At 73.7% G+C, this 57,113-nt stretch carries 50 protein-coding genes and 1 riboswitch; of the genes, 28 read left to right on the top strand and 22 right to left on the bottom strand.

What is annotated here, in order from left to right:
- The first annotated feature begins 13 nt into the window (after positions 1–13).
- From Aru02nite_RS28555 to Aru02nite_RS28545, 3 genes are read left to right on the top strand one after another with little or no spacing between them, the layout of a single operon-like run.
- A complete protein-coding gene (locus Aru02nite_RS28555) occupies positions 14–1,159 on the top strand; it encodes a Gfo/Idh/MocA family protein (protein WP_239077010.1) in 1,146 nt (381 codons plus the stop codon).
- A gap of 16 nt (positions 1,160–1,175) precedes the next feature.
- Positions 1,176–2,183, top strand: coding sequence for a sugar phosphate isomerase/epimerase family protein (locus Aru02nite_RS28550; RefSeq protein ID WP_203662840.1), 1,008 nt, complete (start codon positions 1,176–1,178; stop codon positions 2,181–2,183).
- Positions 2,184–2,206: 23 nt separating this feature from the next.
- On the top strand, positions 2,207–2,749 hold the full coding sequence (locus Aru02nite_RS28545) for a HEAT repeat domain-containing protein (RefSeq protein ID WP_203662839.1): 543 nt from the start codon (positions 2,207–2,209) through the stop codon (positions 2,747–2,749).
- A gap of 118 nt (positions 2,750–2,867) precedes the next feature.
- Here Aru02nite_RS28545 and Aru02nite_RS28540 read toward each other — a convergent pair whose 3' ends face one another.
- Positions 2,868–3,266, bottom strand: a complete 399-nt coding sequence (locus Aru02nite_RS28540) for a MerR family transcriptional regulator (RefSeq protein ID WP_203662837.1) — start codon at positions 3,264–3,266, stop codon at positions 2,868–2,870.
- Between the two features lie 10 nt (positions 3,267–3,276).
- On the opposite strand from Aru02nite_RS28540, the gene Aru02nite_RS28535 reads away from it, so the two are divergent.
- Positions 3,277–3,993 (top strand): methyltransferase domain-containing protein, encoded by a 717-nt coding sequence (locus tag Aru02nite_RS28535; protein ID WP_203662835.1) that lies wholly within the window; start codon positions 3,277–3,279, stop codon positions 3,991–3,993.
- Between the two features lie 51 nt (positions 3,994–4,044).
- Here the strand turns inward: Aru02nite_RS28535 and Aru02nite_RS28530 are convergent, their stop codons facing one another.
- From Aru02nite_RS28530 to Aru02nite_RS28515, 4 genes are all read right to left on the bottom strand, one after another.
- On the bottom strand, positions 4,045–5,154 hold the full coding sequence (locus Aru02nite_RS28530; protein ID WP_203662833.1) for a Gfo/Idh/MocA family protein: 1,110 nt from the start codon (positions 5,152–5,154) through the stop codon (positions 4,045–4,047).
- Positions 5,151–5,876 (bottom strand): sugar phosphate isomerase/epimerase family protein, encoded by a 726-nt coding sequence (locus Aru02nite_RS28525; RefSeq protein ID WP_203662832.1) that lies wholly within the window; start codon positions 5,874–5,876, stop codon positions 5,151–5,153. Before Aru02nite_RS28525 ends, Aru02nite_RS28530 begins: the two co-directional genes overlap by 4 nt.
- A gap of 90 nt (positions 5,877–5,966) precedes the next feature.
- Entirely contained in the window at positions 5,967–6,935 is a 969-nt protein-coding gene (locus Aru02nite_RS28520; protein ID WP_203662831.1) for a class I SAM-dependent methyltransferase, read from the bottom strand.
- 87 nt (positions 6,936–7,022) lie between these two features.
- Complete coding sequence (locus Aru02nite_RS28515) at positions 7,023–7,460, bottom strand: RpiB/LacA/LacB family sugar-phosphate isomerase (protein ID WP_203662830.1); 438 nt, start codon at positions 7,458–7,460, stop codon at positions 7,023–7,025.
- A 77-nt stretch (positions 7,461–7,537) separates the two neighbouring features.
- Here Aru02nite_RS28515 and Aru02nite_RS28510 point away from each other — a divergent pair, with 77 nt between their 5' ends.
- Positions 7,538–8,464 carry a helix-turn-helix domain-containing protein gene (locus Aru02nite_RS28510; protein WP_203662829.1) on the top strand — a complete coding sequence of 309 codons (927 nt, stop codon included), beginning with the start codon at positions 7,538–7,540 and terminating at the stop codon, positions 8,462–8,464.
- Between the two features lie 117 nt (positions 8,465–8,581).
- On the opposite strand, the gene Aru02nite_RS28505 is transcribed toward Aru02nite_RS28510, so the two are convergent.
- From Aru02nite_RS28505 to Aru02nite_RS37340, 8 genes are all read right to left on the bottom strand, one after another.
- A complete protein-coding gene (locus Aru02nite_RS28505; protein WP_203662828.1) occupies positions 8,582–10,453 on the bottom strand; it encodes a S53 family peptidase in 1,872 nt (623 codons plus the stop codon).
- A 203-nt stretch (positions 10,454–10,656) separates the two neighbouring features.
- Positions 10,657–12,585, bottom strand: a complete 1,929-nt coding sequence (locus Aru02nite_RS28500; RefSeq protein ID WP_203662827.1) for a putative Ig domain-containing protein — start codon at positions 12,583–12,585, stop codon at positions 10,657–10,659.
- Between the two features lie 227 nt (positions 12,586–12,812).
- Complete coding sequence (locus Aru02nite_RS28495) at positions 12,813–13,595, bottom strand: DUF3152 domain-containing protein (protein WP_203662825.1); 783 nt, start codon at positions 13,593–13,595, stop codon at positions 12,813–12,815.
- Positions 13,596–13,652: 57 nt separating this feature from the next.
- A complete protein-coding gene (locus Aru02nite_RS28490; RefSeq protein ID WP_203662822.1) occupies positions 13,653–14,648 on the bottom strand; it encodes a HAMP domain-containing sensor histidine kinase in 996 nt (331 codons plus the stop codon).
- Positions 14,645–15,331 carry a response regulator transcription factor gene (locus tag Aru02nite_RS28485; protein WP_203662820.1) on the bottom strand — a complete coding sequence of 229 codons (687 nt, stop codon included), beginning with the start codon at positions 15,329–15,331 and terminating at the stop codon, positions 14,645–14,647. The genes Aru02nite_RS28490 and Aru02nite_RS28485 overlap by 4 nt, the downstream gene beginning before the upstream one ends.
- A gap of 68 nt (positions 15,332–15,399) precedes the next feature.
- A complete protein-coding gene (locus Aru02nite_RS28480; RefSeq protein ID WP_203662818.1) occupies positions 15,400–18,120 on the bottom strand; it encodes an AfsR/SARP family transcriptional regulator in 2,721 nt (906 codons plus the stop codon).
- Between the two features lie 43 nt (positions 18,121–18,163).
- Entirely contained in the window at positions 18,164–18,742 is a 579-nt protein-coding gene (locus tag Aru02nite_RS28475; protein WP_203662816.1) for a DUF5134 domain-containing protein, read from the bottom strand.
- Positions 18,742–18,870: a hypothetical protein gene (locus Aru02nite_RS37340; protein WP_275408734.1), complete on the bottom strand. Its 129-nt coding sequence runs from the start codon at positions 18,868–18,870 to the stop codon at positions 18,742–18,744. The genes Aru02nite_RS28475 and Aru02nite_RS37340 overlap by 1 nt, the downstream gene beginning before the upstream one ends.
- Before the next feature lie 127 nt (positions 18,871–18,997).
- On the opposite strand from Aru02nite_RS37340, the gene Aru02nite_RS28470 reads away from it, so the two are divergent.
- Positions 18,998–19,756, top strand: a complete 759-nt coding sequence (locus tag Aru02nite_RS28470) for an NRDE family protein (RefSeq protein ID WP_203662814.1) — start codon at positions 18,998–19,000, stop codon at positions 19,754–19,756.
- A 9-nt stretch (positions 19,757–19,765) separates the two neighbouring features.
- Here Aru02nite_RS28470 and Aru02nite_RS28465 read toward each other — a convergent pair whose 3' ends face one another.
- Together Aru02nite_RS28465 and trpS are read right to left on the bottom strand one after the other, a co-directional pair.
- A complete protein-coding gene (locus tag Aru02nite_RS28465) occupies positions 19,766–19,939 on the bottom strand; it encodes a hypothetical protein (protein ID WP_203662812.1) in 174 nt (57 codons plus the stop codon).
- 376 nt (positions 19,940–20,315) lie between these two features.
- Positions 20,316–21,347: a tryptophan--tRNA ligase gene (gene trpS, locus Aru02nite_RS28460; protein WP_203662810.1), complete on the bottom strand. Its 1,032-nt coding sequence runs from the start codon at positions 21,345–21,347 to the stop codon at positions 20,316–20,318.
- Positions 21,348–21,614: 267 nt separating this feature from the next.
- Between trpS and Aru02nite_RS28455 the strand changes: the two genes are divergently transcribed.
- Positions 21,615–24,230, top strand: a complete 2,616-nt coding sequence (locus tag Aru02nite_RS28455) for an FtsK/SpoIIIE domain-containing protein (RefSeq protein WP_203662808.1) — start codon at positions 21,615–21,617, stop codon at positions 24,228–24,230.
- A 2-nt stretch (positions 24,231–24,232) separates the two neighbouring features.
- On the top strand, positions 24,233–24,901 hold the full coding sequence (locus Aru02nite_RS28450; protein ID WP_203662806.1) for a hypothetical protein: 669 nt from the start codon (positions 24,233–24,235) through the stop codon (positions 24,899–24,901).
- Between the two features lie 86 nt (positions 24,902–24,987).
- Here the strand turns inward: Aru02nite_RS28450 and Aru02nite_RS28445 are convergent, their stop codons facing one another.
- Together Aru02nite_RS28445 and Aru02nite_RS28440 are read right to left on the bottom strand one after the other, a co-directional pair.
- Positions 24,988–26,628 (bottom strand): discoidin domain-containing protein, encoded by a 1,641-nt coding sequence (locus Aru02nite_RS28445; RefSeq protein ID WP_203662804.1) that lies wholly within the window; start codon positions 26,626–26,628, stop codon positions 24,988–24,990.
- Positions 26,628–28,193, bottom strand: coding sequence for an alkaline phosphatase D family protein (locus Aru02nite_RS28440; protein ID WP_239077009.1), 1,566 nt, complete (start codon positions 28,191–28,193; stop codon positions 26,628–26,630). The genes Aru02nite_RS28445 and Aru02nite_RS28440 overlap by 1 nt, the downstream gene beginning before the upstream one ends.
- 163 nt (positions 28,194–28,356) lie before the next feature.
- Between Aru02nite_RS28440 and pepN (Aru02nite_RS28435) the strand changes: the two genes are divergently transcribed.
- The 11 genes from pepN (Aru02nite_RS28435) to Aru02nite_RS28385 all read left to right on the top strand — a co-directional run bounded on the left by pepN (Aru02nite_RS28435) (position 28,357) and on the right by Aru02nite_RS28385 (position 42,623).
- Positions 28,357–30,882, top strand: a complete 2,526-nt coding sequence (gene pepN / locus Aru02nite_RS28435; protein ID WP_203662802.1) for an aminopeptidase N — start codon at positions 28,357–28,359, stop codon at positions 30,880–30,882.
- Positions 30,879–33,419 carry an aminopeptidase N gene (gene pepN, locus Aru02nite_RS28430; protein ID WP_203662800.1) on the top strand — a complete coding sequence of 847 codons (2,541 nt, stop codon included), beginning with the start codon at positions 30,879–30,881 and terminating at the stop codon, positions 33,417–33,419. Before pepN (Aru02nite_RS28435) ends, pepN (Aru02nite_RS28430) begins: the two co-directional genes overlap by 4 nt.
- Positions 33,420–33,515: 96 nt before the next feature.
- Positions 33,516–34,823 carry a phenylacetate--CoA ligase family protein gene (locus Aru02nite_RS28425; protein WP_203662798.1) on the top strand — a complete coding sequence of 436 codons (1,308 nt, stop codon included), beginning with the start codon at positions 33,516–33,518 and terminating at the stop codon, positions 34,821–34,823.
- A 95-nt stretch (positions 34,824–34,918) separates the two neighbouring features.
- Positions 34,919–35,542, top strand: a complete 624-nt coding sequence (gene nadD, locus Aru02nite_RS28420; protein WP_203662796.1) for a nicotinate-nucleotide adenylyltransferase — start codon at positions 34,919–34,921, stop codon at positions 35,540–35,542.
- Between the two features lie 47 nt (positions 35,543–35,589).
- Positions 35,590–35,991: a ribosome silencing factor gene (gene rsfS, locus Aru02nite_RS28415; protein ID WP_203662794.1), complete on the top strand. Its 402-nt coding sequence runs from the start codon at positions 35,590–35,592 to the stop codon at positions 35,989–35,991.
- Complete coding sequence (locus Aru02nite_RS28410) at positions 35,988–36,584, top strand: histidine phosphatase family protein (protein ID WP_203662793.1); 597 nt, start codon at positions 35,988–35,990, stop codon at positions 36,582–36,584. Before rsfS ends, Aru02nite_RS28410 begins: the two co-directional genes overlap by 4 nt.
- Before the next feature lie 168 nt (positions 36,585–36,752).
- The gene (locus tag Aru02nite_RS28405; RefSeq protein ID WP_203662792.1) at positions 36,753–37,196 is read left to right on the top strand and encodes a hypothetical protein; all 444 of its coding nucleotides are present in this window, start codon (positions 36,753–36,755) and stop codon (positions 37,194–37,196) included.
- Between the two features lie 224 nt (positions 37,197–37,420).
- Positions 37,421–38,629 carry a ComEA family DNA-binding protein gene (locus Aru02nite_RS36950; protein ID WP_239077008.1) on the top strand — a complete coding sequence of 403 codons (1,209 nt, stop codon included), beginning with the start codon at positions 37,421–37,423 and terminating at the stop codon, positions 38,627–38,629.
- Positions 38,626–40,992, top strand: coding sequence for a ComEC/Rec2 family competence protein (locus tag Aru02nite_RS28395; protein ID WP_203662791.1), 2,367 nt, complete (start codon positions 38,626–38,628; stop codon positions 40,990–40,992). The genes Aru02nite_RS36950 and Aru02nite_RS28395 overlap by 4 nt, the downstream gene beginning before the upstream one ends.
- Positions 40,993–41,034: 42 nt before the next feature.
- Positions 41,035–42,030 (top strand): DNA polymerase III subunit delta, encoded by a 996-nt coding sequence (holA, locus tag Aru02nite_RS28390; protein ID WP_203662790.1) that lies wholly within the window; start codon positions 41,035–41,037, stop codon positions 42,028–42,030.
- Positions 42,031–42,197: 167 nt separating this feature from the next.
- Positions 42,198–42,623 (top strand): PPOX class F420-dependent oxidoreductase, encoded by a 426-nt coding sequence (locus Aru02nite_RS28385; protein ID WP_203662789.1) that lies wholly within the window; start codon positions 42,198–42,200, stop codon positions 42,621–42,623.
- 275 nt (positions 42,624–42,898) lie between these two features.
- Here Aru02nite_RS28385 and rpsT read toward each other — a convergent pair whose 3' ends face one another.
- Positions 42,899–43,165: a 30S ribosomal protein S20 gene (gene rpsT, locus Aru02nite_RS28380; RefSeq protein ID WP_203662788.1), complete on the bottom strand. Its 267-nt coding sequence runs from the start codon at positions 43,163–43,165 to the stop codon at positions 42,899–42,901.
- Positions 43,166–43,553: 388 nt separating this feature from the next.
- Here rpsT and lepA point away from each other — a divergent pair, with 388 nt between their 5' ends.
- Positions 43,554–45,410 carry a translation elongation factor 4 gene (lepA, locus tag Aru02nite_RS28375; protein WP_239077007.1) on the top strand — a complete coding sequence of 619 codons (1,857 nt, stop codon included), beginning with the start codon at positions 43,554–43,556 and terminating at the stop codon, positions 45,408–45,410.
- Between the two features lie 398 nt (positions 45,411–45,808).
- Positions 45,809–45,941, top strand: a riboswitch (cyclic di-AMP (ydaO/yuaA leader).
- Positions 45,942–45,943: 2 nt separating this feature from the next.
- Entirely contained in the window at positions 45,944–46,951 is a 1,008-nt protein-coding gene (locus Aru02nite_RS28370; protein ID WP_239077006.1) for a coiled-coil domain-containing protein, read from the top strand.
- Positions 46,952–47,119: 168 nt separating this feature from the next.
- Here the strand turns inward: Aru02nite_RS28370 and Aru02nite_RS28365 are convergent, their stop codons facing one another.
- Positions 47,120–47,983 carry an NmrA family NAD(P)-binding protein gene (locus tag Aru02nite_RS28365; protein ID WP_239077005.1) on the bottom strand — a complete coding sequence of 288 codons (864 nt, stop codon included), beginning with the start codon at positions 47,981–47,983 and terminating at the stop codon, positions 47,120–47,122.
- Between the two features lie 88 nt (positions 47,984–48,071).
- On the opposite strand from Aru02nite_RS28365, the gene Aru02nite_RS28360 reads away from it, so the two are divergent.
- The gene (locus Aru02nite_RS28360; protein WP_203662784.1) at positions 48,072–48,641 is read left to right on the top strand and encodes a TetR/AcrR family transcriptional regulator; all 570 of its coding nucleotides are present in this window, start codon (positions 48,072–48,074) and stop codon (positions 48,639–48,641) included.
- 4 nt (positions 48,642–48,645) lie between these two features.
- Here Aru02nite_RS28360 and Aru02nite_RS28355 read toward each other — a convergent pair whose 3' ends face one another.
- Both Aru02nite_RS28355 and Aru02nite_RS28350 read right to left on the bottom strand, forming a co-directional pair.
- Complete coding sequence (locus Aru02nite_RS28355) at positions 48,646–49,512, bottom strand: hypothetical protein (RefSeq protein WP_203662782.1); 867 nt, start codon at positions 49,510–49,512, stop codon at positions 48,646–48,648.
- A gap of 106 nt (positions 49,513–49,618) precedes the next feature.
- Positions 49,619–50,407, bottom strand: coding sequence for an enoyl-CoA hydratase-related protein (locus Aru02nite_RS28350; RefSeq protein WP_203662780.1), 789 nt, complete (start codon positions 50,405–50,407; stop codon positions 49,619–49,621).
- Positions 50,408–50,424: 17 nt separating this feature from the next.
- Between Aru02nite_RS28350 and hemW the strand changes: the two genes are divergently transcribed.
- Complete coding sequence (hemW, locus tag Aru02nite_RS28345) at positions 50,425–51,651, top strand: radical SAM family heme chaperone HemW (protein WP_203662778.1); 1,227 nt, start codon at positions 50,425–50,427, stop codon at positions 51,649–51,651.
- A 1-nt stretch (position 51,652) separates the two neighbouring features.
- On the opposite strand, the gene Aru02nite_RS28340 is transcribed toward hemW, so the two are convergent.
- Positions 51,653–52,036 carry a DUF4870 domain-containing protein gene (locus tag Aru02nite_RS28340; RefSeq protein WP_203662776.1) on the bottom strand — a complete coding sequence of 128 codons (384 nt, stop codon included), beginning with the start codon at positions 52,034–52,036 and terminating at the stop codon, positions 51,653–51,655.
- Positions 52,037–52,205: 169 nt separating this feature from the next.
- Between Aru02nite_RS28340 and hrcA the strand changes: the two genes are divergently transcribed.
- The 5 genes from hrcA to Aru02nite_RS28315 all read left to right on the top strand — a co-directional run bounded on the left by hrcA (position 52,206) and on the right by Aru02nite_RS28315 (position 57,058).
- On the top strand, positions 52,206–53,231 hold the full coding sequence (gene hrcA, locus Aru02nite_RS28335; protein ID WP_203662774.1) for a heat-inducible transcriptional repressor HrcA: 1,026 nt from the start codon (positions 52,206–52,208) through the stop codon (positions 53,229–53,231).
- Between the two features lie 76 nt (positions 53,232–53,307).
- Complete coding sequence (dnaJ, locus tag Aru02nite_RS28330; protein ID WP_203662867.1) at positions 53,308–54,447, top strand: molecular chaperone DnaJ; 1,140 nt, start codon at positions 53,308–53,310, stop codon at positions 54,445–54,447.
- Complete coding sequence (locus tag Aru02nite_RS28325; RefSeq protein WP_203662773.1) at positions 54,444–55,175, top strand: 16S rRNA (uracil(1498)-N(3))-methyltransferase; 732 nt, start codon at positions 54,444–54,446, stop codon at positions 55,173–55,175. The genes dnaJ and Aru02nite_RS28325 overlap by 4 nt, the downstream gene beginning before the upstream one ends.
- Positions 55,176–55,278: 103 nt before the next feature.
- A complete protein-coding gene (locus tag Aru02nite_RS28320; RefSeq protein WP_203662771.1) occupies positions 55,279–55,623 on the top strand; it encodes a histidine triad nucleotide-binding protein in 345 nt (114 codons plus the stop codon).
- Between the two features lie 46 nt (positions 55,624–55,669).
- Positions 55,670–57,058: a serine hydrolase domain-containing protein gene (locus Aru02nite_RS28315; protein WP_239077004.1), complete on the top strand. Its 1,389-nt coding sequence runs from the start codon at positions 55,670–55,672 to the stop codon at positions 57,056–57,058.
- The last annotated feature ends 55 nt before the right edge of the window (positions 57,059–57,113 follow it).

Below are 57,113 nucleotides of genomic sequence, written 5' to 3'. Positions count from 1 at the left end.
GGAGAACCGCACAGTGTCCACAGTGGACGAAGTCGGCATCGGCATGGTGGGCACCGCGTTCATGGGCGCCGCGCACTCCCAGGCGTGGCGTACCGTCGGCCGGGTCTTCGACCTTCCGGTACGCCCGCGCATGGTCGCGGTCTGCGGCCGGGACGAGGCGCGTACGGCGGCGGCCGCCGACCGGCTCGGCTGGTCGTCGTACGAGACGGACTGGCGGGCGCTGATCGCCCGCGACGACGTACAGCTGGTGGACGTGTGCACGCCCGGGGACAGCCACGCGGAGATCGCGATTGCCGCGCTGCGCGCCGGCAAGCACGTCCTGTGCGAGAAGCCGCTGGCGAACACGGTCGCCGAGGCCGAGGCGATGGCCGCGGCGGCGCGCGAGGCGGGCACCGTGGCGATGACCGGCTTCACGTACCGGCGGGTGCCGGCGCTGGCGCTGATGGCGGAGATGGTGGCGGCGGGCCGGATCGGCGACGTACGGCACGTGCGCGCGGCGTACCTGCAGGACTGGTTGGTGGATCCGGCGTCGCCGCTGACCTGGCGGCTGCAGGCCGAACACGCCGGCTCGGGCGCGCTCGGCGACCTCGGCGCGCACATCGTCGACGCCACGCGGTACCTGACGGGGCTGGAGTTCACGGCGGTCAGCGCGTTGACGGAGACGTTCGTGACCGAGCGGCCGACGGGCGACGGCGGGACCGGCGCGGTCACGGTGGACGACACGGCGCTGTTCCTGGCCCGGTTGAGCGGCGGCGCCGTCGGCACGTTCGAGGCCACCCGGTACGCGACGGGCCGCAAGAACGGCCTGCGCATCGAACTGAACGGCACCCGCGGCACGCTCGCGTTCGACCTGGAACGGCTCAACGAACTGGAGTTCCACGACGGGACGCGGCCGCAGGCGGAGGCCGGCTTCACCCGGATCCTCGTCACCGAGCCGATCCACCCGTACCTGTCGGCGTGGTGGCCGCCGGGGCACCTGCTCGGGTACGAGCACGCGTTCACCCACCAGGCGCGGGACCTGCTCACCGCGATCGCCGCCGGGGCTGACGATTCCGCTGCACGACCGGCCCACGCGTCGTTCGACGACGGCCTCGCCGTGCAGCGGGTACTCGACGCGGTGGCGTCGAGCGCGGCGGACGGCACCTGGACCACTCTCTAGAGAGGGACGTACGAAGATGGCGCGACCGATCACGTTGTTCACCGGCCAGTGGGCCGACCTGCCGTTCGTCGAGGTGTGCAAGCTGGCGTCGGGCTGGGGGTACGACGGGCTGGAGATCGCCTGCTGGGGCGACCACTTCGAGGTCGACAAGGCGCTCGCCGATCCGTCCTATGTGGAGGGACGCCGGCGGATCCTGGCCGACCACGGCCTTTCCGTGTACGCGATCTCGAACCACCTGGTCGGCCAGGCGGTCTGCGACTTCCCGATCGACGAGCGGCACCAGGCGATCGTGCCGCCGGCCGTGTGGGGCGACGGCGACGCCGAGGGCGTACGCCGGCGTGCCGCCGAACGGATGAAGGACACCGCCCGCGCCGCCGCCCTGATCGGCGTGGACACCGTGGTCGGCTTCACCGGCTCGTCCATCTGGTACACGCTGGCGATGTTCCCGCCGACCCCGGACTCCATGATCGAGCGCGGCTACCAGGACTTCGCCGACCGCTGGAACCCGATCCTCGACGTGTTCGACGCCGAGGGCGTACGGTTCGCGCACGAGGTGCACCCCACCGAGATCGCGTACGACTACTGGACGACGGCGAAGGCGCTGGACGCGATCGGCCACCGCCCCGCGTTCGGGCTGAACTTCGACCCGTCGCACTTCATCTGGCAGGACCTCGACCCGGTCGGCTTCCTGTGGGACTTCCAGGACCGCATCTACCACGTGGACTGCAAGGAGTCGAAGAAGCAGTTCAACGGGCGCAACACCCGGCTCGGCTCGCACCTGCCGTGGGGCGACCCGCGCCGCGGCTGGGACTTCGTGTCCACCGGGCACGGCGACGTGCCGTGGGAGTCCTGCTTCCGCACCCTCAACGCGATCTCCTACGACGGGCCGATCTCGATCGAGTGGGAGGACGCCGGCATGGACCGGCTCACCGGCGCGCCCGAGGCGCTGGCGTTCATCCGGAAGCTCGCCGCGATCGAGCCGCCGTCCGCGTCCTTCGACGCCGCGTTCAGCTCGAACTCCTGACCCTCGTACGGCATGCTGGGCGGATGACGGACGCACCGGCGGATCTGGCGCGGAGTACCGCGCGGCGGCTCGGCACCGACGAGACCGTCGCGCGGTGCGTCACGCTCCTGGCGCACGGGGATCCGTTCGCCGAGACCGATTTCCTCGTCTCGCTGTCCGGAGCAGCCGCGGCGAGCGAGATGAGCCGGCGCACCCCGGACGACGACCCCACCCTCCTGTACTGGCCGCGCGTGTGGGCCGCGCGTGCGCTGGTGTACGTGTGGTCCGAGGACGCCGTACCGGCGGTGGTGGCGGCGCTCGGTGACGACGCCTGGCGGGTACGGGAGATGGCGGCGAAGGTGGTCGTGGCGCACGAGGTCGGCGCCGCCGGCGACGCGCTCGTCCCGCTGCTGACAGACCCCGTCCCCCGGGTACGGTCCGCCGCGGCCCGCGCGCTCGGTACCGTCGGCGAGGCCGAACACGCGCCGGCACTCCGGGCGGCGGCCGGCGACGACGACCCCGACGTACGGCGGCGGGTGGCGGCGGCGCTCACCGCCCTGTCGCGCCGCCTCGACCGCCCACTCTGACCGCGCCCCACGACCGTCCACTCCCGACCGTCCACTCGGGACTGTCCACTCCGGACCGTCCACCCGCTTGTCCGGGACCGTCTGGCCCAGGCCGCGCTGCCCGAACCGTCCACTCCGGTCAGCGGGTCAGGGCGGCGAGGGCGCGGTGGAAGTCCGGGCAGGTGGCGATGTCCTCGGCGGGACACTCGACGGCGCAGTTCAGCAGGTCGTGCCGGGCCTGCAACTCGGCGATCCGCGCGCGCAGGTCGGCCTGGTGCGCGGCGAGCCGGGCCCGCCGGTCCGCGCCCGACGGTGCCGCGAACAGGTCCCGGATCGCGTCCAGCGACAGCCCGGCCTGCTTGGCGCGCAGGATCGCGCCGACCCGGGTCGCGTCGCCCGCGTCGTACCGTCGGCGGCCGGCGGGGTCGCGTGCCGGGGCGAGCAGCCCCACGTCCTCCCAGTGCCGCAGTACGTGCGTGGCCACCCCGTACTGCGCGGCCAGCTCGCCGATTGACTTCAGGTCGGCCTGAACTCGCATGCTGTCCAGCATGACGGACGAGACGCCGCCGGCGTACCTGGCGGCCCTGGACAGGTTCGAGACGCTGCCGACGGCGGTGGCGCTGCGGGCGCGCATCACCGACCTGCTGGCAGTACCGGCGGGTGGTGGAGTGGTGGACGTGGGGTGCGGGGCCGGTCGCGCGGTCGACGAGCTGGCTGCCGCCGGGCTCGCCCCGTGCGGCGTGGACGCCGATCCGGCGATGGTACGGATCGCGCGTTCCCGGTACGGGCACGACTTCCGGGTGGCGGACGCGACGGCGCTGCCGCTGGCGGACGCTTCGGTCGCCGGGTACCGCGCGGAGAAGGTGTTCCACGAGCTGCCGGACCCGGGCGCGGCGCTGGCCGAGGCGTACCGGGTGGTGGTGCCGGGCGGGCGCGCGGTGCTGGCCTCGCAGGACTGGGACCTGATCGGGGTGGCCGCGGACGATGTCGCCGCGACGCGGGCGAAGGTGCACGCGCTGGCGGACCGGCTGCCGGGCGGTTCGGTGGCCCGCCGCTTCCCGGAACTGTTGGCACGCAACGGATTCGGTGACGTACGGGTGGTCGCCTCGGCCGGCGTGTTCACCGGGTACGAGATGGTCGAGCCGGTGCTGACCGCGCTCGCCGGCGGCGACGACGGCTGGCTCGCCGAGCAGCGGCGCCGGTCGGCCGAGGGCACGCTGCTGGTCGTCGTGCCGCTGCTGGTGGCCGTCGGAGTACGCCGCTGACCCGACCGACGCCGGGCACCTCGGGGGCGCCCGGCGTCGTGGAGAGACGGGTCAGAGCGTCGCGGCGTACGGGTCGAAGTCGGTGGGCAGCGGCTCCGGCGCCGTGGCCGTCGTGGACAGCGACGTGAAGCTGCCGGCCGCGGCCGACTCGGTGATCGCGGTCATCAGGTCGAGGACGTGCAGCGCCAGGTCGCCCGACGCCCGGTGCGGCGCGCCGGTACGCAGTGCCCGGGCCATGTCGAGTACGCCGACGCCGCGGCTGGCCGTCGCGCCCTGGCAGGGTACGACGGTCCAGTCGTCGTCGCTCGCCGTCCGCAGCCGGATGTCGCCGTCGAAGTTGTTCGGGTCGGGCAGCGCGATCGTCGCGCCGGTGCCGGTGATCTCCAGGAACCCGGCCCGCGGCAGCGGCGAGTCGAAGCTGAGCACGCTGGTGGCCGCCTGCCCGCCGGCGAACTCGACGAGCGCCGACACGTGCGTCGGTACCTCGACGGGGAACTCGGTGCCCGCCAGCGGCCCCGACCCGACCGTACGGGTGGCGCGGGCCTTGCGGGCGACGGCGCCGACCCGGCTCGCCGGTCCGAACGCGGCGACGAGCGCGGTCAGGTAGTACGGGCCGAGGTCGAACAGCGGGCCCGCCCCGTACTGGTAGAGGAACGCCGGGTTGGGGTGCCACGACTCCGGCCCCGGCACCTGGAACAGGGTGAGCGCGGTGAGCGGCGTACCGATCGCGCCGTCGGCGATCAACCGGTACGCCGTCTGGAGTCCCGCGCCGAGGAACGTGTCCGGCGCGTTGCCGACCCGTAGCCCGGCGGCGGTGGCGTCGGCGAGCAGCGCCGCGCCGGCCTCGCGTTCCAGGGCGAGGGGCTTCTCCGAGTACACGTGGCGGCCGGCGGCGACGGCCTTCGCGGCGACCTCGGTGTGCGCCGCCGGGATGGTCAGGTTGACGACCAGCTCGACGTCCGGGTGCGCGACCACGGTGTCGGTGTCCCCGACCACCGGCACGCCGTACTTCTCCGCCGTGGCCCGCGCGCGGTCCTGGTCCAGGTCGGCCACCGCGACGACGGCCACGTCCGGGAACGCCGACAGGTTCGTCAGGTACTGGTCGGAGATCGTGCCGCAGCCGACGACGCCGACGCCGACCGGCCCGCTGCCCGCGCTCACGCGGACAGTCCCGTCAGGTAGCGGTGGCTTTCGGCGAGCGCGTCGAACATGTCGGTCGCGCACTCGTCCAGCTCCACCACGCGGTACGCCGTGGGCGCGGCGGCGAGGATGTCCGTGATCGGTACGGTGCCCGCGCCGACCGCGGTCATCGGCGCGTCCCTGACCGCCGGCCCGTCCTTCACGTGCAGGTACCTCACCCGGTCGCCGAGGCGGCCGAGCAGGTCGGCGGTGACCTCGCCGCCGACGGTCGACCAGTACACGTCGACTTCGAGGATGACCTCGGGGGCGAGCTTGTCGGCGAGCGCTTCGAGCGCGGACCGGCCGTCGATCCGGCTCTCCAGCTCCCACCAGTGGTTGTGGTAGCCGATGCGGAGGCCGCGGTCGGCGGCGCGCGCGGCCGTGTCGTTGAGCTGGTCGGCGATGCGGGCGACCCCGTCGGCGTCGGCCCACTGTTCGGGCGCGACGGCCGGCACGATCACCGCGTCCAGCCCGAGTACGCCGGCAGCGTCGAGGATGTCGTCGCGGCGCTCACCGAGTACGGGGGCGTGGGTGGACCAGACGGTGAGGCCGAGGTCGTCGGCGACGGCGCGGAAGCCGGCCGGGTCGTTGAGCGGATCGTACGGCTCGACGGCGCCGAAACCGATGTCGGCGATGCGCCGGAGGGTGGCGTCCCGATCCCGGGACAGGTCGTCGCGGACCGAGTACAGCTGGACACCGAGCATGGTGAACTCCCGGGAGGACGGAAGCGGATGCGGTAAAGCTAGGCGACTTTCGTACCTGCGGTCAACGACTTTTGACTATTTCAACAGAAGTCACGGTACGTCGATCCACGCCGTGTCTCCCGACGCGTCCACCCCGCTCACCGCGAACCCCAGGTCGGCGAGCTGTCTCGTCACCGGTACGTCCGTGCTGCCCTCGTGCCGGTAGTGGCTGACGAGCAGCCGGCCGCCCGGCTCGACCAGCGCCAACCCGTGCCGTACCAGCTCGTGCCGGCGGTGCGGCGGCACCAGGTCCAACAACAGGTGCACGTACGTGAAGCGCCGGTCGGGGCACCGATCCAGCGCGTTGCCGACGGTGATGCGGTCCGCCCAGTACGGCAGGCGCCGGCGGGCCAGCGCGACGAGCCCCGGCGACAGGTCCACCCCGTACGGCTCGATGTCGAGGCCGCGCTCCGCCGCCCACGTCCGCGCCGACTCCATCAGCAGCCCGTTCGCGCAGCCCAGGTCGAGGAACGTGCCGGAGCGGCACATCCCGGCGACGACACCGATCCGCCGCGCCCGCCAGTCCGCCGCCGTACCGCCGAAGCCGGAGCCGGCCTCGACCGTCTCGGCCCGCAGGTACGCCGGCTCCAGCAGCCGTACGGTGTCGGCGAACCAGCTCGCATCACCCTGCGCGGCGAACGACTCGGCCGCGTCACCGACCGCCCGCGCCTCGTCCGGCCGGTCCGCCAGCAGCCGTACGAGCGTCGCCGGGTCGCCCGACACCAGCTCGACCACCCGGTGCGGGCGGCGCCCCCGGTAGCGGTCGCCGTCGAGCCACAGGTACAGGTGGTCGCCGTCGAGGGCGACCGGGTGCGCGCGCTGGAACCGGTACCCGGCCTGTTCCAGCGGGATCCGCAGGCACGTGTCGAGCAGGTAGTGCTCGCCGGGGAGTACCGGACCGGACGGGAGTCGTACCGGATCGGGGATCGCGGCGCAGGCACCGCCCGGCAGGAACGGCACGAACGTGACGCGCCGGACCGCCGCGGGGTCCGGGTCGCCGTCGATCCTCCGGTACGTCACCAGCCCAGACTGCCAGCGCCGCGCCCGGCCCGCCCGTACTCCACCGGCACGATCGTCCAGGTGGCGGCCGGGTCCGACCGCCCGTCGCTAGCGGATCTCGCCGGTGTGGGCGATGTTGGCCCGGTCCTCCGGTTCGGCGCTGGGCGCTCCGGCCAGCCAGGCGTCCAGGATCTCGCCCAGCAGCGGCGCGGACACCACCCGCAGGCTGAGCGCCAGGACGTTCGCGTCGTTCCACCGCCGCGCCCCGTCCGCCGTGTACGCATCCGCGCACAGCGCGGCACGTACGCCGGGGACCTTGTTGGCGGCGATGGACGCGCCGGTGCCGGTCCAGCAGCAGACGACCGCCTGGTCGGCCCGGCCGTCCGCCACGTCCCGGGCCGCCGCCTCGGCGCACCAGGCCCAGTCGGCCCGGTCGTCCGCCCGGAGCGCCCCGTACGGCCGGACCTGGTGGCCGCGCCGGGTGAGCTCGTCGACGAGTACCGCGGCGATCCCGTCGGGGGAGTCCGCCGCCACCGCAATCCGCATACGACGACCCTACGACGCCCCGGTGGAACAGCAAGAACGGTCAGGCGCCGGGCCCCGCGGCTGCCGATGATGGGGACATGGCCGAACGCGACAGGTTGCGGGACATGCTCGACGTGGTGATGGCGAGCGTCGAGGACCCGACGTGCGACGGTGCCGAACTGGCCCACCGGGCGTACCTGTCGCGCTACCACTTCGACCGGCTGGTCGCCGCCGCCGTGGGGGAGCCGACCGGCGCGTTCCGGCGGCGGCTGCTGATGGAACGCGCCGCGTACCGGTTGCGGGACGGGGCGTCGGTCACCGACGTCGCGTTCGACGCCGGGTACGGCTCGCCCGAGGCGTTCACGCGGGCGTTCCGCCGGTCGTACGGGCGGGTGCCGTCGGCGCTGCGGGGCGACCCGGGCGCTCGCGTACGGCTGCCCGCCCCGAACGGGATCCACTTCTGTCCGCCCGGCGCCCTGCGGCTGCCGGCCGACTCCGGGGAGACGACGATGGACGTCACCACGACGCTGCTGGCGCACGACAACTGGCTGGTCGGCGAGATCCTCGACCGCGCCGCCCGGCTGCCGGACGAGACGCTCGACCGGCCCATCACGATGAGCGTGGACGCGCTGGACGCCGGCGGCAGCATGCGCGACCTGCTGCACACCCTGGTGAGTACGAAGGAGCGGTGGACGGCGGCGGTGGCGGGGGACCGGCCGCCCGGTGGCGACCCGCTCGGCTCCGAACTGCCCGCCGAGGCGCGCACCGTCGACGCGCTCCGCCGCCGGTACGACAGCGCCGGCCCCGCGTTCCTCGCGCTCGCCAACCGGATCCGGGAACGCGGCGAGGAGGGCGTCACGTTCATCGACGCGACCTGCACGCCACCGCAGACGTTCAGCTACGGCGGCATGATCGCGCACGTCCTGAACTTCTCCGCGTACCGGCGGACGCTGGCGGTCGCCGCGCTGCGCGAGTACGGGATCGACGATCTGGGGTTCGGCGACCCGGCCCGCTACGACGGCTGACACTCCACTGTGGAGCGTCGTACGCGGAGGCGCGAAGCGGCCGGGCACAACGGTTCAGGTGGGGGTCGATCCACTGTGGACGGGCGCCACCGGGTCGGACCCGGTGGCGCCCGGTCGTCAGGACACGTCGGCCGCGACGTCGTCGATGAGGAACGACGTCGGTACCGAGGAGTCCTCGGTGCCGGTGAAGCTGAGCGTCACCGTGGTGTCGGCCAGCCCGGTCAGGGTGAACGTGCGCAGCACGTACCCGTCGGACGCGTCGGCGTTGGAGTACGTCGCCAGCGTCGTCGAGTTGGCCTTGACCGTGAGCGTGTCGTACGGCGAGGCGGACTTCTCCTCGGTCGTCACCCGCAACTGGAACGAGACGGTGAACGTCCCGCACCGGTGCGGTACCTGCACCGACTGGGTGAGCGTGTCGGTGTGCGTGGTGCCGTACCCGTCGAGCCAGGCGTACGCGGAGCCGGAGTGGGCGGCGTTGTCGACGCCGTCCGGTGCCACCACGCCCGGGCCGGTCGTCCAGCCGGTCGCGCCGTTCTCGAAGCCCGGGTTGGTGAGCAGCTGACCCGCGGCGCAGACGTTCGTCCGCACCGTCCACGAGAACGACGTGCTGGCGGTACGCCCGCCGGCGTCGCGCGCGGTCACCGTCACCGTCGAGGTGCCGACGGTGGTGGGACTGCCGGTGATCTTCCCGGCCGCCGAGATCGACAGCCCGGCCGGCAGGTTGCTCGCCGACCACGTGTACGGCCCGGCGCCGCCGGACGCGGACAGCTGGACGCCGACCGTGTCCGCCACGTCGTTGGCCTGCGTACCCGGGTTCTTCACGGTCACGGTGCTCGGCGCGAACGCCGCCGTGCCGTTCGGGGTGCCCAGGCCCGTCGGCCCGTCCCAGCCGGTACGCGCGGTGCACATCGGCGCGCCGCAGCTGCCGTTGCTGCCGCTCGTCACGTCGAACAGCTTCGACGCGTGCGCGTACGGGTACGCCGCCGGGTAGTCGGCCGTGGTCGTCTTCCCCGCCAGCGCGTACACACTGGCGATGATCGGCGCCGAGGCGCTGGTCCCGCCGTACACGTACCAGCCGGAGCCGCCGTACGTCTGGTACACGGCGACGCCGGTGTTCGGGTCGGCGACCGCGGCCACGTCGGCCTCGGCTCGCTTCCCGCACCCGGTGGAGACGGTCTGCCACGCCGGCTTCGCGTCGTACGCCGAGCAGCCCGAACCGGCGCCGCTCCACGCCGTCTCGCTCCAGCCCCGGGAGTTCGTCGACTTCTTCAGCGACGTACCCCCGACCGCCGTCACGTACTTCGACGTCGCCGGGTACGACGCGCCCGTGCCGTAGTCGCCGGTACTGGCGGTGATGGCCACCCCGGGGTGGTTGAGGTGCGAGTCGAGGGACGTCTGCGAGGAGTCCTCGCCGCCACCCCAGGACAGCGACACGTACTTCGCGCCGAGCCGTACCGCGGTGTCGACCGCGGCGAACAGGTCGGTGTCGTAGTTCGAGTCGGCCTCGACCAGGATGATGTTGGCCTTCGGCGCCACCGCCGACACCATGTCCAGGTCCAGCGAGATCTCGCCGGCCCAGCCCTCGTCGGCCGCCGGCAGCGGGCTGGTCCCGCCGGTCTGGTTGACCTTCCGGAACTGGCCCGACGCGAGCGCCGGCAGCCCGTAGTACGACCGGTACTTGGCGAGGTCGCTCGCCGCGTGCGGATCGTCGTACGCGTCCACGATCGCGATCGTGGCACCGGCACCGCCACCCGACGGCAACTTGTACGCGCCGCGCAGGTCCGCCGGACCGTACGCGATGGTGGCGGCGGGCTGGATGCCGGTACGCCGCACCGCGAGGCACGAACGGGCGTGCGCCCCGGACGGGGTGTCGCACACGCGCTGCGTGGTCGGTGCCGCGGCGGCCGGCGTCGCCGTACCGAACGCGGCCAGGCCCGTCGCGGTCGCGACGGTGGCCGTGATCAGGGCACGGCGCAAGGGGTTACCCATAGGCGGTCCTCTCGCTGAGGGGATCCGGCGACGTTCGCCGGAGAGGACGCCACGAGCATGGAGTAGGGGACCGGCACGGGCGCCAGTAAGGATCTACCGGACCGCGGCGGGGCACACCACCGGACGTTCGGTTGATGTCGGGACACGAAACGGCAGACGCCCCCGACCGGTCGCCGGGGGCGCCTGTTGTCCACAAAGGACGGTCAGGACACGTTGACCGCCGTGTCGTCCAGCAGGAACGACGTGGCGAGCACCGAGTCCTCCGTACCGGTGAAGCTGAACGTCACCGTGCTGCCGGCCGCGCCGGTCAGCGTGTACGAGTGCTTGAGGTAGCTGCCGGTCGTGCTGGCGTTGGAGAACGTCGCGACCGTGGTCGAGTTCGCCTTCACCGTCAGCTTGTCGTACGCGGTGCTGCCGGACTCCTGGGTGCTGACGTACAGGTAGAACGAGAACGTTACCGAGGAGCAGCCGGACGGGATCGTCACCGACTGGCTGACCGTGTCGGTGTGGGTGGTGCCGTACCCGTCGAGCCAGGCGTAGTACGAGCCGGTGTGCGCGACGCCGCCGTCCGCGTTCGACGACACGACGCCGGACGAGGCCGACCACGGCGCCGCCGACCCGGTCTCGAAGCCCGGGTTGCCGAGCAGCTGACCGGCCGTGCAGGTGCCGCTCGATCCGACCGTCCAGGTGAACGACGTCGAACCGGTCAGGCCGGTGGCGTCCTTCGCGGTCGCGGTCACGGTGTACGTGCCGTTCGCGCTCGGGCTGCCGGTGATCGCGCCGGACGACGAGATCGACAGGCCGGTCGGCAGGCCGGTCGCCGACCACGTGTACGGCGCGGTGCCGCCGGACGCGGACAGCTGCAGGTTGACCGAGTCACCGGTCTTGTTCGACTGGCTGCCCGGGTTCGCCACGTTCACCGATCCGGTACTGCCGCCCGCGGCGAACGCGGCCGTCCCGTTCGGCGTACCGAGGCCGGTCGGGCCGTCCCAGCCGGTGCCCGCGGTGCACCAGACCGACGTGGAGCACGAGCCGTTGTTGCCGCTCGTCACGTCGTGCAGGTTCGACTGGTGCGAGTACGGGTACGCGGCCGGGTAGTCGCTGCTGCCCGGGGTGCCGGCCAGGGCGTACACGCTGGCGATGATCGGCGCGGACGCCGAGGTGCCACCGTAGACCGCCCAACCGGACCCGCCGTACGTCTGGTACACCGCCACGCCGGTCGCCGGGTCGGCGACGGCCGACACGTCGGCCTCCGCGCGCTTCGAGCAGTTCGTGGTGACGGTCTGCCAGGTCGGCTTCGCGTCGTACGCCGAGCAGCCCGAACCGGTGCCCTCGGTGGAGTTGGTGTTCCACACCTTCTCCGACCAGCCACGCGCCGAACTGTCCTTGGTCAGCGACGTACCGCCGACCGCGGTGACGTACTTCGACGTCGCCGGGTACTCGGCGCCGTAGTTGCTGTCGCCGGCCGAGACGGTGATCGCCACGCCCGGGTGGTTGAAGTGCGCGTCGTCGCTGGTCTGCGTGGACGACTCGCTGCCGCCCCACGAGTTCGACACGAACTTCGCGCCGAGCGTGACGGCCTCGTCCTCCGCGGTGTACAGGTCGGAGTCGGTCGCCGAGTTGGCCTCCACCAGGATGATGTTGGCCTTCGGCGCCACCGCCGACACCATGTCCAGGTCCAGCGAGATCTCGCCGGCCCAGCCGGTGTCACCGGTCGGCAGCGGGCTGGTCTGCCCGTTCTGGTTGACCTTCTTGAACTGACCGGACGCGAGCGCCGGCAACCCGTACGCGGACCGGTAGGCGGCCAGGTCGCTCGCCGCGTTCGGGTCGTCGTACGCGTCGACGATGGCGATCGTCTGGCCGGCGCCGCCGTTGGCCGGCAGGCTGTACGCGCTCTGCAGGTCGGACGGCCCGTACCCGGACGGCAGGTCCGGGTGCATGCCGGTACGGCGCAGCGCCAGGCAGGACATCACGTGCGGCCGGTCGGGCTGCGCGCAGACCTGCTGGACGTCGGATCCGGTGACGCCTGCCGGGGCCGCCCAGGCGGACTGGGCGAGGCCGGCCGAGGCCAGCGCCGTCGCGGAGAACGCGACGAACGTCGTGGCCAGGGCACGGCGCAGGGGTGTACCCATGGCTGTTCCTCTCGGAATGAGGAATGAGGGGAAACCGGTGTCGAGGGAAACACCGGGTGATAGAGGGACGGAACCTCCTTTACCAGCGGCGGACAGGGTGAACCGCACTGGCGCGCCATAAGGCGCTTTTAAGGATTTACACGAAGATCGCTGCCAGGCATAGGGGTAAATTTGACGGATCTTGCCGTCAAACCCGCCACCTGCGGATACGCCCGCAATCCGGTCGATCAGTCGGTGCGGTAGTAGCTCTTCGGGTCCGTCGGCACCACCAGCGGGTACTCCCCGGACGGTCCCGCGTAACGCTTCCCGTCCGGGTACGGCCACGGCTGCGCCGTACACCCGTGCAGCCCCAGCGTCTGCTGCTCCATCGTCGGCGCCGGCCGCCCCTTGCCCGGGCACAGCTCGTGCCCGTGCCCCAGCCGGTGCCCCACCTCATGACTGATCGCGTACTCCCGGTACCCGGTGAGGTCGCCCGCGTAGTAGGGGACGGCGTGCACCCAGCGGGACACGTTGACGACGACGGAGTTGCCGTTCTGGCAGGACGTGTACCGGTCGAACACGGTGCCGCACAGGACGTCCCGCGTCGCCGGCGTCACCAGGTACACCGTGAAGTCGTACGGCCGGCCCGGACCGACGCGTTGCAGCCGTACGTCGCCGCCCGCGGTCCAGCCGCGCCGGTCGCCGAGGATCGTCACCACGTCGTCGGCGAACGTGGCCGCCGGCAGGTTGTCGATCCCGTGCTCCACCGCCACCCGGAACCGCAGCAGCGACCCGGAACGGCCCAGTACGGCGCTGTCGCCCGCGGCCACCGAGTACGTTCCGCTGCCGCGGAGCGGGTACGTGACCGGTGTCGGCGACGGGCTCGGCGACGGGCTGCTGGCGTTCGGACTCGGTGCCGCCGTCGCCCGGTGGCTCGCCGACGGATCCGCCTCCGTCGGCCCGCCGGAGCAGCCGGCCAGCACCGAGACCGCCGCCAGCGCACCACACATCGCCCACCCGAGCCGCCGCATCCGGTCAGGCTACGCGGCCAGCCGGCACCGTCGTGGCAGGTGCCCGGACGCGGCCGGTCACGGCGCGGGGAGCGTGACGCGGATCCGGCAGCCCGGCCCCGGACCGACCACGCCGATCGTGCCGCCGTGCAGGTCGACCGCCCAGCGGGCGATGGCGAGCCCCAGCCCCGTACCGCCGTCACCGCGGGCCGGCGCGCCCCGGATGAACCGTTCGAAGACGCGTTCCCGGTCCTCGGTACGGATGCCCGGTCCCTCGTCGCGTACCTCCAGGGCGACGCCGTCGTCGGTGCGCGCCGCGGACAGGCTGACCAGGCCGCCGGGCGGGCCGTGCCGGCAGGCGTTGTCGACCAGGTTGGCGAGGACCTGGTGCAGCCGCTGCGGATCCGCGTACATGGTCAGATCCGGTGGTACGACACGGATCTCGAAGCGTGCCGGGGCGCCGTCGGCGGCCGGCGTACCACCGGACTGCGCGACCACGTCGGCGAGGAACACCTCCGCGTCGAGCAGCTCCCGCCGCAGCGGTACGACACCGGCGTCGAGCCGGGACATGTCCAGCAGCTCGGAGACGAGCCGGCCGAGCCGTTCGGTCTGGGCCAGCGCCGTACGCAGCTCGGACGGGTCGCTGACGCCGTCCACCACGTTCTCCAGTACGGCCTGGAGGGCGGAGATCGGGGTCCGCAGCTCGTGCGAGACGTTCGCGATCAGTTCGCGCCGCTGCCGGTCGGCGACGGCCAGATCGTCGGCCATCCGGTTGAACGCGCGGGCCAGCTCGCCGACCTCGTCCCGCGACGACGCCCGTACCCGGCGGGTGTAGTCGCCGCGGGCCATCGCGCCGGCCGCCGCCGTCATGTCCCGCAGCGGCGAGGTCATGCCGTGCGCCAGTACCTGCGTGACGACCAGCGCGACGGCGATCGCCAGCACGGCCAGCAGCATGCCGAGCTGGTTGGTACCGATGCCCAGCCAGAACACCGCGGACGCGGCGCAGATCGCGGCCGTGACCAGGACGCCGATCTTCAGCTTGATGGACCCGATCCGGTCCAGCGGGCGGATCACCGCTCCGCCCCGACGTCCAGCGCGTACCCGACGCCGTGCACGGTACGGATCAGTCCCGGGCCGAGCTTGCGGCGCAGCGCCTTGATGTGGCTGTCGACCGTACGGGTGCCGGAGCCGTTGGCCCAGCCCCACACCTCGGCGAGCAGTTGGTCCCGGGACAGCACCGCCCGCGGCCGCTCCGCCAGGCGTACCAGCAGGTCGAACTCGGTGGGGGTGAGGTGGATGTCGGCGCCGGCCCGGCCGACCCGGCGCTCCGCCCGGTTGATCTCCAGGTCGCCGAGCGCCACCACCTCGCCCGCCGCCCGGGACGCCCGCTCCACCCGGCGCAGCAGCGCCTGCACCCGGGCGCACAGCACCCGCATGCTGAACGGTTTCGTCAGGTAGTCGTCGGCGCCGACGCCCAGCCCGACCAGGTGGTCCGTCTCGGAGTCCCGCGCGGTCAGCATCAGTACGGGCACCGGGCGGTCCGCCTGGATCCGCCGGCACACCTCCAGCCCGTCGAACCCCGGCAGCATCACGTCCAGTACGACCAGGTCCGGCGGCTCCGCCCCGTGGGCGGCGGCGACTGCGGCCGGCCCGTCCGCGGCCAGCTGGACCAGGTACCCCTCGGCCCGCAGCCGCGCCGCGATCGACTCGGCGATGGTCGGCTCGTCCTCGACGACCAGTACGCGTCGCTGGTTCATGACCGGAATGTATGTGGACCGTGTGGAGGCGCACCGCGCGCGTGGTGAAGATGTTGTGCGGGCCCCAATCAGTCGTACTGGCGCAACCGGTCGCGTACCCGGTCGGCGGCGCGGGCACCGACCTCCCGGTACAGGCGGAGGGCCTCCTGGAGGGCGGCGCGGGCACCGTCCGGCGGCAGCAGCTCGCCGAGGGTGACCAGGGCGCCGGCCTCGCCGGCCCGGTCCCCGGCGAGCCGGCTGAGCTGCCGGCCCCGTACCGCGGCCTGCCGCGCCGCCTCGGTGTCGCCGAGCAGCGTCAACGCCTCCGCGAGGTTCGAGTGCAGCAGGTGCAGGGTGTCGGTGACGCCGGACCGTTCGGACAGCGCGATGCCCTCGCGCAGCGTGTCGGCGGCCTCGGTGACCAGGCCGTCGGCGCCCTGCGCGATGCCCAGGTTGTTCAGCGCCAGTACCTGGTGCCGCACGTCGCCCGCGGCGTACGCCAGCCGCAGCGCGGTCCGGCTGTGCTCCCGGGCCGCCGCGTACGCACCGGCGTTGAAGTACGTGAGGCCGAGGTTGGTCTCGTCGCTCAGCTCACCGGCGGCGTCGCCGGCCGCGCGGTGCCGCCGCAGCGCCTCCGTCAGGTGCTCGAACGCCTCCTCGCCCGGTCGTACGTTGCCCAGCGCGGTGCCGAGCGCCCGGTGCCGCGCCGCGATCACCAGCTCGTCGCCGCACTCCTTCGCGGCGGCCAGCCCCAGCCGCTCCAGCGCCACCCACGCGTCGTACCGGCCGCGCAGCTCCTGGTACCGGAACTGGGCGTGCACCAGCCGCCAGCACAGGTCCGGCCAGCCGTGCGCGGCGCAGCGTTCGACCAGCTCGGCGAGGGTTTCGCGCTCGGTGTCCAGCCAGTCCAGGGCCGCGCCCCGGGACGCGAACGGCGCCGGCTCCGGCTCGTCCGGCAGCGGGGCGTCGAGCCGTTGCGGGCCGCCGATCGCCGCCCGCGCCGCCGTCAGCACCCCCAGGTACGCCACGGCCAGCCGGCGCAGCGCCGCGTCCCGGTCGGCCGCCGGCTCGTCCGCGTCCAGCCGCTGCCGCGCGTACGCCCGGATCAGGTCGTGCATCCCGTACCGCGCGTCGGCCAGCGGCAGCACCAGGTTCGCGACCGTCAACTCGGACAGCAGCGTACGGGCCTCGGCGACGTCCAGCCCGGCCAGCGCCGCCGCCGCGTACGCCGGGACCGCGGTGCCGGGTGCCAGGCACAGCAACCGGAACAGCCGAGCCGCCGGCCCCGGCAGCGCCCGGTACGACCCGGCGAACGCCTCCGCGACGCTCACGTCCGTACCGAGTCGCAGCGCGTCGAGCCGGTGCTCCGCGTTCGCCAGGTCCGCGACCAGCGAGGCCGGTGTACAGGCCGGGTCGACGGCGAGCCGGCCGGCCGCGATCCGCAGCGCCAACGGCAGCCCGTCGCACAACCGGGCCAGCTCCGCCGCGGCCGCGTCGTCCGCGCCGAGCGCGTCGGCGAGCAGCGCGGCCGCCGCCGTACCGTCCAGCGGGTCGAGGGACAGCAGGCGCGCGCCGTCGGTCGCGACCAGCCCGCCGAGCCGGTCCCGGCTGGTGACCAGCACGGTGCAGCCCGGCGCCGTCGGCAGCAGCGGACGCACCTGCGCCGCGGAGCCCGCGTTGTCGAGTACCACCAGGATCCGGCGGTCGGCCACCATGCTCCGGTACAGGTCGGTGCGGGCCTGCGGGTCGGCCGGCACGCTCGGCCCCGGTACGCCCAGCGCCCGCAGGAACCGGTCGAGTACGGCGCCCGGGTCGACGGGTCCGCCGTCGGAGTGGCCGCGCAGGTCGGCGTGCAGCGTGCCGTCCGGGTACCGGTCGGCGGCGGTGTGCGCCCACCGGACCGCCAACGCCGTCTTGCCGACCCCGCCCACCCCCGACACCACCACCGGTACTCCCGCGTCGACGAGCGCGTCCAGCCGGGCCAGTTCGGCGGTGCGGCCGGTGAACCCGGCCGGTACGGGCGGCAGCTGCGCGGGGCTCGGCGGCTCCCAGCCGGACGTGACCGGGTCCGGGTCGGCCCGCAGGACGGCCTCGTGCAGGGTGCGCAGCTCGGGCACCGGGTCCAGCCCCAGCTCGTCGGCCAGCCGTACGCGCAGCCGGTGGTACACGGCGAGGGCGTCGTCCTGCTGGCCGTTGCGGTACAGCGCGAGCATCAGCTGCCCGACGAGCCGTTGCCGCAGCGGCTGTTCGGCGACCCGGTCGCGCAGTTCGGCGAGCAGCGTGGCGTGCCGGCCGAGGTGGAGTTCCGCGTCGTACCAGTCCTCGCGGGCCCGCCAGTGCTGCTCGGTCAGCCCCGCGCACAGCCGGTCCCGTACGCCGGGGTCGGTGACGTCGGCGAGCGCCGGCCCGTGCCACAGCCCGAGCGCGTCGCCCAGCAGCCGGGCCCGGTGCGCGGTCGAGTCGCTGCGCCCCGCCCGCTCCACCAGCGCCCGGAACCGGTGCAGGTCGACCCGTTCCGGCGCCACCTCCACCAGGTACCCGGGGCCCTGCGTGACCAGCCGTACGCCGTGGCGGTCGGCGTCGGCGGCGGCGAGCGCCGCGCGCAGCCGGGACACCAGCACCTGCACCGCGGTACGCGCGTTGCGCGGCTGCGCCTCGCCCCAGAGCAGCTCGTACAGCCGGTGCACGGGGACGATGCGGCCCGGTTCGAGCAGCAGGACGGCGAGCAGGAGCCGCTGCTTGGGCGGCCCGAGCGGCACGACCCGACCGTCGAGCCGCGCCTCGACCGGCCCCAGCAACGAGAACTCCACGCAGGCCACTGTGACCGCCCGGCGCCACCCCGCCGGTGCGTACTCAGCGGAGCAGGGCGACGACCATGTCGAGCATCAGCAGGCTCATCACGAGCTGGCAGGCCGCGGTGGCGCGCGGTGCCGGTGCGAGCAGCGGCAGGGTGGCCGGGCGCAGCGGCGCGAGGCTCAGGACGGCGAGCGCGGCGGTGCCCGCGACGTACCCGAGGACGACCAGGTCGGCGGCCAGCAGCAGCGCCGACAGCGCCGGCGTACCGGGGTCGGCCATGCGGTGCCCGGCCATCACCATGCCGCCCGGCAGGTGCGCCACCACCAGCAGGTACGCCATGGCCAGGCCGGCGCCGACGTGGTGCAGCCGGTGCGCGCGGTGCCGGTCGGCCGCGCAGCGGTACCGGAGGCGGGCGGTGGACCAGGCGCAGGCGGCGACCACCACGACGGGCCACACCCACCAGGGCGTACCGGGCGGCGGCACCGCCATCGCGACCATGCCGCCGGCCATGCCGGTACGCGCGAGTTCCACGTCCCGGCCGGTCGGCGGCACGAGGGCCAGCCGTACCAGGGCGAAGACCAGCAGCGCGGCGGACGCCGCGGCGACGATGCCGGCCGGTACGGCCACGGTGGACATCAGCCGCCGCAGTGCCCGCCGCACTTGCACTTGCCGCCGGACTGGCAGCCGCAGCGGCAGCCGGACGGGCAGTTGCACCTCGTGGCGGTCGGTTCGGTACTGGTCGGGGTGCTGACCTGCTCGGACATGTGCGCCTCCCTGGTTCGCCGAACACCCTCAGTCTCGGTCCGGGTGCCGGGCGAATTCTCCCGAGATGACGTCGAATAGTGACAGATCAATGACAGCTTGTCGCCAGCCGGTACGGTATGGCTCCGCGTGTCGAAGGAGGTCCGGGTGTGCACGCTCGTCGTGGACGTCGCGCCGGAGCGGCCGTGCCCGGTGGTGCTCGCCGCCGTGCGGGACGAGTTCCTCGGCCGGCCGTGGCAGCCGCCCGCGCGGCACTGGCCGGCGTACCCGGGGCTGGTCGGCGGGCGCGACGAGCTGGCCGGCGGCACCTGGCTGGCGTACGAGCCGGTGGCGGGGCGGGTCGCCTGCGTCCTCAACGCGACGGGGCGCGCCGCCGACCCGGACCACCGGCGCAGCCGCGGTGAGCTGCCGTTGGCCGCGGCGGCCGGCGCCCCACCCCCCGGCGACCCCACCGGGTACGACCCGTTCCACCTGGTCACGGTGGATGCGACCGGGCTCGATGTGCTGACGTGGAACGGGTTCCAGCCGCACGCGTACCGGCTGGGCGCGGGCACGCACGTGTTCGCGAACCGGGGACGCTGGCTCGGCCCCGCCGACCGTCGTACGCCGCGGGCGTCGTGGTTCGGGCCACGGTTCGCCGCGGCTCGGCCGGATCCGGTGCCCGGCGTACCGGTGGGGGAGGCGTGGGCGCCGTGGCTGGACCTGATCGACGGGCCGGACGTGCCGGCGCCGGAGGACCCGCGGGCGCTGGTGGCGCTGGCGGAGGCGGGCGAGAGCCGCTGGGGTACGAGTTCGGTCACGCTGCTGGGTTTCGGGCCGGCCGGCCCGGTGCGGTACGACTTCCGCGCCGGTCCCGGCAGGCATCCGTGGTCGGCGGTCGTGACCTGACCGGGCACGTCAGCGGCGCCGGCGCCGGACAACGAGGACCGCGAGCAGCACGACGACGACCACCACGCCCAGGCAACACAGGTACGACATGCCGCCGCCGTGGTAGCCGCCGTAGTAGTGGTGGAACCGGGGCCGGTAGCGGAAGGCAACACCGTGCGCGTGCAGCGCACCCAGCAGTCGCATGGCTCGCAGGGTATCCGGCGGGGGCACGTCTCCGGCGGGCAGCGGCCGACCGCGGCGTACGGACCGGAGTGTGCGGTGTGGGGCAACGGTGTGGCGACGCCGCGCGGCACACCCCCCAGCCGCCGCGCGACGCCACCGCCGCCCGCACCGGGTGCGGTGCGGAGCCCTTCGATCCGGTCAACGCCACCGCCCGGTACTGGTGACGGCACCATGATCAACATTCACCCTCTGGGGTTATCGGGCAAGTACACATCGTGACGGCTTGGGCTGTCGATCACCCACAAAGGTGAGAATTCTCCGGCCCAACGGCCCATTGCGTACGGCCCGGTCGACGTGCTGTCACCGCCCGCCGGCGCGGCGCCGTCGCGTTCCGCAGTCATGCCGGGAGCAGGCCGATCGCCTCCTTCGCCGCGCGTACCTTGGCGCCGGCCAGGTCCCGGGCCCGCGCCGCGCCCGCCCGCAGCACGTCCCGCACGTACGTCGGGTCGGCGGCGAGGTCGGCGTAGCGCTCGCGTACCGGGGCGAGGGTGGCGACGACCGAGTCGGCCACCGCCCGCTTCAGCTCGCCGTACGAGGTGAACAGCGGGGCGAGTACGCGGGGGTCGTCGGCGGTGCAGGCGGCCAGGATGTCGAGCAGGTTCGACACGCCGGGACGGTGGTCCGGGTCGTACACGACGTCGGTGCCGGTGTCGGTGACCGCGCGCATCACCTTGCGCCGCAACGCATCCGGCTCGTCCAGCAGCCGCAGCGCGCCGGCCGCCGACGACGTCGACTTGCTCATCTTGTCCGTCGGCGAGGTCAGGTCCATGATGCGCGCGGCGACCGGCGGGTGCACCGCCCGCGGCACCACGAACGTCCGCCCGTACCGGGTGTTGAACCGGTACGCGACGTCGCGCGCCAGCTCGACGTGCTGGCTCTGGTCCCCGCCGACCGGCACCTCGTCGGCGTCGTACAGGAGGATGTCGGCGGCCATCAGGATCGGGTACGTCAGCAGCGACACCCGGATCTGCTCCTGCCGCCGCGACTTCTCCCGGAACTGGATCATCCGCTGCGCCTCGCCGTACCCGGTGGCGCACTCCAGCAGGTAGTGCAGCTCCGCGTGCTCCGGTACGTGGGACTGCACGAGGAACAGGCAGCGGTCCGGGTCCGCACCGGCGGCGAGCAGCAGCGTGGCGAACTCGACCGTGCGCCGGCGTACCAGGGCGGGGTCGTGCTCGATGGTCAGCGCGTGCAGGTCGGAGATGAACACGACGGTGTCGGTGTCGTCCACGCCGTCGACGATCGGCCGGATCGCGCCGAGGTAGTTGCCGAGGTGGAGGACGCCGGACGGGGTGAACCCGGTCAGCCGGCGGGTCGCCCGGTCGGCCGACGGTGCGTCGTCACGCCGGGGCAGAGCGGTGGTGGTCATCGGGGCTCCTTCGTGGGAAAGGGGCCGCCACGCCGGGACACCGCCCGCGGGGATGCGAAACGGCCGCCCGGACAGGGCGGCCGCGAAAAGGGAACGCGGAAGTGGTGCCGCCCGTCAGGGGCGCCACCAGCCGAGGTGCCGAAGGCTCGTCCGCATACCGCGACCGTACCACCGCCGGCGCCGGGCGCCACGTACGACGGCGGGGTGGAGGCGGGTCGATGCGATAGGGTCGCAACCCGCCACAGGCGACGGGGTGCGGGAGGTCGGGTGGCCAGCGTACGGGCGGTGTTCGGGCGGGCGGTGGCCGCGCACCGCGAGGCGGTCGCCCAGGTACGGGCGGCACAGCGGGACCTGGAGCGGCACGCCGCCGACACCGGTCCCGTGGACACGTCGGCGGTCGAGCAGACCCGGCTCGGGCAGCGGCTGGCCGCGGCGGCGCGCGCGCTGATCCCCGGCTGGCTCGGTACGGGCTGGGATGCGGCGGTGCTGGAGCTGCCGGTCGGCCGGGACGCCGCCGCCACCGGCCCGGTGTACGTGCCGGTCGGCTCGGCGCGCGCCGGGGACGCCACGTTCCCGGCGGTGGTGCCGTTGCTCGGCGTCGGGCATCTCACCGTCGACGCGGATGCCCGCCGGCCCGAGGTCGCCGGCCTGGTCCGCGGCGTACTGCTGCGGCTGCTGGCCGCGTGCCCGGCCGGACTCGTGCGGGTGCGTACCGTCGACGGGGGTGCGGTGGGCGCCACGTTCACGGCGTTCCGGCCGCTGGTGGAGGCGGGCGTGATGCCGGAGCCGGCGACGGACCGGGCCGGGTTCCGCGCCGTACTCGACGAGGCCGAGCGGCACGTACGGCAGGTGCAGCAGGCGGTCAGCGCCGGCCGCGACGAGTCCGCGGTGCCGTACCTGCTGGTCGTGGTGGGGTCGCTGGTGCCGGATGCCGGCCCCGAACTGGCCCGGTTGCGGGCGCTCGCGCACGCCGGCCCGGCCGCGCGGCTGCACCTCGTGGTCGCCGGATACCCGCCCGCGAAAGGCTTTCCGGACCCGGAGGAGCCGCTCTCCCACGCCGTCGCGGTACGCGTCGGCGAGCGCGGCTGCCGGCTCACCGACCCGCCCGGCGCCGCGCCGTACTCGGCGGGTGGGCTCGACGTGCCGGTGGCGCTGGCGGCCGGGCCGCCGGAGAAGCTGGTCGGCGCGGTGAGCGGCCGGCTCGCGGGGGCGCTGCGCGCGGCCGGCACGATGACGTTCGCGGACCTGATGACGGACCGCCGCTGGCCGGACTCGTCGGAGCACGGGCTGCATACCGTCGTCGGCCGCGACGGGATGGCGCCGGTGGAGCTGGCGTTCGACGACGCGACGCCGCACTGGCTGGTCGGCGGGCGTACCGGGTCGGGCAAGACGGTGTTCCTGCTCGACGTGCTGTACGGGCTGGCCGCCCGCTACTCGCCGGACGAGCTGGCCATGTACCTCCTGGACTTCAAGGAGGGCGTGTCGTTCACCGAGTTCACGCCGACCGGCAGCGACCCGTCGTGGATCCCGCACGCCCGCGCGGTCGGCGTCGAGTCGGACCGGGAGTACGGGGTGGCGGTGCTGGCGGAGCTGGCCGCCGAGATGGGCCGGCGGTCGGTCGCGATGAAGCGCGCCGGCGTGACGAAGCTGGCCGACCTGCGGTCCACTGTGGACATTGCGATGCCGCGGATCCTGGCCGTGGTCGACGAGTTCCACGTGCTGTTCGCCGGCAACGACGCGCTGGCCCGGCGGGCGGCGGCGCTGCTGGAGGAACTCGCCCGCAAGGGCCGGTCGTACGGGGTGCACCTGGTGCTCGCGTCGCAGACCACCAGCGGCGTCGAGGCGCTGTACACCAAGACCGAGTCGATCTTCGGCCAGTTCCCGCTGCGGATCGCGCTGGCCGGTGCGACCGGCGTACTGGATCCGCTCAACACGGCGGCGGACGGGCTGCCGATCGGTACCGCGGTGGTGAACGACGCGGGCGGGATCCCTGGGCACAACCGGCTGGTCCGGTTCCCCGACGCGCACGCCGACTCGGCCCGGCTGGCGTGGCTGCGGCACGAGCTGTGGCAGGCCCGGATCCCGGGCAGCGCACCGCCTTCCGTCTTCGCCGGGTACGCGGAGCAGTCGCTCGCCGGCGACCCCACGTACCGGGCGCTGCGGCCGCGGGCGCGCCGGCTCGCGCTGGTGGGCCGCAACGTGGACGTACCGTCGTCGACGGCGTCGTTCGCGCTGGACGCGAGCCCCGGCCGGCACCTGGGGGTGCTGGGGCCGAGCCCGGTCGGCGCCGACGTACTGGCCGCCGCGGCCGCCGGCCTGGCCCCGCAGTACGAGGCGGGTGCGGTGGAGTTCGTGCTGGCGCCGCTGGTGGCCGCGGCCGACGCGGTGGCCGAGCGGGCCGCGGCGCGCATCGCCGCCGCCGGGCACAAAGTGTCCACTGTGGACGCTCTCGGACTGCGGGAGACGTTGCGGCGCCTGGCCGACGGCGTACGGGAGGTGCGCGGCACGCCGACGCCGACGTACCTGGTGGTGTTCGGGATGGACGCGGCGGGCGGGCTGCTCGGCGAGCTGGACGCGCAGTCGCGCACCGGGATCGACGACCTGCGGGTGGTGCTGCGGCAGGGACCGGCGCGCGGCGTACACCTGCTGGGGTGGTGGCGCGGGCTCGGCCGGTTCAGCGAGGACGTGGGCGGGTCGGCCGGCCGGGAGGACGTGGCGTGCCTGGTCGCGCTGAACGTGCCGGGTTCCGAGCTGGGCATGTTCCTCGGCATGCTCGACCTGGACTGGCATCCGCGGCCGAACCGGGCGCTGCTGGTCGACCGGCACGAGGACCGCGTCGGGCTGATCGTGCCGTTCACCGAGCCGCGCCCGGAGGGGGAGTGACGATGCCCGAGGACACCGGCTGGTCGGCGTACGCGGCGGCGGCGGGGAGGCTCGCCGCGATCCGGGCCGCGGAGCGGGACCGGGCCGGCGGCCGGCGCCGGGACGCCGAGTCCGCCACCGCCGAGCTGTCCGAGGTGTCCGACCAGCTCGTCGCGCAGCAGGCCGACCTGATCGAACTCGCGCGTACGCTGCGGCTGCCCGCGCCGACGTTCCCGCCGGCCGACCGTACCGAGATCGCCGGCCTGGCCGAGGAGGTGGCGCCGGCGGAGCGGTTGGCGCGCGCCCGGCAACGGCTGCACGACTCGAACGTGGCGGCCGACGCCGCCGAGGAGCTGGGCGACGCGCCGCTGCTGCTGCCCGGCTGGCGGCCCCGCGCCCGCGTCGCCGTCGTGTACGCGGGGTGTTCGGTCGGCGCCCTGATCGGCCAGCTCGTCATGATCGGCCTGTACTCGAACAGGGCGGTCACCGACCAGATCGGCACGTACGCCTGGACCTGTTGCGGGTTCCCGGCGCTGGCGTTCTTCGCCGGCTACCTGCTGGTGGGCCTGCTGTGCCGGCCGCGCTCGTCGACGAAGCCGGTCGACCGGTTCCCGCGGATGGGCGCCGCGCTGTGCGTCGCCTCGCTCCCGGTGTACGCGCTGGTTCTCGCCGCGGTCGGCGCCCTGTTCTAAGAGGTCCTGGCAGAAAGGACTGTCGGCGCCTTTCTGTCAGGACCTCTGAGGCACCCCGCCCGGCCGGGAAGCCGGGCGGGGCCGGATCAGCCGGCGGTCACCTCGGCCGCCGAGACGAACTCGCCGCCGTAGCCCTTCGTGCCGGTGAGCCGCACGTACCGGGCGTCGACGGCGGGGAACGTGGCGGTCTTGAGCCGGGCGTCGCCAGCCCAGTCACCGCTCGCGACCGTGGTGAAGGTGGCGCCGTCGGTACTGACCGACACCTGGTACGACAGGATCGTGCCGTTGAGGTTCCCGTCGAACCGCGGCTGGTACGTCAGGTTGGTGACGTTCTTCGTCGCGCCGAGGTTGAGCGTGATCGACTGCGGCAGCGGCGTCACCGGCTGGTACTCGGAGTGCCAGATGGTGGCGATGTCGCCGTCGACCGCGTTCTCGGGCGGGGTTCCGGGGTGGAAGCTCGTCGCGTACGCGGGGGGTTCGGTGCAGGTCTCCGGCACGCGCACGGGCACCCGGACCGTTGTCTGTCCTATATGGACGGTGAGCTGGTAGGTGCCGGTCGGGGTGTCCGCGCGGGGCGCGGTGAGGTGCACGACGAGCGAACCGCCCTGGTGCGCCGGCACGTCCAGGGTGCCGCTCGCGGGCGTCGCGGTCAGCGGCGCCGGCGCGTCCACCGACACCGGCTCCGAGCTGGCCGCGTCGCCGTTGTCCACGGTGCGCGCCACCACGTCCGCGGTACGGTCGGCCAACCGGCACCGGTCCATCACCACCGTCGACGGCACCACCGAGCGCTGCACCGCCTCGCCCACCGCCAGTTCGGCCCACGAGAACGGCTTGTCCGCGTAGTACGTGCCGCGGCAGGCGGCGGGGGCCGACGCCGAGCGGCCCGCGTCGTACGCCGGCTTGCAGGACGGGTCCGGCGCGTACCCGGTGTCCACGGCGGACCGTACCGGCTTTCCCCGGGCGAACAGGTACGTGCTGTACGGGTGGCGTTCCGCCCCGGACGTCTCGTACGTGGCGTCGGTGAAGCCGCGCGCCCCGGTCAGGCCCGCCCAGTACGCGGCGGGATCGCAGCCGGCGGGCTGGTCGTCGCCGGAGACCGCGCACCGGCCGACCCGGAAGTCGCCGCCCAGTACGGTGATCCGGTCGGCCGCGGCCGGGAACGTCGAGTCCACGAACGAGCCCAGCGCGCTCGCCGCGGCGGCCGGATCGCCCGCCGGGTGCGCGGCGACCAGCGGCACCGTCACCGCCGACCCGCGCCGCTCCGCCAGCACGTACGCCTGGTCCTCGTCCTGTACGCGGTGGAAGCCGGCCGTGTCGGTGGCGCGCATCGTGTCGGTGTTGAGCAGGATCGCGTTCTCCCGCACCGAGCCGTCGGGCCGGAACGCGGTGTCGCCGCCGGCCACCGCCACCGTGTACCGGTGACCGGTCGTGGCGGACAGCCGGGACGCGACGCGTTCGGCGCCGGGGCCGAGGATCTCGGTCAGCAGCACCGCATCCGGCGCGTACGGGGTGGCGCTGGCGAGGCGGGCGGCGAACGTGTCCAGGTCGGCGGTGTCGCGCGCGTCGGCCGGTCGTACGGCGTCCTGGAGGTTGGCCTCGGCCACCAGGATCCGGGGCGTACCACTGTCCGATGTGGACAGTCCATGGTGGACGGCGGCGACGCCGGCCGTGGCGAGCAGGGCACCGACGGCCACCGCCGCGGTCGGGAGCAGACTGCGGACACGCATCACGCCTCCTGGATGCCGGGCCGGCCGGACTCGACGACGAACGAGCGCCGGACCGACGCGGTACCACCGGGCGTGGTCACCTTGTCGAGTACCACGTAGTCGGCGCGGAACTGCGCCGGCTCCACGCGGCAGCGCACGTACCCGCGCTGGGAGTTGACGAAGCGCAGGTGCGGGTTGGCGGCCAGCCACTCCTTCCCGGCCGCCGTCAGGTCGGAGCCGTCCCCACCCGAGGAGATCGACGTACCCAGGAACTCGGCGCCGATCGTCGCGGAGTCCGGGTCGGCGAAGTCCGCCTTCAGGTCCGCGGCGCAGTGCACGTGCGCGTCGCCGCTCAGTACGACGGGATTGCGTACCTTCCGCTCCGCCAGGCCGGCGAACAGCCGGCCGCGGGCCGCGGCGTACCCGTCCCAGCTGTCCGGGTTGAGCTGCTGGAGCCCCGGGTCGGTGAGCCGGTCGAGCTGGAACATCATCGTCTGGTTCGCCATCAGCTGCCAGGTCGCGCCCGAGCCGGCGAGCGCGTCCAGCAGCCACCGCTCCTGCGCGTCGCCGAGCATCGTCCGGCCCGGGTCGTCCCGCTTCCCGATGTTCTCCGGGCTCCGGTACTGCCGCTCGTCCAGGACGAAGAACGTGGCCAGCCGCCCGTACGGCAGGGCCCGGTACAGGCGCATGTCCGGTCCGGTCGGCAGCGACGACGGCCGCAGCGGCACGTGCTCGTAGTACGCGCGGAACGCGGCGGCGCGGCGGCGCAGGAAGTCCTCCGGCGTGGTACCCATCGGCGAGGTGACGCCGGCCCAGTTGTCCTCGACGTCGTGGTCGTCGACGGTCGCCACGAACGGTGCGCTCGCCCGCGCCGCCACGAAGTCCGGGTCGGAGGCGACCAGCGCGTGCCGCAACCGGTACTGGGTGAGCGTCATCGTGGTCTGGTTGTGCACCGCCGGCAGCGGGGTGGCCAGGTTGCGCTTGCCGCCGGTCGCGGCGATCGGGTTCTCGTAGATCCAGTCGCCGAGGTGGTGCACCACGTCCACGTACTGCGCCGCGAGATCCCGGTACGCGGTGTAGAAGCCGGCGTCCCACTGCTGGCAGGACACGAACGCGAAGGTCACCGGCGTCGGGTCGGTCGCGCCGGGTGCCGTCCGGGTACGGCCGACGGGGCTCTCGTCGGTGCCGGTGCCGAACCGGTACCAGTAGTCGCGGCCGGGGCGCAGGCCGTCGACCTCGACGTGTACCGAGTGCGCCAGGTCGGGTTGGGCGACGGCGGTGCCCTGCGCGACGATCCGGCGCATCGACTCGTCCTCGGCGACTTCCCAGCGCACCGGTACGGCGCGGCGGGGCATGCCGCCGAACCCGTCCTCGGCGAGCGGTACGGGCGCGAGCCGGGTCCACAGGACGACGCCGTCGGGGCGGGGGTCGCCGGACGCGACGCCGAGGGTGAACGGGTGACCGGGCAGCGCGGGGGCGGCGGCGGCCCGGTCGGCGGGCAGCCGGCTGGCGGCCAGCAGGCCGGCTCCGGCGATCCCGGCACCGAGCACGAACAGCCGGCGCCGGGACAGCGGGGATCGGGGCACTGTGTCCTCCCATCGGTACGGATGAGGGCGCGAGTCGCCCAAGTCTTCCGACGGCGGACAGCACTGTCAACGATAAGTACTAAAAAATGGAAACTTCTCGGGTGGCTCCGGGGTGACCGATGGGTGGGGTGTGGCGCTGGAGGGTGCGCGGCATGATGACCTGATGTCCTCACTGACTCAGGCCGAGGCGCGGGCGCGGGCCCGGGTGCTGACCGTCGACACGTACCTGGTGGAGCTGGACCTGACCCGGGGCGTCGAGCGGTTCGGCTCGCGGACGACGGTCCGGTTTCGGTGCGCCGAGCCGGGTGCCGGCACGTTCGCCGAGATCGCGGCGGAGCCGACCGCCGCGGTACTGAACGGCGCGCCGCTGCCGACCGCGGTGACCGGCAACCGGCTGAGGCTGCCGGCGCTGGCCGCGGACAACGAGCTGGTCGTCACCGCTGACCTGCCGTACTCGAACAGCGGCGAGGGGATGCACCTGCTCGTCGACCCGTCCGACGGCGAGACGTACCTGTGCGCCACGTCGGCGCTGGACAGCGCGTCGCGCACGTTCGCGTGCTTCGACCAGCCGGACCTGAAGGCACGGATCACGCTGCGGGTCACCGCCCCGGCGTACTGGACGGTGCTGGCAAACGCGGAGGGCCGCCGGGTCGACGACGGCACGGCGGACGTCGCGGTGTGGGAGTTCGACGAGTGCGGGCCGATGTCGACGTACCTGTTCACGGTGTGCGCGGGTCCGTACCACTCGGTGTTCCGGGAGCACGCGGGGCGGCGGCTCGGCTGGCACTGCCGGGCGTCGCTGGCCGAGCACCTGGACCGGCAGGCCGACGAGCTGTTCGAGCTGACCGGCCAGTGCCTCGACTGGTACGAGCGCACGTTCGGGATGCGCTACCCGTTCGGCGACAAGTACGACCAGGTGTTCGTGCCGGAGTTCCTGCACGGGGCGATGGAGAACATCGGCTGCGTGACGTTCCGGGACGAGCTGCTGTACCGGTCGGCGGTGACCGACGCGGAGCGCGAGCTGCGCGCGATGATCATCGCGCACGAGATGGCGCACATGTGGTTCGGCGACCTCGTCACCCTGCGCTGGTGGGACGACCTGTGGCTGAACGAGTCGTTCGCCGAGTACCTGGGGTTCCGGGTGGCGTCGGAGGCGACCCGGTTCCGGCACGCGTGGGCGTCGTTCGGCGTCACCCGCAAGCTCGTCGGGTACGAGAAGGACCAGGGGCCGTCGACGCACCCGGTGGCGCCGGCGGACGTACCGGACGTGGCGCACGGCGCGCTCAACGTCGACGCCATCTCGTACCCGAAGGGCGCGTCGGCGTTGCGCCAGCTCGCGACGCTGCTCGGCGACGACACGTTCTGGGCCGGGCTGCGCCGCTACTTCCAGCGCTTCGCGTACGCGAACGCGGACCTGTCCGACCTGATCGGCACGATGGCCGAGGTGAGCGGGCGGGACCTGCGCGACTGGTCGGCCCGCTGGCTGCGGACCACCGGCGTCGACCTGCTGACCCCGGACGTGACGGTCGCCGACGGGGCGTACACCGGGTTCGCGGTGCGGCAGGACGCGCCGCAACGCCGGCCGCACCGGATCCGGATCGGTTGCTACGACGCCGAAGGCGGCCGGCGCACTGCCGACGTCGACCTCGACGCGGACCGTATCGTCGCAGGCTCCTCAACTTCGTCTACCGGGGTGCCGGAGCTGGTCGGTACGCCGGCCGCGGAGCTGGTCGTGCTCAACGACGAGGACCTGACGTTCGCGCGGACCCGGTTCGCGCCGGGCGACACCGACCGGCTCGGCCGGCTGCTGCCGCGGCTCGCCGACCCCGTCACCCGCACCGTCGTGTGGACGAACCTGTGGGACATGGTGCGCTCGGGCGACGCGCCGCCGGAGTCGTTCGTGGACCTGGCCGCCGCCGTACTCCCGGCCGAGGACGTACCGGCGGTCCAGTCGACGGTGCTGCGGCTCTGCCAGCGCGTCGCCGATGCGTACGTGGCGTCGCCCGCGGACACGCTGGCGCGGCTCGCCGACCTGGGCGGGCGACTGCTGGCCGCCGGCGACCCGGCGCACCGGCTCGTCGGCGCGCGGCTCGTCGCGTCGTCGGCCGCCACGGACGCGCAGGTCGCCCGGCTGCACGGCTGGCTGCGCGGCGCGGGCGTACCGGAGGGTGTGGCGATGGACGCCGACCTGCGCTGGTCGGTGCTGTTCCGGCTGGTCACGGTGGGTGCGGCGGGCGCGGACGAGATCGCCGCCGAACTCGCCGCGGACCGTACCGCGAGCGGGGAGGTGGCGGCGACGAAGGCGCGCGCCGCGCTGCCGGACGCGGCCGCGAAACGGGTGGCGTGGGAGCGGCTGATGACCGACCGGTCGCTGTCCAACCGGCACCTGGAGGCACTCGGGCACGGGTTCTGGAGGCCCGAGCACGCCGCGCTGACCGGGGAGTACGTGCCGCGGTTCTTCACCGAACTGCCGGCGACCGCGGCGTTCCGCAGCCCGGCGATGCTGATGCTGACCGCGCGCGACGCGTACCCGGTGAGCGCGGTGACGGAGCGGACGGTGGAGCTGGCGGCGGCGCTGCTCGCCGACGACGACCTGCACCCGGTCCTCCGCCGCTACGTGACCGACCAGGACCACGAGGTACGCGTGGCGCTCGCGGTGCGCCGCCGACCGGCCGGAGGTGCCGCGTGACCAGCCTGACGCACGCCGAGGCGCGGGAGCGTGCCCGCCTCCTCACCGTCCACTCGTACGCGGTGGAGCTGGACCTGTCCGCGGCGCGGGAGTCGGGCGGCACGTTCGGTTCGGTGTCGCGGATCCGGTTCCGTTGTACGGATCCGGGTGCGGCCACGTTCGCGGAGCTGCGCGGCCGGGTGCTGTCCGCCACGCTGAACGGCCGGGAGCTGCCCACCGCGCTGTCCGGCAACCGGCTGCCGCTGCCGGATCTGGCCGCCGACAACGAACTCGTGGTCCGCGCGGCCTGCGACTGGTCGCACACCGGCGAGGGCCTGCACCGGTTCGTCGACCCCGCCGACGGCGAGACGTACGTCTACGCGATGACGTTCCTGGACCACGCGCAGCGGGTGTTCGCCTGCTTCGACCAGCCGGACCTCAAGGCGCCGCTGACGCTGACGGTGACCGTACCGGACGACTGGACCGTCGTCGCCAACGAGCGCGGCGAGCGGGTGTCCGGCGCGGCCGGCCGCGGCGTGTGGGAGTTCGCCACCACCCGCCCCCTCGCGCCGTACTTCATGACCGTGTGCGCCGGGCCGTACCACTCGGTCTACCGGTCGCACCGGGACCTGCGCGGGCCGGAGTCGATCCGCGGCGACGTCCGGTACGGGCTGCACTGCCGGCGCTCGCTCGCCGAGCACCTGGACGCGGACGCCGACGAGCTGTTCGACCTGAGCGCGAGCTGCCTCGACGCGTACCACCAGCTGTTCGGGGTGCGGTACCCGTTCGGCGACACGTACGACCAGGTGTTCGTGCCGGAGTTCAACATGGGCGCGATGGAGAACCCGGGCTGCGTGACGTTCCGCGACGAGCTGGTGTTCCGCGGCGCGGTGACCGAGGCGGAACGGGAGGAGCGGGCCTCGATCGTCGCGCACGAGATGGCGCACATGTGGTTCGGCGACCTCGTCACGATGCGCTGGTGGGACGACCTGTGGCTGAACGAGTCGTTCGCGACGTACCTGTCGCTGCGGGTGCTGCCGACCGCGACCCGCTACCGCTCGGCCCCGGCCACCTTCGCCGCCGGCGCCAAGCTCAACGGCTACCAGGCCGACCAGTCGAGCTGGACGCACCCGGTCGCCCCCGCCGAGGTGCCCGACGCGGCCGGCGCCCTCGTCAACTTCGACGCCATCTCGTACCCGAAGGGCGCGTCGGTGCTGCGGCAGCTCGCCGCCTGGCTGGGCGACGAGGCGTTCGTGACGGGACTGCGCCGGCACTTCGAGCGGCACGCGTACGGCAACGCGGACCTCGCCGACCTGGTCGACTCGCTCGCCGCCGCCAGCGGGCAGGACGTCGCCGGCTGGGCCGAGCTGTGGCTGCGTACCGCGGGGGTCGACCGGCTCGTCCCCGAGACCGAGGTCACCGACGGCCGGTACACGACCGTCCACGTACGACAGTCCGGTGTGGACGGTGCGCCGGAACGCCCGCACCGCATCGGGATCGGCCTCTACCGCGACGGCCGCCGCTACCACCGCACCGAGCTGACCGTCCACGGTGGACGGACCGAGGTACCGCAGCTCGCCGGGCTGCCCGCCGCGGACCTGTTGCTGCTCAACGACGGCGACCTCACCTTCGCCACCGTACGGCTGCCCGACGGCGCCGCCGACCGCCTCGACACGCTGCTGCCCGCGGTGACCGACCCGCTCACCCGCGCCCTGCTCTGGGGTACCGCCTGGGATTCGGTACGAGCCGGTGAACTGGCGCCGACCGCGTTCGTCCGGCTCGTCGCCGGTGCCGTCGCCTCCGAACCGCAGGTACCGGTGGTCGCGTCGATGCTCGACAAGGCCCGTACCCGGGTCGCCGACCGGTACGTGGACCCGGCGGACCGGCCCGCCGCGCTGGCCGCCCTGGCCGCCGCGTGCGAGGACCTGCTGGTGTCCGCGCCGCTCGCCGGGGGCCGTCGGCTCGCCGCGTTCCGCGGGCTGGTCGACTCCTGCGTCGACACCGACCGGCTCGCCGGCTGGCTCGCCGGCGACACCCTGCCCGACGGCGTACGGGTCGATCCCGAACTGCGCTGGCGCCTCCTGACCCGACTGGTCGTCCTCGGCGCCGCCGGTACCGCCGAGATCGACGCCGAGGCAGCCCGGGACGCCACCGCGCAGGGCGCCGTGTACGCGCTCCGGTGCCGCGCCGCCCGGCCGGACCCGGACGCCAAGGCCGCCGCCTGGACCGCCCTGCTCACCGACACCGACCTGCCGAACCGGCACAGCGAGGCGCTCGCCCGCGGCTTCTGGCAGCCCGAACAGGCCGACCTGACCGCACCGTACGTGGCGCGGTTCTTCGCCGAGATCGTCCCCGCCGCCGCCCCGCGTACCACCGAGATGGGGTGGCGGCTCGTCGCCGACAGCTTCCCCCGGTACGCGGTCGCGCCGGACACCGTCGCCGCCACCGAGGCGCTGCTCGCCGGTGACCTGACCGCCGGGGTACGCCGGGGGCTGACCGAGCACCGGGACGAGCTGGTCGTCGCCGTACGCGCCCGGGCGGCCGCGCCGGTGGCATGATCTGTCGCATCGACGGCGGCGCCGGGCGGACACCGGCCCGGCCCGCCGCACCGATGCGTACGCATCGCCCGGCACCGTCCACTCCGCGGAGGCGGCATGATTCTGGACCCGGCGGAGACGATGTCGGTCGACGCGCGCACCGCGCTCCAGCAGCGGCGGCTGCGCAAGCTCGTCGACCGGCTGCTCGCCGCGGGCGGTCTCCAGGCCGAACGGCTGCGCGCGGCCGGCGTCGACGCCGGCGCCGGCCTCACCCTGGCCGACCTGCCGCGGCTGCCCACGCTCGGCAAGGACGACCTGTGGCGGCACTACCCGTTCGGGCTGCTCGCCGTCGACCGCACCGAACTCGCCGCCGTGCACGGTTCGTCCGGCACGTCGGGCCGCCCCACGATCGTCGGGTACACGGAGGCCGACCTGCGGCTGTGGGGGCACGTGATGGCCCGGTCGCTGGCCGGTGCGGGCGCCACCCCGCGCTCCACCATCCACAACGCGTACGGGTACGGCCTGTTCACCGGCGGTCTCGGCGTCCACCACGGCGCCCGTACGCTCGGGGCCACGGTCGTCCCGGTGTCGGCCGGCATGACCCAACGCCAGGTACGGCTCATCACCGACCTCGCCCCCGACGTCCTCACCTGTACCCCGTCGTACGCGGTGTACCTGGGGGAGGCGTTCGCCGCGGCCGGCGTGGGACCGGACGAGATCAGCCTGCGCGTCGGCGTACACGGGGCGGAGCCATGGACGGACGCGATGCGCGACAAGATCGAGGCGCTGCTGGGCATCCGTGCCCTCGACATCTACGGGCTGAGCGAGATCATCGGCCCCGGTGTCGCCTGCGAGACGCTCGACTCGGCCGGCTGGCTGCACGTCCAGGAGGACCACTTCCACGTCGAGGCGCTCGACCCGGCCACCGGCGACCCGGTCCCCGACGGCGAGATCGGCGAGCTGACCTTCACCACGTACACCAAGCAGGCGTTGCCGCTGCTCCGGTACCGCACCGGGGATCTGGCCCGGCTCGACCGCACGCCGAGCCCGGACGGGCGTACCACGGTGAAGATGAGCCGGATCGTCGGCCGCCGCGACGACATGCTCGTGGTCCGCGGCGTCAACGTGTACCCCAGCGAGATCGAGGCCGTCGTCCTGGCCGACCCGGCGGTCGCCCCGCAGTACCTGCTGGTGTTGGACACGCGGACGGCGCAGACCCGGCTCGTGGTGTGCGCGGAGGCCGCCGGCGCCGGCGATCCCGCGCCCGTCGCCGACCGCCTCGCCGGCACCCTGTACGAGAGGCTCGGCCTGCGCTGCGACGTCCGCGTACTGGCGCCCGGTGCGCTGCCGCGTACCGAGGTCGGCAAGGCGGTCCGGCTGCGCCGCTGGGAAACCGGCGAGGCGCCCCTCCCCGGCCTGGACTGACGGGATCGGGTCGGGTGTCCGGTTCGCCGGACGTGGCTGTGGTGATCAGCACGAAGAGTGACCGTCGGCGGCCGGGATCTGCCTAGGATGCGCGGATGCGGCAGGAGAACCCGCGGCGGCGGGTCGGGATCATGGGCGGCACGTTCGACCCGATCCACCACGGCCACCTGGTCGCGGCGAGCGAGGTGCAGGACCGCTTCGGCCTCGACGAGGTGATCTTCGTACCGACCGGGCAGCCCTGGCAGAAGGGCCACACGTACGTGAGCCCGCCGGAGGACCGGTACCTGATGACGGTGATCGCCACGGCCTCGAACCCGCGGTTCGCGACGAGCCGGGTCGACATCGACCGCCCTGGCCCCACGTACACCGTGGACACGCTGCACGACCTGCGCGCCTCGTACGGGGTGGACGTGGAGCTGTTCTTCATCACCGGGGCCGACGCGCTCTCCGCGATCCTGTCGTGGAAGGACGCCGACCAGGTGTTCGACCTGGCCACGTTCGTCGGCGTCACACGCCCCGGGTACGAGCTGTCCGACGCGCACCTGCCGCGCGACGCCGTACGCCTGGTCGAGGTGCCGGCGATGGCGATCTCGTCCAGCGCCTGCCGGGACCGGGTCCGCGGCGGCAAACCCGTCTGGTACCTGGTGCCCGACGGGGTCGTGCAGTACATCGCGAAGCGCGGCCTGTACCGCAACGGCCCGGTGGAGCCGCCCCGCTGAACCGGGGGTGTGAGAACCTGGAGGCTCACGTACCTGGAAGGGAACCCGTGCCCGCTACCGAACACGCCCGTGAGCTGGCCCTGGCCGCCGCGTCCGCCGCCGCCGACAAGAAGGCGGAGAACATCGTCCTCATCGACGTCAGCGAGCAGTTGGTGATCACCGACGTGTTCCTGCTGGCCTCGGCGCCGAACGAGCGTCAGGTCAAGTCGATCGTCGACGCGGTCGAGGAGCGGCTGCACGCCGCCGGGGAGAAGCCGATCCGGCGCGAGGGCCACCGTGACGGGCGTTGGGTCCTGCTCGACTACGCCGACCTGGTCGTCCACGTGCAGCACAACGAGGAGCGCACGTTCTACGAGCTGGACCGGTTGTGGCGGGACTGCCCCGTCATCCCGTTCACCGACCCGGCCGAGGCGGCGGCCGCCGAGTCCGGCGCCGAGGGCGGCCGGTGACCCGGCTGCTCGTCTGCCGGCACGGCCAGACCCTGTGGAACGCCACGGGGCGCATCCAGGGCCAGACCGACATCGACCTCGACGAGGTGGGCCGCGCGCAGGCCGAGCAGGCCGCGGTGCTGCTCGCCGCGCAGCGCCCGGACGTCCTGGTCGCCAGCGACCTGCGGCGGGCCCAGGACACCGCCGCCGCCGTCGCCGGTACGACGGGCCTGCCCGTGCACACCGATCCGCGGCTCCGCGAGCGCGGGTACGGGCCGTGGGAGGGCCGCACCGACGACGAGCTGGCGGAGACGTACCCGGAGGAGTTCCGGCGGTGGCGTGCCGGGCAGCCGGTCCGCGTCGACGGCGTCGAGGACCTCGCCGACGTGTCGAAGCGGATGACCGAGGGGCTGCTCGCCGCGGCCGAGCGGGCACCCGGCGGCACGGTCCTCGTGATCACGCACGGCGGGGCGGCCCGCCGCGGCATCGGCGCCCTGCTGGGCTGGCCCGACGAGATCGTGCACACCCTCGGCGCGCTGTCCAACTGCCACTGGTCCGAGCTGCGCAGCGGCCGGTACGGGTGGCGTCTGCACGGCCACAACCTCGGTACCTGACCCGCGCCGGGGGTAGCCACGCGTCACTCTCGGTACGTCGGGAATCACCGGGAACCGCCCGGCCGTGCGGCGCGTCTGACCGGTATGAGTGTTGACGCGAGTGAACGGTCCAGGGCATCGGCGCCCACCACCGGTCAACCGCACCGGCGGTACCGCGTGGTCGGCGGAGTGTTGCTGGCTGGGGCGCTGAGCGCGGCCCTGCTGGCCGGCTGCAAGCAGTCCGGCGACAACAACCAGGCGGCAGGGTCCGCCCGACCCTCCACATCCGCCTCCCCGTCGGCCTCGGCGTCCCCGTCGGGCAGCCCGTCGGCAGCCGGCTCCCCGTCGGCGTCGACCGGCGCGCCGCGGCGATCGGCGGCGCCGCCGACGACGAAGCCCGGCGGTGACCTGGAGACCCACACCGGCACGGTGACCCGCGGTGTCGAGCCCGGCTGCACGATCCTCAAGGCCAGCGACGGCAACTACGAGCTGGTCGGCGCGGACGCCACGGCGAAGCACGCGCTCCAACCGGACGCGCGCGTCGTGGTCCGCGGATACCAGGAGCACGGCGTGATGAGCCACTGCATGCAGGGCAAGATGCTCAAGGTCGTCTCCGCGCACGCCGCGAACTGACGTCCCCCGCCCGAAGCCGGTCCGTCGGGTCCGGCTTCGAGTCCTGCTCCCGCCGTCACATCCCTTGGTACGCACGGCATCCAGCTCGGGTTTCGTCCGGTTTTGCGGTGCTTCCATAGCAGGATGGGTCGACATTCGACCGGGTTGTCCACAGCCCCACGGGTTGTCCACAGAACGGCCGTTCGCGCCGACGCGGGCCGGTCCGTCCGGCCTAGTGTCGCCGCGTGATCGCCACCCGCCGCATCGTCCCCGCCACCGTGTACCGCCGGCTCAGCGAGATCCTGCCGCCCGGCCGCCGCCGTCCCCGTACCGCGTCGTCGGTTCCCCCGGACGACGGCCCACCCGACCCGCTCGGTACTCCCGCCCCGCCGTTGCGGTCCGCGGTGTGGGACGGGAGGCTGTCGCGTCCGCTGGCGGACCTGTCGGCGCCGGGGTGGCGCCCGCCGGTCGAGCCGTACGATGGCGTGGATCCGTTGGCAGAGCTGCGATCCCGCGCCGCGCCCGGCATGCCGCCTGCCGGGCCGGACGCCGTCCCGGACCGGGCGCTGGGCCGGCGGGCTGTCGCCGCTGATCCCGATGAGCCACCTCTGTCCACAGTGGACGATGGTGTCGGCGTTCCGGAACGGCATGGGGCGGCGCCGCGGGGCGGACCGGCGCACCCGCCGCGCGCCGAGGTCGGTCGGTCGGCGGAATCTGCCCCGGACCGTGCCATGGCATCCGCGCCCGGCCCGGACGACACCGCGACGGTCGTCGAGTGGGACACGCGTACGGCGACGGGCGACGATCCGGCGCCGGAGGACGGCTGGCCCGGCCGTACGGCGCGGTTGCTCGGGGTCCGGCGGGCGCTGCTGGATCCGGGGCGGCGGGGGCTTCGCGCGCTCGTGGTCGTCGCGCTGTTGGCGGTCGCGGTGGCGGCCGGGATCGCGTGGTGGCTGCGACCCGCGGCGGAGACGGTACCGCCACCGGCGGTGCCGACCGAGACGGCGGCGGCCGCCCACGCCACCGCGGACCGGTCGATGGTGGTCTCGGTGATCGGCCGGGTCCGCCACCCCGGGCTCGTACGCCTGCCGGCCGGCGCCCGGGTCGCCGACGCGCTGCGCGCCGCCGGCGGCCCGTTGCCCGGCACCAACCTGACCGCGCTCAACCTCGCGCGCAAGGTGGCCGACGGGGAGCAGATCGCCGTCGGCGTGACCGTACCGCCGGCCGCCGCCGGCCAGGGCGCCGATCCCCCCGACGGCACCGGCAAGATCAACCTGAACACCGCGTCCGCCGAGGAACTGGACAAGCTGCCGGGCATCGGTCCCTCCCTCGCGCAGCGCATCGTCACCTACCGCACCGAACACGGCGGCTTCCGGTCGATCGACGAGCTGAAGCAGGTCAGCGGCATCGGCGACAGCCGGTTCGCCGACCTCAAGGACCTGGTGACGGTGTGAACGAGCGCGCGGCCGGGCCGGACCTGCGGCTGCTCGGACTCGCCGCGGGCGCCTGGCTCGCCGTCCTGGCCGCGATCCGGGTACGCCCGTCGTCGGCCCTCCTGCTGGGCGCCGTGGCGCTCGGCCTCGCCGCGCTGACCGCCGCGTGCCGCCGGCTGTTCGCCGCCCGTACCGCCTGGTTCGGCGTCGCGGTCCGGGTCGCCCTTCCGGTACTTCTCGGCGCGGGCACCGGCGCGTGCGCCACCGTCGCGTACACGACACCCGCGTACGACGGGCCTGTCGCGCGGCTCGCCGCGGACCGCGCGCTGGTTCGCGCCGAGCTGGTACTCGACCGGGATCCGACCCCGGTGCGGGGCGGTGCCACCGGCGCGAGCTGGCTGCTCCCCGTCACGCTGCACCGGGTACGGCCCGTCGGAGCGACCACCGGCGCCGTCGACACGCGCGTCTCCGTGGTGGCCTTCGGCACCGGTGACCGCTGGTCGCACCTGCTGCCCGGCCAGCCGCTGACCGTGACCGCACGCCTGTCGCCGCCGACCCGGCGCGACGGCACCGCCGCGACCCTCTCCGTACGCGGACCGCCGGTGCTCGCCGGCCGCCCACCCTGGTACCAGCGCGCCGCGGGCCACCTGCGCGCCGGCCTGCGTACCGTCTGCCGGGGTCTGCCGGACGCGCCCGGCGGACTGCTGCCCGGCCTGGTGGACGGCGACACGAGCACGCTGGATCCGGTGGTGTCGGCGGACTTCCGGACCGCAGGCATGACCCACCTGACCGCGGTCTCCGGCTCCAACCTCGCGATCGTGCTCGGGTTCGTCCTGTTGCTGGCCCGGTGGGGCCGCGCCGGTCCACGTCTCGCCGCCGTACTCGGTGCGTTCGGCACGATCGGCTTCGTCGTCCTGGTGCGGCCGGATCCGAGCGTGCTGCGCGCCGCGCTGATGGGCGGGCTCGGGCTGCTCGCGATGGCGCTGCACCGACCGCGTGCGGCGGTGCCCGGACTGGCCGCGACCAGCTTCCTGCTCGTGGTGACGGACCCGCCGCTCGCCGCCGAACTCGGCTTCGTGCTGTCCGTACTGGCGACCCTGGGGCTCCTGCTGTTCGCGCCGCCGTGGCGGGACGCGCTGCGGCGGCGCCGGATCCCGCGCGGCGTCGCCGAAGTGGTGGCCGTGTCGCTCGCGGCGCACGTGGCGTGCGTGCCGGTCATCGCCGGATACACCGGCACGGTGGGGATCGCCGCGGTGCCCGCCAACGTGCTCGCCGAACCGGCCGTCGCCCCCGCCACCGTGCTCGGACTCGGCGCGGCGCTGCTGGCACCCGTCAGCACCACCCTTGCGTACGCGGTGGCCTGGCTCGCGTCCTGGCCCTGCCGCTGGCTCGTACTCGTCGCGCACACCGCGGCGAGCGCCCCCGCCGCCGTACTGCCCTGGCCCGGTGGCGTCGTCGGCGGTCTGCTGCTCGCCGCCGTACTGCTCGCGTTCGCCGCGCTCGCCGGCCACCGCACCGCCCGCCGGGTCGTACTGGTGCTCGCGGTCTGCGTGGTGGTCGGGGTTGCCCCGGTCCGGTGGCTCGCCGCCGGCTGGCCGCCCGCGGGCTGGGTGTTCGTGGCGTGTGACGTCGGTCAGGGCGACGGCCTCGTCGTACACGCGGCGCCCGGCCAGGCCGTCGTCGTCGACACCGGCCCCGAGCCGACGGCGATCGACCGGTGCCTGCGCCAGCTCGGTGTCCGCGCCGTACCGCTGCTGGTGCTCACCCACGACGACGCCGACCACGTCGGCGGCATCACCGGCGTCTTCGAACGGCGCCGCGTCGGCGCGGTCGCCGTGTCCCGGGTCCGCGGTACCGTCGGCGGCCGGGAGGTGGTGGAGCGGGTGGCCGCCGCGCACGGCCTCGTGCCGTTCCCCGCGCCGCCCGGCTGGCGGTACCACGCCGGCGCCGCGGAGCTGACCGTCCTGGCCCCGCCCGAACCGCTGACCGGCACCGAGTCCGACACCAACAACAACTGCATCGTGCTGCGCGTCGCGACCGCCGGCGTCACGCTGCTGCTCACCGGCGACGCTGGCCCCGAACTCCAGGCCGAGCTGCGCCGCGACGGCGCCCCGCTCCACGCCGACGTGCTGAAAGTCGCGCACCACGGCAGTGCCCACCAGGATCCGGGCTTCACCGCCGCCGTACGCCCCCGGGTCGCCGTGGTCTCCGTCGGGGCGCACAACGACTACGGCCAACCCAATCCCGCCGTACTCCGCGGGCTCGTCCGGGCCGGCGTCCGCGTCGCCCGTACGGATCAGGACGGCGATGTCGCCGTCGTCGTCACCGCGCGTGGCCTGGCGGTGTCCCGGCACGGGCCGGCGCCGGGCCGGGGACCGCCGTGAGCGGCCACGGCGTGCCGCACCGACGGTCGGGCCCGGTCGGGGATGCCGGGCCCGGCTGTCGGGGGCGCGTGCCAGGATGGTCGGGTGAGCGCCACACCACCCCCGGTCCTGTTGGTACTCGGCGACGAGGAGCTGCTCGCCGCCCGAGCGGTGGCCGCCGTCGGCGCCGCCGTCAAGAAGGCCGAACCCGGCGCGGAGGTACGGGAGTGTGAGGCGTCGTCGCTGACCGCCGGTGAGCTGGCGACCCTGACCAGCCCGTCGCTGTTCGGTGGCCGGCAGGCGGTCGTCGTCCGCAACGCGCAGGACGCCAAGAAGGACCTGGCCGCCGCACTCCTCGCGTACGCCGCGGCGCCCGCACCGGACGTCTGCCTCGTGCTGACCCACGCGGGCGGCAACAAGGGCAAGGCGCTCGCCGACGGGCTGCAGAAGGCCGGCGTCGAGGTGACCCGGGCCGCCAAGATAACCAAGCCGCGGGAACGCGTCGCGTTCGTCCGGGACGAGGTGCGTTCGCTCGGCGGGCGGTGCCCGGAGGACGCGGCCGACGCGCTGGTCGGGGCGATCGGCAACGACCTGCGCGAGCTGGCCTCGGCCTGCGCGCAGCTCGTCGCCGACACCGACGGCCGGCTCACCGTCGAGGTCGTCAACCGCTACTACCAGGGCCGGGCGGAGGTGAGCGGGTTCACGGTCGCGGACGCGGCCATGGTCGGTGACGTACCGGGTGCGCTGGAGGCGCTGCGCTGGGCACTGTCCATCGGCGTCGACCCGGTCCCGATCGCCGACGCCCTCGCCGACGGCGTACGCACCGTCTCGCGGGTGGCGGGCACCCGGGGCAATCCGTACCAGCTGGCGTCGAAGCTCGGCATGCCCGCGTGGAAGATCGAGCGCGCGCAACGCATGGCCCGCGGCTGGTCACCGGACGGGCTCGCGGTCGCCATGCACGCCGCCGCGACCGCCAACGCCGAGGTGAAGGGCGGTGCCGAGGACCGCGGGTACGCCCTCGAACGCGCCATCCTCACCGTCGCCCGCGCCCGCCGCTAGCCACGCGCCACGGGTGCCGCGCCCCCGAACGCACCCGTCTTCAGACGCGCCCGCCGCTAGCCCTGCGCCGAGGGCGGCGCCCCAGCGCGCGCCGTTTTCAGGGACAGCCGCGGGCCAGTACGCCGAGATCAACGCCATGAGCTCCGAACTGGGGGATCATGGCAGTCATGCCCGGCATGACCGAACCCGAATGGCGCGCCTTCGTGCTCGCCGGTACGCGGACCGCGAAGGTCGCCACGGTGCGGCGGGACGGTCGCCCGCACGTCACGCCGATCTGGTTCGACCTGGACGGGCCCGAGCTGGTGTTCACCACCTGGCACGAGTCCGTCAAGGCGCGCAGCCTGCGACGCGATCCGCGGCTGGCGCTGGTGGTGGACGACCAGGAGCCGCCGTACTCGTACGTGATCGTCGAGGGGACGGCGCGGTTCGTCGAGGACCCCACCGAGCTTCGGGCGTGGGCGACACGCATCGGCGGCCGGTACATGGGGCCGGAGCGGGCGGAGGAGTACGGGTCGCGGAACAGTGTCCCGGGCGAGCTCCTGGTGCGGGTCAGCATCGAGAAGGTCATCGCCGAACGCGACATCGCAGACTGAACCCGCACACCCACCGGGCGGCACGATCGGCAGCGGCTCCGCCCCGACCCCGTAGGCGCGCCGGTGCAGCCGGCAGGCGCGACACCGGTACCTCGCGAGGCGGTGCCACGGGTGGTCCGTGGGGCATGGGAGCGGCGAGCCCTACAGAGGCTGATGCGTGGCAGATCCGGGTACGACGAAAGCGGGGTCGGCGTCGTCATGGACGAGTCGACCCCGCTCGACGAATCGGCGGGCCGTCGGCGCGGACCGGACCGGAAGCGGTGCTTCCGGGTGGGTCAGGCGGACAGCGCCTGGAACTGCTTGGCGATCGCGGACTTGCGGTTCGCCGCCTGGTTCTTGTGGATGATGCCCTTGCTCACGGCCTTGTCCAGCTTGCGGGACGCCTCGCGCAGCGCGATGCCGGCCTTCTCCGCGTCACCGGCGGCGGCCGCCTCACGGAACGAGCGAACCGTCGTCTTCAGCGACGACTTGACCGCCTTGTTGCGCAGGCGGCGCTTCTCGTTCTGCCGGTTGCGCTTGATCTGGGACTTGATGTTCGCCACGCGACAGCCTTCAGTCTTGGTCGGGTTGGATCGGGTCCTGCCTTTCGGCAGGTAGTGCGCGCATCCACGGGGACGCGACGGCACACACGAGGTGTCAGGCTACCAGCCGGCCGGGACGCTCTCCAAAACGGCGTGCCCCACCGCACCGCCCTCCTGCGGGCCTCCACGGTACGCGCCGCCGGGAGCACCGCGCGGTGGCGGACAACCAGGGCGATACGGGGTGAGTGCCGCGGAGGGGTACGACCGGGTGTGGACCACGCCGGAGGGTCGATGCGCCGGTCGGGGCCGCGAGAATCCTGGACGCGGCGGTACGGCCGGGCGTGGGAGCATAGACGTCGCCGGTCCTGCCGGCGTACCCGACGACGTGCCCTGACAGATCGGACCCCGCGTGCCCGCCCAGCTCGATCCCGGTGCCACGGATCCGCAGCGGATCCGCAACTTCTGCATCATCGCGCACATCGACCACGGCAAGTCGACCCTGGCCGACCGGATGCTGCAACTGACCGGCGTGGTCGAGGAGCGCCAGATGCGCGCTCAGTACCTGGACCGGATGGACATCGAGCGTGAGCGCGGCATCACGATCAAGAGTCAGGCGGTCCGGCTGCCGTGGACGGTGCGCGAGGGTGACCTCGCCGGCGAGTCGTACGTGTTGAACATGATCGACACGCCCGGCCACGTCGACTTCAGCTACGAGGTGTCGCGCAGTCTCGCCGCCTGCGAGGGCGCGATCCTGCTGGTCGACGCGGCGCAGGGGATCGAGGCGCAGACGCTGGCCAACCTGTACCTGGCGCTGGAGAACGACCTCCACATCATCCCGGTACTCAACAAGATCGACCTGCCGGCCGCGCAGCCCGACAAGTACGCGGAGGAGTTGGCGCACCTGATCGGCGGGAAGCCGGAGGAGTGCCTGCGGGTGTCGGGCAAGACCGGGTCGGGGGTGGCCGAGCTGCTGGACGAGATCGTCCGCCAGTTCCAGCCGCCGAGCGGCGATCCGGCCGCCCCGCCGCGCGCGTTGATCTTCGACTCGGTGTACGACATCTACCGCGGCGTCGTGACGTACGTGCGGATGATGGACGGGCGGATCGAGGCGCGCGACCGGCTGACGATGATGTCCACCGGCGCCACGCACGAGCTGCTGGAGCTGGGCGTCATCTCGCCGGAGCCGACCAAGTCGCCGGCGCTCGGGGTCGGCGAGGTGGGCTACCTGATCACCGGCGTGAAGGACGTCCGGCAGTCGAAGGTCGGTGACACGGTCACGGCGCTGCACCGGCCGGCCGACGAACCGCTCGGCGGCTACTCCGACCCGAAGCCGATGGTCTACTCCGGGCTCTACCCGATCGACGGCTCCGACTATCCGGACCTGCGGGACGCGCTCGACAAGCTGAAACTCAACGACGCCGCCCTCGTGTACGAGCCGGAGACGTCCGCGGCGCTGGGCTTCGGCTTCCGCTGCGGGTTCCTCGGCCTGCTGCACCTGGAGATCATCCGGGAACGGCTGGAGCGCGAGTTCAACCTCGACCTGATCTCCACCGCGCCGAACGTGGTGTACCGGGTCGAGCTGGAGGACAACACCGAGCACGTCGTCACCAACCCGAGCGAGTACCCCACGGGCAAGGTCGCCTCGGTGTACGAGCCGGTGGTGCGCGCCACGGTGCTGACTCCGAACGACTTCGTCGGCGCCGTCATGGAGATCTGCCAGTCGCGGCGCGGCAAGCTGCTCGGCATGGACTACCTGTCCGCCGACCGGGTCGAACTGCGGTACACGCTGCCGCTCGCCGAGATCATCTTCGACTTCTTCGACCAGTTGAAGTCCCGCACCCGCGGGTACGCGTCGCTCGACTACGAGCCGTCCGGCGAGCAGGCCGCCGACCTGGTCAAGGTCGACATCCTGCTGCACGGCGAGCCGGTCGACGCGTTCTCCGCGATCGTGCACAAGGACAAGGCGTACGCGTACGGCGTGCAGCTGACCACCAAGCTGCGCAAACTGATCCCGCGGCAGCAGTTCGAGGTACCGATCCAGGCCGCGATCGGTACGAAGATCATCGCCCGGGAGAACATCCGCGCCATGCGCAAGGACGTACTCGCCAAGTGCTACGGCGGTGACATCACGCGGAAGCGCAAGCTGCTGGAGAAGCAGAAGGAAGGCAAGAAGCGCATGAAGATGGTGGGCCGCGTGGAGGTGCCGCAGGAGGCGTTCATCGCGGCGCTGTCGACGTCGGATGCGCCGGAGCAGCCGAAGAAGTGACCGTGTCGCGCTGTCGACGCCGGACGCGCCTTGGCAGCCGAAGAACCGACCGGGTCGCGGGGCGTTCGTCGTGGGGCTGTCGGCGTCGGACGCGCCGGGAACAGAGGCGCACGACGTGATCGCGCCACAGTTGTCCACAGGGGTACCGGTTGTCCACAGGCACCGGTTCCGGGTGCGGCTGCGGACGTAGGATTGTGCCGGGGTCGCCCCCCAGGGTGGGTGGGGGTATCGACGCCGATCGCTCCGCACAGTAACCCCACGATCCACGGATCGCTTGGTACGGGCCGGATCCACTGCGGCGCACGCCTCGCCGTACGCGGGCAACGCTTGTCGGCTTTTCCTTCGTCGGTACGCTGTGTGTCCGACCGTCGAGGACACGGCGCCACCCCCGGCGCCGGCGGCGGTCACCGCCGAATCGCCCGTGCGGCGAGCCGGGGACCCGAGCAACCGGGGTGAATCCGCCAGCGCGGTAGGGCTTCTTCCGGGCCCGAACCCGACAGCTAACCCGGTAGGCGGCGGACGGAAGGACGACCATGTTCGCCGGTAGGTCCCGGATGCGCGGCACGCTGCTGCTGGGTGCGCTCGTCGCCCTGGCCGCGCTGCTCGGCGCGGTCCCCGCCACGACAGCCGGCGCCGCGCCGGACGAGGGCGGCAGCGCGTCGGTGTACAAGAAGCTCGACACCGCCGCGCGCAACTACAACAACGCCAAGGCGAAGCTGGACGCGACGGCGAAGAAGCAGAAGGCGCTGGCGAAGCAGATCGCGGCCGGCGAGAAGAAGGTCGACGCGCTGACGGAGGACGTGGGGCGCATCGCCGCGGCGAAGTACCGGGGCGGCGGCACGAGCCTGATGACACTCGCGCTCTCCGGCGAGTCGGGCGACAACATCCTGGCGATGGCCAACACCCTGACGTACCTGGGGGAGAAGGACGCCGGCAAGCTGCGCGCGCTGAAGGAGGCGCGGCAGCGGCAGGACGCGCAGAAGCGTGACCTGGCGGCGACGGCGGCGAAGCAGAAGAAGCAGGCGGCCACGCTGAAGAAGCGCCGGGACGAGGCGCAGAAGGCGGTCGACCAGGTCAGCGGTGGTTCGAGCGGCGGCTATTCGGGGACGGCGTCGGCGACGCCGGCGCCGCGCAACCCGGACGGCAGCTGGCCGTCGGAGTCCTGCAACGTCGACGATCCGACCACCGACGGCTGCATCACGCCGCGGATGCTCCACGCCTACCAGGAGGTACGCAAGGCCGGCTACACGCGCTACACCGCGTGCTACCGGTCGGCGGAGGACGGCGGTGAGCATCCGCGCGGCCGGGCCTGCGACTTCTCGGTGAGCGTGGGCGGTTTCGGGGGCGAGGCCAGCGGCGGCGACCGGACGTACGGCAACAACCTGGCGGGCTGGCTCACCGCCAACTCCGAGCGCCTCGCCGTGCTGTACGTCATCTGGTTCCGCCAGATCTGGATGCCGGGCGTCGGCTGGTCGTCGTACAGCGGCTCGGGGTCGCCGTCGGCGGAGCACACCAACCACGTGCACCTGTCGGTCCAGTAGCGCACCGTTTCGCGTCCGGCGCGCGCTCGGAAGGTTCCGGCCGAGCGCGCGCCGTCGTCGGTCCCCGGTCGGTGCGCGCCCCCTCAGCGTCACCCGGCCGAGCGCGCCGTCGTCGGTACCCGGTGGTGACGCGCCCGGTCGGCGTCACCACCGCCGAGCGTGCCGTCGTCAGGGGCGGATCGCGCGGAGCTGGTCCCGGCCGCCGCGTTCGAGCCAGGTGTCGAGGGTCATCAGCCCGGGGTACCGGCGGCGCAGTGCGGGGATGTCGGCCTGCCACCCGCCGAACGACGTGCCGGCGCCGACCCGTACGGGGGTTGGGATGGGGTCGGTGCGGAAGTCCCGGCCGAGCGCGGTACGCAGGGCCGCGGTGAGCCGGGCACCGGTGAGTTCGTCGCCGGCGATCTCCAGTTCGATCCCCAGGTACTCGTCGGGTCGGGTGAAGGCGAGTGCGGCGAACGCGCCGATGTCGTCGGCGGCGATGAGTTGCACGGTGGAGTCGGGCGGGATCATCCGGACCAGGGCCGTGTCGCCGAACACGCCGTACGTCGAGCGGCTGGCGTGGTTCTCCATGAACATGACCGGCCGCAACACCGTGTACGGCAGGCCGAGCGCCCGGATGTGTTCCTCGATCTGCCATTTGGTGGTCCAGTGGCTGATGCCGGTGTCGCGTTCGGCGCCGCCGACCGACGCGTACACGAGGTGTCGTACGCCGGCGGCCGCGGCGGCGTCGGCGACGGCCCGGCCCATGTCGACCTCGCGGGGTTCGTGGTGGGGCGGGGCGTCGGCGGGCTGCACGCTGAACACCCCGTACGCGCCGGTGACGGCGCGGTCGAGGCTGGCCCGGTCGGTCATGTCGCCGGGGGCGAGTTCGGCGCCGGCGGCGGCGAGCGCGGTGGCGGCGGGGCTGGTGGGGTCGCGGACGAGGGCGCGGACGGGCCAGCCGGCGGCGAGCAGGTGGCGTGCGGTGGCGCCGCCCTGCTGTCCGGTGGCGCCGGTGACCAGGACGAGGTTGTCGGGCACGGTGTCCTCCACGGTTAAAATGGAGCAGCGCTCCGATCGGAGCGGCGCTCCGAATAATACGGAGCACTGCTCCGGTTGTCTACGTGGAAGGCTGGCCGGCATGACCGAGTCGAAGCGGGCCGACGCCCGCCGCAACCGCGACCAGGTGATCGCGGTCGCCCGCGAGGCGTTCGCCGAGTACGGCACCGCGACGTCGCTGCGCGAGGTGGCCCGGCGCGCCGGCGTCGGCATCGGCACCCTGTACCGGCACTTCCCGACGCGCGAGGCGCTGCTCGAAGCCGTACTCGCGGACCGGTTCGAGAAGCTGCGGCGGGACGCGCTCGACCTTGCCGACGCGGACGACCCGCGAGCCGCCCTCGGACAGTGGCTGGGTCAGCTCGCGGCCGGCTCCGGCACGTACCGGGGGCTGCCGGAGTCGGTGCTGACCGCCTTGCGCGACAAGGAATCCCGGCTGCACGCCGCCTGCGACGCGATGCGTTCCGCCGGCGGTGACCTGGTACGCCGCGCGCAGGACGCCGGAGTCGTACGACAGGAGGTGGTGGTCGAGGACCTGCTCGCCGCCGCCGCGGGCATCGCCTGGGCCGGCGAACGCGCCGAGGACCCGACGGCCCTCGTCGACCGTCTGCTCGACTACCTGATGGCCGGCGTCGCCACCAGGCCGACCACCTGACCGGCTAGTTGGACTTCTTCTTCGCCGCGTAGACGGTGGCCTCGACCGGGGCGGGCGTGTCGCTCGCGGCCTGCCCGGACTTGACGGTGCGCCACTCGCCGGACTCGACGGTCCACTGCTTCGCCCCGTACCGGACGCGGTCGACGCCGGTGTCCGCGGCGTGCGCGACGAGCCAGTGCGCGAACTGCCACCCCGACCGCTGCCCGTCCGTCGGTACGGTCAGGCCGGTGCTGCCCGAGTCCCGGGTGATGAGCGACGTGCCCCAGTCCAGCCGCATCGCCTTGGCGAGCGCGTCGCGTGCGGTGGTGCCGCGGCGGGGCGGCCCGTCGTGCAGGGAGCACGACACCGCGCCGCCGGGCGAACCGACCATGGCGGTGCCCACGGTCTCCGCCTCCGCCGCCCACTTCTGGTACTCGTCGGGATGCGCGCTGCGCTGTACGGCCTGCGCCGCCTCGGTGACCGACATGTCCTGCCAGCCGTCGACGCGCATCAGGTGGTCGTAGAAGGCACCCGCGGCGTACCGCGGGTCGCTGAGCTGCTTCGGCTCGCCCCAGCCCTGGCTGGGGCGTTGCTGGAAGAGGCCGATCGAGTCGCGGTCGCCGCCGGCCAGGTTGGTGAGCTTCGACTCCTGCAGCGCGGTGGCGATCGCGACGACGACGGCCCGGTCGGGCAGCTGACGGCGGATGGCGACCGCGGCGATGGTCGCGGCGTTGGCGGCCTGGTCGGGGTTGAGCTGCACGTCGTTGTCGCTGGTCTTGACCTCGCACGAGGACAGCAGCGGCTCGTGGAAACTGCTGTGCCCGCCACTGCAGGCGCCGACCAGGCCGGTGACGGCGAGGGCGGCGACGCCCACCACGACACGACCGCGCACGCGGGTCCTCCTCACGTACCGCCGTGGTCGACCGCGCATCGGTGGCCGACCAACCGGCGGTGCCGCCGGCCCCTACAGAGTGTAGGACGACGGTGTCGCGGTCGGTTCAGCCACGCACCCCGGGCACCCAGTACGGATCGCGCTTCTCGCGGAACGCCGCGACGCCCTCCCGCCCCTCCGTGGAGAGGAAGTATCCGGCGGACAGCGCGGCCAGCTCGTCCAGCTCGGCGCGGATCGGCGGCTCGCCGCGGCGCAGCAGCAGCTTGGCGCCGGCGAGCGCGCCGGGTGCGCCGCGCAGCAGCCCGTCGACGTACCCGCGGACGGCGCCGGTCAGCTCGCCGGCCGGTACGGCGGCGGTGAGCAGGCCCAGGTCGGCGGCCCGCCGCGCGTCGAACGTCGTACCGGTGAGGTAGAGCTCGGCGGCGGCGCGGGACGGCAGCCGGCGCAGCACGGGGGCGGAGATCACGGCGGGGATCACCCCGAGGCGTACCTCGGTGAACGCAAAGGTGGCGTCGTCGGCGGCGACCGCCACGTCGCAGGCGGCGACGAGGCCGAGCCCGCCGGCCCGCGCCGGCCCGCCGACCTGCGCGACCACCGGTTTCGGCGCGTCCCAGATCTCGGCGAGCAGTTCGGGCAGGTCACTGGCCGGTACCTGGCCGGCCTCGCGCGCCGCGGCCGTCTCGGCGAGATCGGCGCCGGCGCAGAACACCCGGCCCACGTGGTCGAGCACGACGACCCGTACGGCGGGGTCGGCGACGGCGGCGCGCAGCCCGGCGAGCAGCTCGGCGACGAGCCGGCGCGACAGCGCGTTGCGGTTGCGGTCGCTGTCGAGGGTGAGCGTGGCCACACCGTCGGCGTGCGCGTACCGGACCAGGGGCGGGGCGTCGTCGGTCACCGCGTCAGACTAGACGGGTGCCTTCAGCCCTGCCCGACGGCGAAGCCGTACCGTCCGACGGTGCCCTGCCCGACACCGCGCTGACCTCCGTCGGCGCCCACGGTTTCGGTGTGTACGTGCATGTCCCGTTCTGCGCCAGCCGGTGCGGTTACTGCGACTTCAACACGTACACGGCGACCGAGCTGCCGGGAGTGGACCGCTCGTCGTACCCGGATCTGGTGGTGGCGGAGCTGGCGCTGGCCGCCCGCGTCCTCGGCGGTACGGCGCCGCCGGTGCGTACCGTCTTCTTCGGTGGCGGTACGCCGACGCTGCTTCCGCCGGACGACCTGGCGCGGATCCTGGACGGGATCGCCGACACGTTCGGGCTGGAACCGGACGCCGAGGTGACCACGGAGGCGAACCCGGAGTCGGTGTCGCCGGCGTCGCTGCGGGCGCTGCGCCGGGCCGGGTTCACGCGGATCTCGCTGGGGATGCAGTCGGCGGTCGGGCACGTGCTGGCGCTGCTGGACCGGAAGCACACGCCGGGCCGGGCGACGGTGGCCGCGGCCGAGGCCGCCGAGGCCGGCTTCGACCACGTCAACCTGGACCTCATCTACGGCACGCCGGGCGAGTCCGCGGACGACTGGGCGGCGAGCCTCGACACGGTGCTCGGTTCGGTCGCCGCCGGCGCCGCCGACCACGTCTCGGCGTACTCGCTGATCGTGGAGGACGGTACCCGGCTCGCCGGCCGGATCCGGCGCGGTGAGCTGCCGATGCCGTCGGACGACACCGCCGCCGACCGGTACCTGGCGGCCGAGGAGCGGCTCACCGCCGCCGGCCTCTCCTGGTACGAGGTGTCGAACTGGGCCGCCGACGAGGCCGCCCGCTGCCGCCACAACCTCCTGTACTGGTCGGGCGGCGACTGGTGGGGTCTCGGCCCCGGCGCGCACAGCCACGTCGGCGGCGTCCGCTGGTGGAACGTCAAGCACCCCAGCCGGTACGCGGAGCGCCTGGCCACGGGTTCGCCCGGCGCCGGGCGGGAGATCCTCACCGCGGACGAGCGGCACACCGAGGACGTGCTGCTGCGTACCCGGTTGTCGTCGGGGTTGCCGCTGGACGTGCTGGACGACGCGGGGCGGGCGAGCGCCGACCGCGCGGTGCTGGCCGGCCTGCTCGACCCGACCGCGGTCGCCGCCGGCCGGGCCGTGCTGACGTTGCGGGGCCGGCTGCTCGCCGACGCCGTCGTCCGCGACCTGCTCGGCTGACCTACTTCACCACCGGGTACGACAGCGGGTGCCGGTACTGGACGCCGTCGTTCGCCTTGACCGCGGCGATGACGTTGAACACGATCGGCACCACGAACACGACGTACAGCAGCCAGCCGGGGAAGCCGAACAGGCCGAGGCAGTTGCTCAGGACCACGACGACCAGGTCGATGGCCGCCCACGTGATGTTGAAGTTGAGGGCGCTGACCGCGTGCGCGCGCAAAGTCGGCGACTGGTTCCCCTTCGTCGCGTACGTCACCAGCGGCATCACCCAGCCGGCCATCCCGGAGAAGAACACCCCCACCGCGGCCAGTACGTGCGTGAGCACCGCCCAGTTCCGCTCCTCGGTGTCGGCGTACCCGGGCGGCGTGGTGGGTTCGGTCATGCGTACACGGTAAGGGGGTGGCTCGGCGCTACTCGACCCCGAGTCCGGTCCCGACGTGGCCGGTGTGACGATCCGGTACGAGCGGACGGGGCGGGCCGGGACGTAGACTGGCACTCGTTGTTGTGGAGTGCCAGGATTCCCGGGGCGTACCGCGAGGGAGGTGGTCGGTGTGAGTCTCGACGAGCGCAAGCTGGACGTACTTCGTGCCGTTGTCGAGGACTACATCGCCACCCAGGAGCCGGTCGGCAGCAAGAGCCTCGTCGAGCGCCACCAGTTGCGCGTGTCGTCCGCCACGGTGCGTAACGACATGGCCGTGCTGGAGGAGGAGGGGTACATCCACCAGCCGCACACGAGCGCCGGCCGGGTTCCCACCGACAAGGGGTACCGGTTGTTCGTGGACCGGCTGTCCCGGGTGAAGCCGCTGTCGCCGGCCGAGCGCCGGGCGATCCAGCGGCTGCTGTCCGGCGCGGTCGACCTGGACGACATCGTGCACCGCACGGTGCGGCTGCTGGCGCAGCTGACCCGGCAGGTCGCGGTCGTGCAGTACCCGTCGCTGGCCCGGAGCACGGTCCGGCACCTGGAGCTGGTGACGCTGGCGCCGGGCCGGCTGATGCTGGTCATGATCACCAACACCGGCCGGGTGGAGCAGCGGCTCGTCGACATGCCCGGCCCGGTCGGCGAGGAGGACGTCCTCGACCTGCGGTCCCGGATCAACGAGAAGCTGTCCGGGCACCGGCTCAGCGACAGCCCGACGCTGATCGCGACGCTGGTCGACGAGGCGCCCGCGCAGCTGCGGCCGGCCATGACGACGCTGTCCAGCGTGCTGCTGGAGACGCTGGTCGAGCGGCAGGAGGAGCGCCTCTCCCTGGCCGGTACGGCGAACCTGGCGCGCGGCACCGCACTCGACTTCCCCGGCTCCTTCCGTGGCGTACTGGAGGCGTTGGAGGAGGAGGTGGTGCTGCTCAAGCTCATCGGCGAGGTCGAGTCGCCGACCACCCTGCGCATCCGGATCGGCGACGAGAACGAGTACGAGGGGCTGCGCACCACCTCGGTGGTCAGCACGGGGTACGGGCCGGGCTCCGTCGTGGTCGGTGGGCTCGGTGTGCTCGGGCCGACCAGGATGGACTACCCCGGCACGATCGCCGCCGTCCGCGCCGTGGCACGCTACGTGGGCGAGCTGCTGGCGCAGAACTAGGCATCCGACCACCACACCTCCGGTACGGGCGGGCCGTGCCGCAGATCGATTCGACACGAAGGACATGGACACCGCAGTGGCCAAGGACTACTACGCGATCCTCGGCGTCAGCCGCGAGGCCACGCCGGACGAGATCAAGCGGGCGTACCGGAAGCTGGCGCGCCAGTTCCATCCGGACGTGAACTCGGCGCCGGACGCGCAGGAGCGGTTCAAGGAGATCAACGCCGCGTACGAGGTGTTGTCCGACCCGCAGAAGCGGCAGCTGGTCGACATGGGCGCGGATCCGCTGGCGCCCGGCGGCGGTGGCCCCGGGCCCGGTGGACCGGGCGGGCCGTTCGTCGGGTTCCAGGACATCATGGACGCGTTCTTCGGCGGCGCGACCGGCGGCACCCGCGGCCCGCGCCCGCGTACCCGGCCGGGTGCGGACGCGCTGATCCGGCTGGACCTGGACCTGGAGGAGACGGCGTTCGGCATCGAGGCGCCGCTCACGGTCGACACCGCGACGGTCTGCAACACCTGTCACGGCGCCGGCACCGCCCCCGGGACGCATCCGGCGACCTGCGACATGTGCGGCGGCCGCGGCGAGGTGCAGAGCGTGCAGCGCACGTTCCTGGGTCAGGTCATGACGACCCGCCCGTGCGGCAACTGCCAGGGTTTCGGCACGGTCATCCCGAACCCGTGCCCGACCTGCGGCGGCGACGGACGCGTGCAGACCCGGCGTACGGTCACGGTCAAGATCCCGGCCGGGGTCGAGGACGGCATGCGCATCCGGCTGGCCGGGCAGGGCGAGGTCGGCCCCGGCGGCGGCCCGCCCGGCGACCTGTACGTGGAGATCCACGAGCGGGTGCACGACGTGTTCAGCCGCAAGGGCGAGGACCTGCACTGCCGGGTCGTCCTGCCGATGACGGCGGCGGCGCTGGGCACCTCGATGACCCTCAAGTCCCTGGACGGCGAGGAGAACGTCGAGGTCAAGCCCGGCACCCAGCCCGGAAGTACGATCAAGATCAAGGGCAAGGGCGTGCCGCGGCTGCGTGGCGGTGGGCGCGGTGACCTGTTCGTCCACCTGGACGTGAAGACGCCGACGAAGCTGGACCCGGAGCAGGAGCGGCTGCTCAAGGAGCTGTCCCGGCTGCGCGGCGAGGAGACGATCGAGCCGACCCGGCCGGGCGGCGGGTTCTTCTCCCGGATGCGCGACGCGTTCAACGGTCACGCGTGAGCCTGGCGCTGTTCCTGGTCGACGTCCTGCCGGCCACCGGAGCGTACCGGTTGGCCGGCGCGGAGGGGCACCACGCCGCGGACGTACAGCGGCTGCGGGTCGGGGAACGGCTGCTGCTCGGTGACGGGGCCGGCGGGGTGGCGGAGTGTGTCGTCGACGCCGCCGGCAAGGGTTTCCTGGACCTGCGCGTCGAGTCGACCGTGCGTACGCCCACGCCCGCGCCGGCGCTCGTCGTGGCGCAGGGCCTGGCGAAGGGCGAGCGCAGCGAGCTGGCCGTCCAGGCGATGACCGAGGTCGGCGTGGACGCGGTGGTGCCGTGGCAGGCCACGCGTTCGGTGGTCCGGTGGCGCGGTGAGCGCGGCGAGAAGGCCCGGCAGCGCTGGGTGTCGGTGGCTCGGGAGGCGGCGAAGCAGTCCCGCCGGGCGTACCTGCCGGAGGTGGCGGGGTGCGTGGACACGCCGGCGCTGGCGGCGCGGCTGGGGTCGGCGGCGGCCGGGTTCGTGCTGCACGAGGAGGCGACGGTGCCGCTGACCGCGGTGGACCTGCCGGCCGCGGGTGAGGTGCTGCTGGTGGTCGGCCCGGAGGGCGGTATCGATCCGGCGGAGCTGGCGGCGTTCACGGCTGCGGGCGCGGTCCCGGTGCGCCTGGGCACCGCCGTCCTGCGTACGTCGACCGCGGGGGTCGCGGCGCTCGCCGTACTCAACGCGCGTACGGGTCGCTGGTCCTGACCCGGGCCGGTCCGGCGGCGATCCGCCCCGACCGGCCGGTACGGTCCGCGCCGACGGACACGCCGGCGGACGGCTCGGCCGGCACGGCGCCTACGATCGGGGTGTGACCGAGTGCCTGTTCTGCGGAATCGTCGCCGGGGAGATCCCGGCGACGGTCGTCCGCGACGAGGAGCGCGTCCTGGCGTTCGCGGACATCCAGCCGCAGGCGCCGACGCACGTACTGGTGATCACCAAGGACCATCACCGGACGGCCGCCGACGCCGCCGCGGCCGATCCGACGCTGCTCGGCGAGGTCGTCGCCGCGGCGCACCAGGTGGCGGAGAAGGCCGGCATCGCGGCGTCCGGCTATCGCCTGGTGTTCAACACCGGGCCGGACGCGAACCAGACGGTGCCGCACGTGCACTGCCACGTCCTCGGTGGGCGCGACATGACGTGGCCGCCGGGCTGAGGCCGCCCCCCACCCCACCATTCCCTCGTACGTGACTGGAGCGAGCGTGTCCGACAGTGCTGTTCCCGACGGTGCCCGGCTGCACTACGAGCGGCTGGTGCGCCGCGCGCAGCGCAGCGCCCGCGTCCCCGCGGTCCAGGTGGCGGTCCACCGCGCTGACCGTCCACTGTGGACGTTCGAGGTGGGCGACGCCGGCGGCGGGGTCGAACTCGGGCCGGAGACGCAGTTCCGGATCGGGTCGATCACCAAGACGTTCACCGCGGTCCTGGTCATGCAGTGCCGCGACGACGGCCTGCTCGACCTCGACGACCCGGTCTCCGCGCACCTGGACGTACCGGAGCCGCACCGGGAGCTGACCGTACGGCGGCTGCTCACGCACACCGCCGGACTCCAGCGCGAGCCGTACGGGGACATCTGGGACACGCTGGCCGTGCCGAGCCTGGACGAGACGCTCGCCGGGCTGGCACACGCGGAGCGGATCCTGCCGTCCGGCCGCCGCTTCCACTACTCGAACCTCGGCTTCGCGCTGCTCGGCCACCTGGTCGCGGCGCGCCGCGGGGCGCCCTGGGCCGAGGTACTGGCCGACAGGATCCTTACCCCGCTCGACCTGCACCTCACCCTCCAGCCGGGGGAGAACGCCGCGACCGGCTACCTGGTCGACGCGTGGTCCGACCACGCCCGGCCGGAGCCGCGCACCGACCTCGGCGGCATCGCGCCCGCCGCGCAACTCTGGGGTACCGCCGCGGAACTGGCCCGGTGGGGCTCGTTCCTGGCCGACCCGGTCCACCAGGACCCCAAGGGCGCGGTACTCGCCGCGGACACGCTGGCCGAGATGCGGCACCCGCAGGCGCTGCGCGACGACCGGGTGTGGAAGGCCGGCTGGGGCCTCGGGCTGATCGTCCGGCCGGGCGCGGACCGCGCGGTCGACGTGGGGCACGGCGGCGCGATGCCCGGCTTCCTCGCCGAGGCGTACGGGCGGGTGCCGGGCGCGGAGGACGTGCCGCCCGGCCTGGCCGCCGCCGTACTGCTGTCGTCGGGCACCGCGGACGGCGCGCTCGGGCTGTCGTTCGACCTGATGGAGGCGGCGGTCGAGCGGGATCCGGCGGACATCGAGCCGTGGCACGTGGGCGAGCCGGCCCCGCCGGAGCTGCGCAGCGTGCTCGGCCACTGGTGGGGCGAGGGCTTCGAGTACGTGTTCCGCTGGCGCGCCGGGCACCTGGAGGCGTCCGGCGTCGGCGAGCCGGTCGGTACGCCGCCGGCGGTGTTCGCGGTGGAGAGCGCCGACCTGCTGCGGTCGGTGGCGGGCCGGGAGATCGGCGAGCAGCTGCGGCTGACCCGCGACGCCGACGGCCGGGTCGTACGGCTGCACTGGGCCACGTACCGGTTCACGCGGGAGCAGCAGACGTTCGACGGGGTGTGGTCGAGCCAGCCGTGAGCCGGTCGGTGGACACTGGTCGGGTCGACCGTGCGTCGACCGTGCCGTCACGGGG

Source organism: Actinocatenispora rupis, assembly GCF_016861975.1.
GTDB lineage: Bacteria > Actinomycetota > Actinomycetes > Mycobacteriales > Micromonosporaceae > Actinocatenispora > Actinocatenispora rupis.
This window is presented reverse-complemented; position numbering and strand designations above follow the sequence as displayed.

Coding starts and splice junctions, on each gene's coding strand:
- pepN (WP_203662802.1), top strand. CDS start 28,357: ATGTCCTCACTGACTCAGGCCGAGGCGCGGGCGCGGGCCCGGGTGCTG.
- Aru02nite_RS28535 (WP_203662835.1), top strand. CDS start 3,277: ATGACGGACGAGACGCCGCCGGCGTACCTGGCGGCCCTGGACAGGTTC.
- nadD (WP_203662796.1), top strand. CDS start 34,919: ATGCGGCAGGAGAACCCGCGGCGGCGGGTCGGGATCATGGGCGGCACG.
- Aru02nite_RS28445 (WP_203662804.1), bottom strand. CDS start 26,628: ATGCGTGTCCGCAGTCTGCTCCCGACCGCGGCGGTGGCCGTCGGTGCC.
- Aru02nite_RS28550 (WP_203662840.1), top strand. CDS start 1,176: ATGGCGCGACCGATCACGTTGTTCACCGGCCAGTGGGCCGACCTGCCG.
- Aru02nite_RS28510 (WP_203662829.1), top strand. CDS start 7,538: ATGGCCGAACGCGACAGGTTGCGGGACATGCTCGACGTGGTGATGGCG.
- Aru02nite_RS28340 (WP_203662776.1), bottom strand. CDS start 52,036: ATGACCGAACCCACCACGCCGCCCGGGTACGCCGACACCGAGGAGCGG.
- holA (WP_203662790.1), top strand. CDS start 41,035: ATGCCGGGCCCGGCTGTCGGGGGCGCGTGCCAGGATGGTCGGGTGAGC.
- Aru02nite_RS28360 (WP_203662784.1), top strand. CDS start 48,072: ATGACCGAGTCGAAGCGGGCCGACGCCCGCCGCAACCGCGACCAGGTG.
- Aru02nite_RS28450 (WP_203662806.1), top strand. CDS start 24,233: ATGCCCGAGGACACCGGCTGGTCGGCGTACGCGGCGGCGGCGGGGAGG.
- Aru02nite_RS28385 (WP_203662789.1), top strand. CDS start 42,198: ATGCCCGGCATGACCGAACCCGAATGGCGCGCCTTCGTGCTCGCCGGT.
- Aru02nite_RS28505 (WP_203662828.1), bottom strand. CDS start 10,453: ATGGGTAACCCCTTGCGCCGTGCCCTGATCACGGCCACCGTCGCGACC.
- Aru02nite_RS37340 (WP_275408734.1), bottom strand. CDS start 18,870: ATGTCCGAGCAGGTCAGCACCCCGACCAGTACCGAACCGACCGCCACG.
- Aru02nite_RS28525 (WP_203662832.1), bottom strand. CDS start 5,876: ATGCTCGGTGTCCAGCTGTACTCGGTCCGCGACGACCTGTCCCGGGAT.
- Aru02nite_RS28370 (WP_239077006.1), top strand. CDS start 45,944: ATGTTCGCCGGTAGGTCCCGGATGCGCGGCACGCTGCTGCTGGGTGCG.
- Aru02nite_RS28500 (WP_203662827.1), bottom strand. CDS start 12,585: ATGGGTACACCCCTGCGCCGTGCCCTGGCCACGACGTTCGTCGCGTTC.
- Aru02nite_RS28495 (WP_203662825.1), bottom strand. CDS start 13,595: ATGCGGCGGCTCGGGTGGGCGATGTGTGGTGCGCTGGCGGCGGTCTCG.
- Aru02nite_RS28475 (WP_203662816.1), bottom strand. CDS start 18,742: ATGTCCACCGTGGCCGTACCGGCCGGCATCGTCGCCGCGGCGTCCGCC.
- Aru02nite_RS28515 (WP_203662830.1), bottom strand. CDS start 7,460: ATGCGGATTGCGGTGGCGGCGGACTCCCCCGACGGGATCGCCGCGGTA.
- Aru02nite_RS28465 (WP_203662812.1), bottom strand. CDS start 19,939: ATGCGACTGCTGGGTGCGCTGCACGCGCACGGTGTTGCCTTCCGCTAC.
- Aru02nite_RS28540 (WP_203662837.1), bottom strand. CDS start 3,266: ATGCGAGTTCAGGCCGACCTGAAGTCAATCGGCGAGCTGGCCGCGCAG.
- Aru02nite_RS28485 (WP_203662820.1), bottom strand. CDS start 15,331: ATGAACCAGCGACGCGTACTGGTCGTCGAGGACGAGCCGACCATCGCC.
- Aru02nite_RS28425 (WP_203662798.1), top strand. CDS start 33,516: ATGATTCTGGACCCGGCGGAGACGATGTCGGTCGACGCGCGCACCGCG.
- trpS (WP_203662810.1), bottom strand. CDS start 21,347: ATGACCACCACCGCTCTGCCCCGGCGTGACGACGCACCGTCGGCCGAC.
- Aru02nite_RS28545 (WP_203662839.1), top strand. CDS start 2,207: ATGACGGACGCACCGGCGGATCTGGCGCGGAGTACCGCGCGGCGGCTC.